Origin of the sequence: Kribbella voronezhensis (genome assembly GCF_004365175.1) — a bacterium.
Lineage (GTDB): Bacteria > Actinomycetota > Actinomycetes > Propionibacteriales > Kribbellaceae > Kribbella > Kribbella voronezhensis.
Genome location: NZ_SOCE01000001.1, coordinates 57672 through 111060 on the forward strand (window position 1 = coordinate 57672; position 53389 = coordinate 111060).

Genomic DNA, 53389 nt, shown 5'->3' on the forward strand with positions numbered 1-53389 from the left:
GTCACCTCCACGACGAGCCTGTCCTGTACGACGGCCTGCGCCACCGCGGCCGGCGTCGTCGACTTCGTCGGGTACGGCGGCGCGAACGACTCCGAGACGAGCCCTGCTCCGGGCACCTCGAACACCACCTCGGCGACCCGCAAGGACCCGACCAAGGACGCGGACAACAACGGCACCGAGTTCGCGGCGGTCAACCCGTCACCCAAAACGCTGACCTCGACCCCGCCGGACCCCGACCCGATCGACGCCAGGATCCACGACGTCCAGGGCGCCGCGCACCGGTCGCCGCTGACCGGCAAGCTCGTCGGCAACGTCACCGGCGTGGTCACCGCGAAGAGCGGCAACGGCTTCTGGTTCCAGGACCCGCAGCCCGACGACAACCCGGCCACCAGCGAAGGCGTATTCGTCTTCACCAGCTCGGCTCCGACCGTTGCTGTCGGCGACGCCGTGTCGGTCAAGGGCACGGTCGCCGAGTTTCGGCCCGGCGGCTCGGGCGGCACCACCAACCTGACCACGACCGAGATCACCAACCCGACCGTGACCGTCACCGGCACCGCGCCGGTTCCGGCGGCGACCATCGTCGGCCCGGGCGGCCGGGTTCCTCCGTCGACCGTGATCGACGACGACTCCACCGGCGACGTCGAGACCACCGGCACGTTCGAGCCGGCCACCGACGGCCTCGACTTCTGGGAGTCGCTCGAGGGCATGTGGCTGGGGATCAACTCCCCTGAGGTGACTGGCCCGACCAGCTCCTTCCGTGAGCTTTCCGTAGTACCGGCTGGTTCGAGTGTCCGGACCGTGCGCGGCGGCATCCTGCTGCAGAAGACCGACAGCAACCCCGAGCGGATCCTGCTCGACGACGTGCTGGCTCCCGTCCCGGACGCCAAGACCGGTGACAAGCTCGCGGCCGCCGACGGATCCCCGACGGTCACCGGCGTGCTGGACTACGGCTTCGGCAACTACAAGTTCCTCCTCACGCAGACTCCGACTGTCATCGACGGCGGCGTCCAGCGCGAGAAAACGACGGCCTCCTCTGCTCTGCAGGTCTCGGTGGCGACGTTCAACGTGGAGAACCTGGACCCGTCCGACGGCCCCGCCAAGTTCGACGGGCTGGCCCAGGCGGTGGTGAAGAACCTCGCCGCACCGGACATCCTCGGTCTGGAGGAGGTGCAGGACAATGACGGCGCTGTGAACTCGGGCAGCACTGCCGCTGACCTCACCCTGAGCACGCTGGCCACCGCGATCCAGAACGCGGGCGGCCCGAAGTACGCGTGGCGGCAGATCGACCCGGTGAACAACGCCGAGGGCGGCGAGCCGGGCGGCAACATCCGGGTCGCGTTCATGTACCGCACCGACCGGCCGGTGAAGTTCGTCGACCGGGCCGGCGGCGGTTCGACCACGGCCACCACGATCACCACCGACCGGTTCGGCCGGCCGCACCTGAGCTCGTCGCCGGGCCGCGTCGACCCGGCCAACCCGGCCTGGGCGGCCACCCGGGTCCCGCTGGCCGGCGAGTTCACCTGGCTCGGTCAGTCGCTGTTCGTGGTGGTCAACCACTTCAGCTCCAAGGGCGGCGACGACCCGCTCTGGGGCCGGTTCCAGCCGCCGGTCCAGTCCAGCGCCCCGAAGCGCCACCAGCAGGCGCAGGCCGTGCGTGGGTTCGTGGACCAGATCCTCGCCAAGGACACCGGCGCGAACGTGATCGTGCTCGGCGACCTGAACGACTTCGACTTCTCCGAGACCGCGGACATCCTGATCGGCTCGGGCAAGACGAGCCTGATCAGCCTGCCGAAGACACTGCCGTTGCCGCAGCGCTACAGCTACGTCTTCGAGGGGAACAGCCAGATCCTCGACCAGATCCTGATGTCGAAGAACCTGCAGCCGGCGTCGTCGTACGACATCGTGCACATGAACGCCGAGTTCCCCGACCAGATCAGCGACCACGACCCGCAGGTGGTCAAGGTCATCCCGCTGCCGTCCTGGTACCGGTGAGACGCCGCTCACAGTGCGATGACGGGAGGCTTACGGCGGTCGTCCTGACGGGGTTTCGTTTGTCGGGCCGCCGATAATGGAGAGGAGCCGGTAGACCTTGGGTCGCCGGCTCCTCGACTGAGGAGGACGCATGACAGAGGGCAACACCCGGCAGTACGCCGTACAGAAGACCGACGAGCAGTGGCGGGCCGAGTTGTCGCCGGCGGAGTTCCAGGTGCTGCGCAAGGCCGGCACCGAGCGGCCCTTCACCGGTGAGTACACCGACACCAAGACGGTCGGGGTCTACAAGTGCCGGGCGTGTGACGCGGAGTTGTTCCGCAGCGAGACCAAGTTCGACTCGCACTGCGGCTGGCCGTCGTTCTTCGCTCCACTGGCCGAGGACCGGGTCGAGTACATCGAGGACCACGACCTCGGCATGAAGCGCGTCGAGGTCCGCTGCGCCAACTGCGGCTCCCACCTCGGCCACGTCTTCGAGGGCGAGGGCTACGGCACGCCCACCGACCTGCGCTACTGCATCAACTCCGTCAGCCTCTCGCTGGCTCCCGCGGAGTAGTCACTCCCTCAGCGCGTCACTCCGTACTACGGGGTGGCGCGCTGACCTTTGCCCGCGGGGGGACGAGCTGTGTGCGGCGCGCGCTGTCAGATCGGGGTGGCGAGGGCTACCGGGTTGCCGTCGGGGTCGGCGATGTAGGCCTGGCGTTCGCCCCAGGGCATGGTGGCCGGGGGCTGGAGGACGGTGTAGCCGGCTGCGCGGAAGGTCTCCACGTCGGTGTCGACCTCGTCGACGTACACGAAGAGCTCGAAGCGCGGCGCGGTGCCGACGGTGATGCCGAGCTGGGCTTCGGGCCAACTGGAGTCGGCGATGCCCAGGGAGGACTCGCCGCGTTCCAGGCCGACGTAGTGCGGCTCACCTTCGAGCGGGAACTGGTAGCGCAACTCGTAGCCGAGCAGGACGTAGAACTCCACCGACCTGCGGACGCTACCGACGTACAGGACCGGGAAGGCCTTGCGCTGACTGGTCACGCGAGGTTCGCGACCAGCTCGCCGAGCTCGGTCCGTTTGCCGGTGTAGAAGGGGATCTCCTCGCGCACGTGCCGCCGTGCCGTCGAGGCACGCAGGTCGCGCATCAGGTCGACCATCCGGTGCAGCTCGTCGGCCTCGAAGGCCAGGATCCACTCGTAGTCGCCCAGCGCGAACGACGCCACCGTGTTGGCCCGTACGTCGGGGTAGGTGCGCGCCATCTTCCCGTGCTCGGCCAGCATGAACCGGCGCTCCTCGTCCGGCAGCAGGTACCACTCGTAGGACCGGACGAACGGGTACACGCAGATGTAGGCCCGCGGCTCCTCGTCGGCCAGGAACGCCGGGATGTGACTCTTGTTGAACTCGGCCGGCCGGTGCAGCGCGAACTGCGACCAGATCGGCGCCAGGTGCCGCCCGAGCCGCGAGCGGCGCAGCGCGTGGTACGCCTTCTGCAGGGCATCCGAGGTCGGCGCGTGCCACCAGATCATGAAGTCGGCGTCCGCGCGGAACCCTTCGACGTCGTAGAAGCCGCGGATCACCACGTCGTCGGCGGCCAGCTTGCCGACCAGCTCCGCCAGCTCGGCGGCCAGCTCGTCCCGGTCCACGTCACCCAGCGGCGTCTCCACCTTGAACACCGACCACAGGGTGTAGCGGATCACGTTGTTCAGTTCGCGCGCCTTCGGCTTCGTCTCGGTCACCTGGCCATTGTCCCTAACGCGTCCAGGTGAGCCTGCACCTGGGTTGCTGCTTTGGTGGCGGCGGCGACGCAGGCGGCGATGCCCACGCCTCTGTACGCCGCGCCGCACACCGCTAGCCCAGGATGCGCCGCCACAGCGGCTTCAACGCGGTCTACGCGGCCTAGATGACCTACGGCGTACTGCGGAAGCCCGCCGCCCCACCGTGTCACCAGAGACGCGACTACGGGCGTCTGCAGGCCGATCGCGGTACGCAGGTCGGCAGCGGCGAGTGCTGTGAGCTCTTCGTCGGAGCGCTGGAGCACGTACTCCTCACCGAGCCGCCCGACCGAGCACCGCAGTACTGCGAGGTCTCCCCCGGCCTCGGCGCTCCACTGCCACTTGGCGTGCGAGTAGGTCGACGCCTTGATCGTGTGGTCTTCCACTGTCGGTACGAGGAACCCCGAACCCGTTGCCCCGGCAGGCCAGTCCTCCTTGCGCACGGCCAGGGTCACGATTGCCATGCTCGCGTACTCGATCGCTGCCAGCTCCGTAGAGGCCTGTGGCGCCAGGTCGGTCAGCATGCGCCCGGCCGGGGTGGCTGGGACAGCGACGACCACGGCATCCGCCTGCAGGAGCCTGGGTGCAGGCACAGGTCCGGTCTCGAGCTCGTAGCCGCCGGACTGCTCTCGGCTGATCCGCCGTACGGTCGCGTTGCGCTGCAGTACGACTCCGCGCGCCGTCAGGTCCTTCTCCAGCGCCTCGATCAGCCGGTGGACGCCCCCGCGGATCCCAGCGAAGACGGGAGCGCCTTGGGCGGCCTTGCGTTGGCTCAGCTCGCGCAGCTCGGCGGTGGCCGCGAGCAGGCTCGGCGCAGTCCTCAGCTTGGCGAAGAGGTCGGGCACCGCGGCGGCGAGGGAGATCTCGTCGGCTCGGCCGGCGTACACGCCACCCAGCAGCGGGTCGACCAGCTTGTCGGTCACCGCGGACCCCATGCGTTCGGCGACGAAGCGGCCGATGGCGACGTCCTCGGTGAGCGCCGGCTCGGGCAGCGACGACTCGGCCGCCACCGTCGCGGCAGCCTCAGCACCCAATACGTCGACAGTCGCGTCGGCTGAGGTCGGCACGCCCATCACCGTCGGCGGGATGGCGCGGATCCGGTCGCCGATCCACAGGCCGGCCGAGGTCGTTGCCGGATGCACCAGGTCGTCGGCCAGTCCGACGGCCTCGATCAGGTCGACGGCCTCGGGACGGCGAGCCAGGACGGACTCGGCGCCCAGATCGACCGGCACGCCCTCCAGTTCGGCGCCCGCCAGCTTGCCGCCCAGCCGCGGAGACGACTCCAGCACGGTGATCCGGGGCGGATTCGGCCCCGTCGCCAGCGCGTACGCTGCCGCGAGCCCGCTGATCCCGCCACCGACAACGACTACCGATCCAGTCTCCACAGGCCCATCACATCAGACTGCTCAACCGTCCAGCCGACGGGTGTAGAAGACCTGGGGGCGGTCGCCCGTCGTGGGCTCGCCGACCTGCACGAAGCCGTTCCGCTCGAGCACAGCTCTCGAGGCTTTGTTGGCGGCGCTCGTGCCTGCTCGCAGGTCGGTCAAGCCGTAGTCTCGGGCCGCCAGGATGCACATCTCGCGCACGGCCGCGGTCGCGAGTCCACGACCGGTCGCACGATCCGCGATCCGGTAACCGAGCTCGGCTGACCCGTCGGCCACGTCGACCAGATTCACCCGGCCGATCACGCGGTCTTCGTCGTCCACCAAGACGTGGAAGTGGAGCTCGCCGGCCTCCTGGTCAGCCACCAGCGCAGCGTGCCGCTCGGTGAACTCGGCGAAGTAGGCGTCGCCACGGTCGGCGATCCGCGCCGCGAAGAACTCCCGATTCTCAACCTCGAAAGCAAGCACCGCCTCAGCATGGTCCCCCCGCAACCGCTCGAGGCGAACGCCAACCGGAAGCCCCCCACCCGAGGGTGCTGAGGTGGCAGCGGTGGCCGCCGAAGCGCCCGTGCCCGCCGGTGGCGTGCTCGGCACAGGCGGCTCCGGGGGCGCAGGATTCGACGCAGGCCGAGTGTCAGCCACGGGTGGACTTTGCCTGGACCGCCTTCACGATGCGGTGCAGGACGTCGGGGTCGGCGGTCGGCGGTACGCCGTGGCCGAGGTTGAAGATGTGGCCGGGGGCTGCCTTGCCCTCGGCAAGGATTCGGTCGATCTCGGGCTCGATGGATTCCCAGCCCGCGGAGAGCAGGGCGGGATCGAGGTTGCCCTGGACCGGCTTGGGCGATCCGCCGGCCGCGGTGATCCGGCGTACGGCCTCGTCGAGCGGGACCCGCCAGTCGACCCCGACCACGTCGGCGCCGGCCTCGCTCATCAGACCGAGCAGCTCACCGGTGTTCACCCCGAAATGCAGCTTCGGTACGCCGTACTGCTCGAGTGCCGCGAACACCTTCGCGGAGTGCGGCTGCACGAACTGGGCGTAGTCGCGCGCGGACAGCCCACCGGCCCAGGAGTCGAAGAGCTGGATCGCCGAGGCGCCGGCCTCGATCTGGATCGACAGATAGGCGATCGCCACGTCCGCGAGCCGGTCCGCCAGCGCGTGCCAGAGGTCCGGGTCGGAGTGCATCAGCGCCTTGGTCTTCGCGTGGTCCTTGCTCGGCCCGCCCTCGACCAGGTACGACGCGACCGTGAACGGCGCGCCCGCGAACCCGATCAGCGGCGTACCGCCGAGCTGGGACCTGAGCTGCTGCACCGACTCGGTGACGTACGAGACGTCCGCCGGCGTCACCGGGCGGACCGCGGCCAGGTCGGCGGCGGACCGGACCGGCGAGGCAACGACCGGGCCGACGCCCGGCTGGATCTCCAGGTCGACGCCGACCGCCTTGAGCGGCAGCACGATGTCGGAGTAGAAGATGGCCGCGTCGACGCCGTAACGGCGTACCGGCTGCAGCGTTATCTCCACGACGAGGTCGGGTCGCATGCAGGACTCGAGCATCGTGATGCCTTCGCGGATCGCCCGGTACTCCGGCAGCGAGCGGCCCGCCTGGCGCATGAACCAGACAGGTGTGTGCGGCACGGGTTCACCCCGGGCGGCCAGCAGGAAGGCGGACTCGGCAAGAGCCTCGGTAGCTACGGGTGATTGAGAAGGTTGCGTCACGGGCACGAGACCGATGATCCCATGCCCGGATGCCGTCACCGGCGCGTCGTCACCGGCGTCGGTGAGTAATCAGTCGTAGGCTGCGAAGCATGGGTGCCCGCAAGCAGGTCGACGCGCCACCCGCGGAGTTCGCCGAGGCCTTGACGCAACTGCGTGAAGCCCGGTTCCGGCCCGAGGTTTTCGTCGAGGAGATGCCCGCACCGCAGCGGATCGCACCGCACGCGGCCGCGGTCAGCGCCGACGTGACGGTCGACGGTGACGATGTCGCCACCGGCCGTCTGGTCGTCCTCTACGACCCGGCCGGGAACGACGCCTGGCAGTCGACCTTCCGCTGTGTCGCGTACGTGCGTGCTGCCGTCGAGCCGGAGATGGTGACCGACGCGCTGCTCGGTGGCGTGGGCTGGACCTGGCTGATCGAGGCTTTGACCGACCGGGGTGCCGACTTCCTGGCCCCGAGCGGTACCGTCACTCGGGTGGTATCGGAGAGTTTCGGCGGAATGGCCGACGACGACGCGACGGCGGAGATCGAGATCCGTGCGTCCTGGAGCCCTGTCCCGGGCGAGGACGGCGCGGTCGACGTGACCCAGCACGCCGAGGCGTGGGGAGAGGTGCTCTGCACCGCGGCGGGCCTGCCGCCGGTTCCGCCGGGCGTCGTGGCGATGCCGACCCGGCGCGGTCAGCGGGGCCGATGAGCCCGGCCGAGACCCAGCAGCAGCCGCCCGTCCCGGACGACCCGACCGAGAACCTGCCACTGCTCGAACTGCGCGACGGACTGTCCGAGGTGATCGAGACCGACGCCGCGCTGACCGAGGTCGTCGAGGCCTTCCGGGCCGGCACCGGTCCGGTCGCGGTCGACGCCGAGCGCGCCTCGGGCTATCGCTACTCCCACCGTGCCTACCTGGTGCAGTTGCGCCGGGAGGGTTCGGGTTCCGCGCTCGTCGACCCGATCCCGTTCGGGGACCTGTCCGCGCTCGGTGACGCGATCCTCGACGCGGAATGGATCATCCACGCCGCCAACCAGGACCTGGCCTGCCTGGCCGAGGTCGGGATGGTGCCGCGCAAGGTCTTCGACACCGAGCTGGCCGGCCGCCTGCTCGGGTACCCGAAGGTCGGGCTGGCCTCGCTGGTCAGCGAAGTCCTCGGCTACAAGATGCGCAAGGAACACTCGGCCGCCGACTGGTCGACCCGGCCGCTGCCCGGCCCCTGGCTGGTCTACGCGGCCCTCGACGTCGAGATGCTGATCGAGCTGCGCAACGAGATCGAGGCCGAGCTCCGCCGCGAAGGCAAGTGGGAGTGGGCCGAGCAGGAGTTCGCGGCGATCCTGGCCGCACCGCCCCGCGAGCCCAAGCCGGACCCGTGGCGTCGTACGTCGGGTATGCACCGGGTTCGCAACCGGCGCAGTCTGGCCGTCGTGCGGGCGTTGTGGGAGGCCCGCGACCAGATCGCCGAGGCCGCCGACATCTCCCCCGGCCGGATCCTGCCGGACGCCGCGATCGTCGAGGCCGCCGCCGCGATGCCGGTCGACCGGGAGACGTTGCAGCGACTGACCGCATTCAAGGGACGCGGTGCGCACCGGCACATGCGGACCTGGTGGGAGGCGATCGACCACGCCCGCCGGCTGCCCGAATCGGAGCTCCCCAAGCAAGGCCCCCGGTACGACGGTCCGCCGCCGGCGCGGGCCTGGGCCGACCGCGACCCCGACGCCGCCGCCCGGTTGTCGGCGGCCAGGTCGGCCGTGAGCGAGATCGCCGAGGCACACCGGCTGCCGACGGAGAACCTGCTGTCACCGGACACGATCCGGCGACTGGCCTGGACTCCCCCGGCCGACGCCGACCTGGCGGCCGTCACGACCTTCCTCCGCGAGCACAATGCCCGGGAGTGGCAGATCGCCCTGACCGCCGAGGTGCTCACCGAGGCGCTTGCCACCGAGGCACCCACTCCGCCTGAGTCGCTCGACTGACTTCTCAGCTGCTCATCGCGCCGTGCCGACGCGAGGGTGCTGGACCGTTTCGCCGGAGCTGACCGGTGAGCGACGGGCTTCACGGAGTACGCGGATCATGATGTCCGGGCGTAGCAGCACCGTGGGCGGGACGGCCAGCTGCAGCACTCCGTTGAAGGCGCGCGCCACGGGGACGGACACGTGGGCGGCGCGGATGACCATCCCGAGATAGCCGTTCAGCTGGGCGGTACCTCGTGGCCTCGCCCCTGCCGTCGCAGGGTGTCCGAAGTCTCCGCCGACGGCGATACGCCACGGTCCGTCAATGACGCGAGCGGCCTTGCGGTGGAACCTGCGGGGCAGCTCCGGCGAAGACAAGCCGACAGCCTGGACCACGTTCTTCAGCGCGTCGGCCTGCAGAGCCGCCGACGACATGCCCTGGCCGTAGATCGGGTCGAAGCTGCTCGAGGCATCGCCGAGCGTGACGAGTCCTGGCAGCAGTGGTGTCTTCTCGTAGTGGCGTCGTTGGCTCGACGGGAAGCGGTACGTCGCGATCTCGGAGACGCGTTCGCAACGGTTCACCAGCTGCCCGACGACGGGACTCGGCAACGAGTCGGCGAAGGTTCGCATGCCCTCCTCGTCGGCGGGCGGGACATCGCCGTGCACCCCGGCCAGCGTCACCAGCCAGCGATCGTTCTCCACCGGCAGCACCGATCCGGCCCGGAACGTGCCCGGATTGTCGACGCAGGCAACGAAACCGCCGTCGAGATCACTCGGCGAGCGGCGCATCAGGAACGACGCGTAGCCGATGTCGATGCCGATCCGGGTCACCGGCGGCTCGAGCAGGCCGGAAGTCGCCAGGTCGTGCGCGATCCGCGAGTTGCGTCCCGAGCAGTCGACGACCAGGTCGGCCGGCCGCTCGATGCCGTCGGCCACAACCCCTGTCACGCGCCGCCCTCCGGCGGTGTCCGATCCCTCGACGACGACTCGCTCCACCAGAACGCCGTCCTCGATCCGTACGTCGGGAAGTGCCGCGACTCGCGCACGAATCACGTGCTCGAGGAGCGGGCGCGTCAGGCACAGCACCGGCGGACCCCAGTCGCCCCGGGCCCGGTAGGCGCCGCCCTGGTAGACCCATGCCCCGTGTCCGTCGACGGGGACCGCTCCCAGCAACTCGAGTTCCTCCCCGATACCGGGAAACCACTCCCGAAGCAGAGCCAGGCCCGCTGCCAGCAGGAGATGCTGATGGCGCCCCTGCGGCACATGCCCCCGCGGTACGACGGCATCCGTCAGCCGCTCTCGCTCCAGGACTACGACCGACGCAGCGTGGTGCGCCACGGCCCGCGCGGCGAGCAGGCCCGCCACACTGCCGCCGGCAACGATCACCTTCCCCTGTGCTGCCACCGCACCTCCAGCTCGTCTCCAGGCTAAGCGCTCCGTAATCGTGCGGGGCTTGACCACGCGAGGGCTTGGGTCGATCTTCGAAGAAGGGGATTCCGATGAACGCTTCTGACGACCGGGTGCTGCGATACACGCGCGTACTGTCGCTGTGCATCGTGCCGTTCCTGCTGGCCGGCTTCGTGATTCTGTACCTGTTCCCACAGCACACCGCGCGGCTGTGGGCCTGGCCGCTGCGCCCGACGATGACCGCGATGGTGCTCGCCTCCGCGTACCTGGGTGGCGCGTACTTCTTCGTCCGCGCGGCGTTGGAGCGGCGGTGGCACGTCCTCGCGCCCGGGATGTTGGCGGTCACGCTGTTCGCGTCGCTGCTGGGTGTCGCGACGGTGCTGCACTGGGACAAGTTCAGCCACTCGAATCCGGCCTTCTGGATCTGGTCGGCTCTGTACTTCGCCGCGCCGCTTCTCGTCCTGGGCGGCTGGCTGGCGAACCGTCGCTACGCCGACAACACGAGCAGCGCGGAGGACCTGCTCCCTCGGTTCATGCGGGCCGGCATCGCGGCGGTCGGCGTACTGGCTCTCGTCCAGGGAGCGGCCATGTTCCTTTCGCCGTCGACGTTCTCGGATTGGTGGCCGTGGGCAATCACTCCGCTGTCGTGCCGGACCCTGGCCGCCGTGTGGTGCCTGGGCGCCGCGAGCATCGGGATCGGGCGCTGGTCGACGCTGCGGCGGATGCTCGAGGTCGAGTTGGTGATGGTCGGCTTGATCCTGCTCGCGGCGGTGCGGGCTCACGACCAACTCGACTCCTCCAAGCCGTTCGCCTGGCCGATGCTGATCGGCTTCTCGGCGCTGTTCTTCGCCTCGATCGTGCTGCTGTCCCGGCACGTCCGGCTGCACACCACGGTCAAGCGCCCAACCCCGATCAACTGACGCCCACCTCGCGTACGTAGTACGGGAGTTCAGGCCGGCGGTGGGAGGACCACGCCGAAGCCGGCGACGGCCAGGCGCAACAGGACCTGGCCCGGGGCGAGCAGGTCGGCGATCTTGGCGGCACTCAGCAGTTCGAGTTCCGCGAGCCGGACCGCGTACGCCTCGGGCGAGATCAGCCGCGCGTGGTGGAGTTCGACCGTGTTGTGCCAGACCTTCCGCCGCGACTCCTGCAGAAACCGCCTGGACGCCCGTTGATTGAGCGGCCTGAGGGCACGGTCCAGCAGGGTCCGCGCCGACTTGGTCGCCAGTTCGGCGTCCTCGGCCGCTACCCGATCAGCGAGTACGCCGTCGATCCGCTCGTGGTCACGACGCCGGCTCTCCAGCAGCGCCGGGTCGTCGAACTGCTCGACCGGGATCACTGCCAGCAACGCCTGCGGCAGGTCGTAGTTGACGTGCGCGTTGATGCCGAGCAACACCTGGCGCAACGGCGGGAGGTCGGCTGGAGCATCGAATGCCAGCCGCCAAGGTCGCGACACGCCCTCACCACCGGCCCGCTCGGCGTCGAACGCCTTCAGATACAGGTCGGCGAAGACGACGTCCCAGGCCTCGACCCAGTCCGGATCCTCGAACGCTCCCCGCTCCACGGCCCGCGCCACCGCGGTCGTCGTCCGCTGATAGGTCGCGAGGAACTCCCGCCGCGTCTCCTCGGCCGGCGTCAACGTGTCGAGCCGCTCCTGCAGCGCGGCGACCACCGCCTCGATGCCGCCGTGTCCCATGACTGACAGTATCGGCGCGTTTTGCTGTTTCCGGCTCATTTTCCAGAAACAGCAACAAAAGTTGCCGGACGTCGGGGTCCGGGCGCAGGCTCGTCCGCATGAGTACAGACACCACCTCCGGTCATGGACACGGGCATGGTCATGGGCATGGGCACGACACCGAGCTGGACTGGGAGGCGATGGCCGACAACCTGGAGACCAACGGCGAACTGCATCTCCCGGCGCTTCGCAGTACGGCGTCGCGGCTGGCGGAACTGCTGACGGATCCCACCCGCATCTTCGACATCGGCAGCGGACCGGGCGTGATGACGTGCGTGTTCGCCGAGATCTTCCCGACCGCCGAAGTGGTCGCCGTCGACCCGACGCCCGGCCTCCTCGACCGCGTCGTCGCCCGCGCCGACCGCCTCGGCGTCGGCAAGCGAGTGACCACCGTCCAGGCCGAACTGCCGGGTCTGCCCGGAAGCCTCGGGACGGCCGACCTGGTGTGGAGCAGCCGAGCCGTGCACCATCTCGGCGATCAGCAGGCCGCGCTGCATGAACTGGCCGGCGTACTACGTCCCTCCGGCGTCCTCGCTGTCTCCGAGGCGGGCTTGCCGATGCGCTATCTCCCGCGCGACATCGGCATCGGCCGTCCGGGCCTGCAGGCGCGGCTCGACGCTGTCCAGGAGTCCTGGTTCGAGGCGATGCGGGCCGAACTTCCCGGCGCGACGTCGGTGATCGAGGACTGGCCCGCGATGCTCACCCGTGCGGGGCTGACCGACGTACGAAGCTTCGCCACGCTTCTCGATCTGCCGGCACCGCTCACCGAGACGGCCCGCGGTTACCTCCGCGAGCACTTGACGCGCCTCCGCGACACGATGACGGAAGCTCTGGACGAGGACGACCACCAGACACTCGGCGTACTGGTCGATCCGGACGCCGCGGAAGGCATCCTGCGCCGGCCTGACGCCTTCCTGCTCAGCGCCGACTCGATCTTCACCGGGCGAGCTGCTGGTTGAGGTCGCGGAGTGCGTTGCTGATGACCTCGGTGAGGGCGGGGTGGATCCAGTACGGACGTTCGGCCAGCGTCCGGGCGTCGAGGTCCAGCGTCATGGCCACGACCAACGGTTGAATCAGGGTCGCGGCCTGCGCACCCATGATGTGCGCACCCAGCAGCCGCCCGGTACTACGATCGGCGAGCACCTTGCAGAAGCCGTTGGTGTCCTCCATCGCCCAGCCGTAAGCGACATCGGCGTACTGGTGGCTGGCGGCAACATAATCGCGCCCCGCGTCCCGGCAGTCCTGCTCGGTCGCCCCCACGGACGCGATCTGCGGACTGGTGAAAACAGCAGCCGGTACGACGTCGTGGTCGGTGGCTCGGAGGTCGCCGGGGTGCAGCAGGTTGTGCGCGACCACCTCGGCCTCCCGATTCGCGACATGCTTCAACGGGTACGGCGAACAGATGTCGCCGAGCGCATAGATGCCGTCGGCATCGGTTCGCTGGTACTCGTCGACCACGACCCGGCCGTCGTCGTACGTCTTGATCCCTGCCTTGCCGAGATCGAGACGGTCGCTGTTCGGCGTCCGGCCGGCCACGACGAGCAGGCTGTCGGCCTCGACGACCGCCCCGTCGTCGAGAACCAGCCGGAGCGCACCCGGTTCGCCTTCGAGCTTCTTCAACTCGCGTCCGAGCCGAAGCTCGAACCGCTCCCCCGCCAACTCCGTGAAGGCCGCGGCGACGGCTTCGTCCTGCGGCCCGAGAAGACGCCCGGCCTGCTCGACGATGACGATCTCACTACCGGCCGCCGCGAAGACCTCTGCCAACTCGGCGGCGATGTAACCACCGCCGAGAATCGCGAGCCGGCGTGGTGGGGTGTCGATCCGCATGATGGTGTCGGAGGTTTCGTAGGGCAGCTTCGACTCGCTCACCGGCGGTGGAACCGTCGGCCGTCCCCCGGCGGCGATCACGATCTGGTCGGCCTCGACTGTGACCGCCCCGATCTGCAAGGTTTTGGGACCGAGGAAGCGCGCGTGATCGCGGTACACCGTGACGAAGTCGCTCTTCTCGCGGCCTGCTCGCCCGTCGGCCTCCTCGGCGTCGAGACGGTTGAACACGCGATCTCGGAGCTCGGTCCATCGGAGGCGGAGGAAGTCGGCATCGACGTTGTAGCGCCCGGCGTCCCGGACCGTCCGGGCGATGTCAGCGGCGTAGACGAGCATCTTGGAGGGGATGCAGCCGTAGTTCAGACAGGTCCCACCGAACCGCCGCTCCTCCACGATCGCGACGTCGAGGTCAGAGAACGCGTCGTCGATGACGAGATTGCCCGAGCCCGCGCCGATAACGATCACATCGTGATGCCGCATACCTGTGCCGGTACCCAAATGGGAGCGGCGATGACATGGGGATGTTCGGGGCGGGGGGTTCGGGGCGGGCGAGGGCGGGTTGTGGTTGGGCGCAGTACGTCGAGCGTGGGTGATCAGCGGGCAGCGCCCCGGGCTCTGACGAAGCGCCCCGACGCCTTTCGCCTTTACCGCACCCGCTTGCCTCCGACCCGGGCCCGCACCGCAGGCAACAACGCGATTCGCCTCGGCGCACCAACTCGCCTTCAACCGAGCTGCGACGCAGGAGCAGCGAACCCCCGGCGCAGGTGAGTAGGCCCACCGACGAATGCGGGTCAACAAGGGCTCGGACATCCGAGACGCCATCTACCTCGCGCCAACGGTGCACCTACGACTGAGCTGCGACGCAGGAGCAGCAAGCTCGGGGCGGGTGGGCAAGAGCGCCGACGCAGGAGGCAGCGACCCGGGCTCTCACCACAGCACTCCCGACAGCACCCACCTCGGCGCACCAGCTCGCCTTTAACCAAGCTGCGACGTAGGAGCAGCAAACACCGGGGCGGGTGGGCAGGAGCGGCCGACGCAGGAGGCGGCGACCGGGGGAAACATACGAGCGCCGGCGAACTGGGTTCGCCGGCGCTCGTAGTACGGGAACTCAGGCAGACAGTTGCGTCTCGATGGCGTTGACGATCTCGTCCGACTCGGGCTGGGTCTGCGGGCGGAAGCGGGCGGCGACCGTTCCTTCCGGGCTGACGAGGAACTTCTCGAAGTTCCACTGGATGTCGCCGGCCTCACCGGCTGCGTCCGGCGTCGTGGTGAGTTCGGCGTACAGCGGGTGGCGGTTCTCGCCGTTGACCTCGAGCTTGGCGAGCATCGGGAACGTCACGCCGTACGTCGTGGAGCAGAACGTCTCGATCTCTTCGGCGGTCCCGGGCTCCTGGCCGCCGAACTGGTTGCAAGGAACGCCGAGCACGGTGAAGCCTCGCGACGCGTAGCGCTTCTGCAGGTTCTCCAGGCCTTCGTACTGCGGTGTGAGGCCGCACTTGGACGCGACGTTCACGACCAGCACCGCCTTGCCCTTGTAGTCGGCGAGGGTGGTGTCCGCACCGGACAGGGTTTGCAACGGGATGTCGTACAGGCTCATCGAGGTCCTCGATCGGTTGGGAGGTGGCGGGACAGGAATTCGGTGGTGCGCTGCCACGCCAGGGCCGAGGCGTCGGCGTGGTGGAAGGCCGGGAGGGGGTTGTCGAACGCGTGGTCGGCACCCGGGTACCGGTAGATCTCGTTGTCGGGGGTGTCGATCGCCTTGATGATCCGCTCGAGGTCGTCGCCCAGGTAGACGTCCGCGTCGCCGAAGTGGTGCAGGCTCGGTGCGTCCACCTGGAGGTCGAGCAGCCGGGGCAGGGCGGAGCCGTAGTAGCTGACGAGGACGTCGGGTTGCGACACCGCGGCGACGTTGTACCCGAGCCCGCCACCGAAGCAGAAGCCGACGATGCCGACGCCCTCGTCGCGGCCGCGCAGGTATTCGAGGGCGGCGACAGAGTCGGACACGGCGAGGTCCCAGTCGACGCGGCTCACCACCGCGACCGCACGCTCGAGCAGGTCGGGCGCGGACTCGTCCAGCTCGGTGTCGTCGAGTCGCCAGTAGATCTCGGGCGCCAGTACGTAGTACCCGAGCGCGGCCAGGTCGAACGCGCGCTGCTGGATGTAGTCCGAGACGCCGAAGATCTCCTGCAGGAGCAAGATGCCCGGTCCGGTACCGCTAGTAGGTTCCCAGATGTGCACCGGCATCAGCCCGGTGCCGGTGTCGATCTCCAAGGTCACACAGTGAGCCTACGTCGGTGCGCACGTCACCGCCGTGAGAACCTCGCCACAACTGCCCTAATGAGTGCGCGTCGACTCGCGTTCGACCTCCACGACAGCAGGCTCCACGACCACTGGAAACGGCATCCAGCTCTGCGCCTCCGCGATCGCCGCGCTCAGCAGGTCGAACAACCGGTCGTCGGCGTTCGACACGCAGGCCTGAGAGATGCCCTCGACAGCGCACGACACCGCCCTGGGCGCCGTACGACGGCCGTAGTCGGCGCGACCGCGATGCCCCTTCGCTGTGAAGGTCCTCGCCCACTTGGCAGCCGCGGGGACTGCCTCCAGCGCTGCCTGCGACTCCGGCTCCATGCTGTCGAGCGGTCGCCCGTCCAGCTCGGCCAGGTGCCGCTCCCCCACCAGCAAAGCCACAGCGAGCACGTACTGCCGCTCCTGCGACACCACGGGCAGCGCGTGCTGGATACACCGGGCAGTGATCCGCGGTACGGCGCGTGGGTCGTCCGGGGTCAGCCCGATGACCGACGGGATCAGCGGAGCGAGTCGGCCGCGCCCGGCGTCCGTCGTACAGTCGTTGACGTCGCGGGCGACTCCGGCGAGCAGTGGGTGCGTGCAGGCCGGGTGGTCCGACCAGGGTTCGCCTGCGAGGTACGAGGCGAACTCCATGAAGCAGGCGCCCTTGCGGGGGTTGCGGTGCTTGCCCCGGGACAGGACCGGGACAGTCAGTTCGTGTTTGTCCATTACTTGCTCCAGCGAAGCCCGTGAGTCCGGACGGTTCCAGGACGTACCTGGCTTCCAGCATGCGCCTGTTCCCCGCCTGATGCCACGCCTTGGCGAGACCGGCTCGCGGCCCTTTCGCGGAGCGCTTGTGAGCAGCGGCACAGCGTGGCTGCTGGGCGGGTTGTGTTACCGACGGGTAGCATCGGTCCTGCTCCACATCCCTGAACCACAGAGGAGGGCCTCGTGCCCCGTGAGATCCGCGATGTCGTGTTCGTCGACGGCGTCCGCACCCCGTTCGGCAAGGCCAAGGGCCAGTACGCCGAGACGCGCGCCGACGACCTCGTGATCAAGTGCATCCGGGAACTGCTCCGGCGGAACCCGTCACTGCCGCCGGAGAAGGTGGACGAGGTCGCGATCGCGGCCACCACTCAGATCGGCGACCAGGGCCTGACCATCGGCCGGACCGCCGCCCTGCTGGCCGGCCTGCCGAACACCACCCCCGGCTACGCCATCGACCGGATGTGCGCGGGCGCGATGACCGCTGTCACCACCACCGCCGCTGGGATCGCCTTCGGCGCGTACGACGTGGTCGTGGCCGGCGGCGTCGAGCACATGGGCCGGCACCCGATGGGCGAGGGCGTCGACCCGAACCCGCGGATCATCTCCGAGAAGCTCGTCGACACCTCCGCGCTCGTGATGGGCTCGACCGCCGAGAACCTGCACGACCGGTACCCGACCATCACCAAGCAGCGGGTGGACGCCTTCGCCGTCGCCTCGCAGGAGCGCGCCGCCAAGGCGTACGCGAACGACCTGATCCAGCCGGACCTGGTCCCGATCGCGACCCGCTCGGCCGAGCACGGCTGGGGCTACGCGACCACCGACGAGCCGATGCGCCCGGGCACCACGATGGAAGACCTGGCCAAGCTGAAGACCCCGTTCCGGCCACACGGACGGGTCACCGCGGGAAACTCCGCCGGTATCAACGACGGCGCCACCGCGTGCCTGCTGACCTCCGCGGAGACAGCCGCCGAACTCGGCCTGGCGCCGAAGATGAAGCTGGTCTCGTACGGCTTCGTCGGCGTCGAGCCCGAGGTGATGGGCATCGGTCCGGTCCCGGCGACCGAGAAGGCGCTGAAGCTGGCCGGCCTGACCATCGACGACATCCAGGCGTTCGAGGTGAACGAGGCGTTCGCCGTACAGGTGCTGGCCTTCCTCGAGCACTACGGCATCGCCGACGACGACCCGCGGGTGAACCCGTACGGCGGCGCGATCGCGTACGGGCACCCGCTGGCCTCGTCCGGCATCCGGCTGATGAACCAGCTGGCCAAGCAGTTCGAGCTCCGGCCCGAGGTGCGGTACGGCCTGACCACCATGTGCGTCGGCCTCGGCATGGGCGGCACTGTCATCTGGGAGAACCCGCACTTCGAAGGGGCAGCCGCATGAGTCTGCAGGAACTGATCGACGAAGCGGTCGCGATCGACAACGACGAGCTCGTCACGCTCGCACCCTCGCGCGACGTGGTGCTGCCGAACAAGGCCGGTACGATGGCGCTCATCACGCTCGACAACGGCCAGGACCACACCAAGCCGAACACCTTCGGCCCGCGTGGTCTGGCCGAGCTCGACAAGGCGATCGAGGCGGCGCTGGCCCGCGACGAGATCGTTGCCATCGGCATCACCGGCAAGCCGTTCATCCTGGCGGCCGGCGCCGACCTGACCGGCGTACCGAAGCTGACCGATCGCGAGCAGGCGCTCAACCTGGGCCGGATCGGTCACGGCGTGATGCGGAAGCTGCAGGACGGCGGGAAGCCTTCGTTCGCGTTCGTCAACGGCGTCGCGCTCGGCGGCGGACTCGAGGTCGCGCTGCACGCGTCGTACCGGACCATCTCGGTCGCGGCCGGGATGATCTCCACGCCCGAGGTCTTCCTCGGGCTGCTGCCGGGCTGGGGTGGCGCCTTCCTGCTGCCGAACCTGATCGGCGCCGACAAGGCCGTCAAGGTCGTGGTCGAGAACGCGCTGAACCAGAACAAGATGCTCAGCGGGCCCGAGGCGGTGAAGCTCGGCATCGGCGACGTGCTGCTGGACTCGGCCGACTTCCTCGAGCAGTCGTTGCTGTGGGCAAGCAAGGTGCTGACCGGAGCGATTGCTGTCGAGCGCCCGGAGATCGACCGGGGCGACGCCTGGGATGCGGCCGTTGCGCGGGGCAAGGCGTTCGCGGATCTGAAGGTCAGCGGTGCCGCGCCCGCGCCGTACCGGGCTCTGGACCTGATCACAGCGGCTCGCGACAACGATCGTGACCGTGGCTTCGCCGCCGAGGACGAGGCGCTCGCCGACCTGATCATGAGCGAGGAGCTCCGCAGCGGGCTCTACGCCTTCGACCTGGTGAACAAGCGGGCCAAGCGTCCCGCCGGCGCGCCGGACAAGTCGCTCGCGCGGCCGGTGACGAAGGTCGGTGTCGTCGGCGCCGGTCTGATGGCAGGTCAGCTCGCGCTGCTGTTCGTACGCCGGCTGGAGGTGCCCGTCGTACTCACGGACCTCGACCAGGAACGGGTGGACCGCGGCGTCGGCTACGTGCACGGCGAGATCGACAAGCTGCTCGGCAAGGGCCGGATCCGACCGGACAAGGCGTCGCAGCTCAAGGCGCTCGTCACCGGATCCGTGGACCGCGGTGTCTTCGCGGACGCCGACTTCGTGATCGAGGCCGTCTTCGAAGAACTCGAACTGAAGAAGAAGATCTTCGCCGACCTGGAGAAGACCGTCCGGCCGGACGCGATCCTGGCGACCAACACCAGCTCACTGTCCATCACCTCGATGGCAGCCGAGCTGCAGCACCCGGAGCGCGTTGTCGGGTTCCACTTCTTCAACCCGGTCGCGGTGCTGCCGCTGCTGGAGATCATCCGCGCCGAGCAGACCGACGACGCGTCGCTGGCTACGGCCTTTGCTGTCGGCAAGACGCTGAAGAAGTCGTGCGTGCTGGTCAAGGACGCACCGGCGTTCGTGGTGAACCGGTTGCTGACGCGCTTCCTCGGTGAGGTCAGCGCGGCAGTGGACGAAGGTACGCCGATTCCGCTTGCTGACAAGGCTTTGTCGGCTCTCGGTCTGCCGATGCCGCCGTTCGTGTTGCTGCAGCTCGTCGGTCTTCCGGTTGCGCTGCATGTCGCCGAGACGATGAACCGGTCGTACCCGGATCGCTTCGCCGTCTCGGAGAACCTCGCCAAGGTCGTTGCCGCTGGCAAGAGTTCCTTCTACGTCTGGAGCGCCGAGGGCAAGCCGTCGGTCGACCCGGAGGTCGAGGCGCTCGTCACCGTCGGCGACAAGCCGTCGACACCTGAGGAACTCCGCAGCCGCGTGCTCACCGCCCTGGCCGAAGAGATCCGCATCATGCTCGACGAAGGCGTCGTCGCCGAACCCCAGGACATCGACCTCTGCCTCCTCCTCGGAGCCGGCTGGCCGTTCCACCTCGGCGGCATCACCCCGTACCTCGACCGCTCGGGCATCTCCGAAAAGGTCAACGGCCGGCGTTTCCTCCCCAAGGGCGTCGCCAGCCTCACCTGAGAACCGCTGGGGGCCGGTGCGGAGCCGGAAGCCCGCACCGACCCCCAGCACTCAGTACTGCGAACGCCCAGGCCCCGTCGAGGGCTCCTGCGTCGCCCCCTCCCCCGGTGCTCCCACCCACCTCTCCCGCCCGGCTCCTGCGTCGCCGTGCTCAGGTCGGTTGCGGGGCGAGGACGGGTCGGCTCAGCCCCGGTGCCCGTGGAGGCGCGAATGCGCCCGAACAGTTGCCGTCTGAGACAACCCAGCGGTGGAGCATGAGCCCCCTGTCGCCGAGGGTCGCCCGGCTGCTGCGTCGCCGTGCTCAGCTATGTGGTGACCGGCGTCGATCGGCTCACCGCTTGTGACGGTGAAGGCGAAGGCGGTCGGACAGCTCGTTGGACGCCGCCCAGCGGCGAGGCAAAGCCACTCGGCTTGGCCGAACACCCGCTCCGTTCCACCTCGCTCGTGCTCAGATGTGAGCGAGCTGGAGTCCATCGCTACCCGGTGACGCCGGGGGTTGTCAGCCTCGCCAACTCTTGACGGCTGCAGCCAGTGCGGCTGGGGATTTGCCGGTGTGGTGCTTGATGATGGCGGTGTAGGCGACCGGGGTCGTGTTGTGGACGGACAGGTCCGCGTAGAGGGCGGCCAGCTTCTTGGTGCCGAGCTTTGCGGCCAAGTACTCCGTGGCCCACCAGGAGACGCCGTACGAGCGGTTGCTGTTGGCGTCGAAGTCGGCCGATGAAGGCAGGGCCTTGAGGGAAGGCAAATACTTCGCCCGCACCTCCTTGCGGTACGGGTCGACCGTCCAGTGCGGGTCGTCCTCGATCGCACGGCACCGCACGTACTCCGCGACGCCTTCGACCAGCCACTCGGGCGTCCGCCAGTTCATCGAGTCGGTGGCGACGTGCGTCATCTCGTGCACCAGCAGGTCCTCGTCGGTGCTTTGCCGGAAGGCGGGGTTGACCACGATCCGGCTGCCGATCGGCGCGCCGGTCTTCACGCGAAACGGCTCCCCGTCGTACAGGCCGACGGCCTTCGCCGCGATGGTCCAGCCGGCGCCGGTGCCGGTGGTCCACAGCATGCTCATCACCCGCGGCTCGTGCATCGCGACCACCATCACGGACCCGTCCCACGGCCGCGGCCAATGCCGGCGGACCGCCTCGACCGCTCCTTCCGAGTTCTTGGCGATCTTCGCGCCGAGCGCCGCCTCTGCCTTGTCGACGACCACGACCACCTTCTCGCGGTGGGTCACCGCGATCTCGCCGAAGTCCCACGGCTGCTGATGACCGTCACCACTCAGCTCCGAGTCCAGCGCGTTGTCGGACACGAGCACCCAGTGATCGCCGCGCCGAGTGAACGTGTAGCCGAGGTCCGTCTGGACAGGAGCACTGTCGAGGGCGGCCAGCTGGTACCGCATCATCAACCGGACGGAAACGGTCGAGGGCCCGTACTTCGTCACCAAGGCGGGTGTCCCCCGCTCGGACTCGACGAAATAGGTCAGCTTGGTGAACGCGAACTTCCGCAGATTCGTGAACAGCGTCCGCTGCGACCGCACCAGGGCCGGCTGCGCCGGATCGACCGCCGCCAGGAACGCCTTCTGGTCACCCTTCTGTACCGCGGTCGCCCGCAGCGCCAGCAGCACATTGAGCTGACCCTTCCGGGCCGCCTTCTCCGCCTCGGAAGATGCACCAGGCGTTGCCTCGACCGCAACCGCAGTGCTCCCACTGGGCGGCGCGCCGTGACCTCCCCGAGTCGCCACGACGACGCCACCGGCACTGGCGACTGCCAACGCGGCAACTCCCGCGACGATCCGCCCCCGCTTGGTCATCAGTTCTCCTCGGCCCCCGTCGTCCAGCGAAGGGATACTACTCCCGATTCGAGTCGCCGCCGGCCGCAGTACAGCGCAGAAAGGGCCGTGCCCTCGGGTTCGATCCCGAGGGCACGGCTGAGCTGATGCGTACTGCTGCTAGGCGCGGGTGCTCTCGCCGGTGCGCTCGGTCTCGCCGACGCGGCTCTTGCGGTACCCGTACAGACCGTAGAAGACGAAGCCGAGCACCATCCAGATCGCGAACCGCAGCCAGGTCTCCAGCGACAGGTTCAGCATCAGGTAGATGCAGATCACCGCGGCGAGGATCGGCACCACCGGGTTGCCCGGGACCTTGAACGCGCGCTCGATGTCGGGACGGCTCCGGCGCAGCAGCGGTACGGCGATCGACACCAGGGTGAACGCGGCCAGCGTGCCGATGTTCACCATCTCTTCCAGTTTGCCGATCGGCGTCACGCCGGCCACGATCGCGACGACGATGCCGATCCCGATCGTCAACCGGTACGGCGTACCGAACTTCGGATGGGTCTTGCCCAGCTTGGCCGGCACCAGGTGATCCCGGCTCATCGCGAACACGACCCGGGCGGCGCCGATCATCAGCGTCAGCACGACCGTGGTCAGACCGGCCACCGCACCGGCCGAGATCAGGGTCGCGAAGCCGGGCCTGCCGACCGACTTGAAGGCCTCCGCGAGCGCCGCCTCGCCACTGATGTCGGAGTACTTGACCATGCCGGTGATCACGATGCAGACCGCCACGTACAGCACGGTGCAGATCGCCAGCGAACCGATGATGCCGCGCGGGAGGTCGCGCTGCGGGTTCTTCGCCTCCTCGGCGGTGGTCGCGACCACGTCGAACCCGATGAACGCGAAGAACACCAGCGACGCGCCGGACACCAGCCCCATCACCCCGAACGTCGACGGCGTGAACCCGAACAATGCCTGGAACAACGGGGTGGTGATGGTGACGTCGCCGCTCTTGGCCGGAACGCTCGGCGGGATGAAGGGGGTCAGGTTCGAGGCCTTGATGTAGAACAGCCCGGCGATGATCACGAACAGCACCACGAACAGCTTCACCGCGACCAGCGCCAGGTTGACCCGCAGCGACTCCTTGATGCCGATCGTCGCCAGTGTGGCCAGGACCAGGATCAGCAGCATCGCCAGCACGTTCACGTTGCTGTCCGGCCCGATCGAGTCCGGCCAGCCGAGTCCGATCTCCTCGAGGAACAACTTCGCGTACGTCGACCAGCCCTGCGCGACCACACTTGCCCCGAGCATCAACTCCAGCAACAGGTCCCAGCCGATGATCCAGGCGAAGATCTCACCGAGCGAGAAGTAGGAGAACGTGTACGCCGACCCGGAAACCGGGACGGTGGAGGAGAACTCGGCATAACACAAGGCGGCCAGCGCACAGCACACCGCGGCAAGCACGAAGGACAACGCGATACTGGGCCCCGCATAGGCCTTCGCGGCGCGCCCGGTCAGCGTGAAGATACCGGCACCGATGATGACGCCGATCCCGAAGACGGTCAGGTCCAGGGCATTGAGGCGCTTCTTGAGCTGGTACTCCGGCTCGTCGGTGTCCGCGATCGACTGCTCGATCGTCTTCGTTCGCAACAGACTCATCTGTACGCCTCCTCAGCTCGGACGGAACCCCTCCGAGCCTGCCCGTCTGACTTCCCGAGGTCAATCCGCCACTCAGCGTGGCGGGCGATAGTCCTTGAGTGCCAGCCACAACGAGGCTTCCGTGTACCCACTCCTGGTCAGCAGGATGCGGTCCCGGGCCGACTGATCGGTGCCGTTGCGGGCCAGGTCTTCGTACAGGTCCTCGACCGGCTGCAGCCCGATCCGGGAGACCAGGAAACGGACGGCCAGCCAGCTCACGCCGTACACGTCGGTGTTGGTCTGGTAGAAGCCGGCGTCCGTCGGCAGCGCGCTCAGCGTGGGCATCGCGTCGTCGATGACCTCCTGCTCCCACTTGCCGACCTCGCCGGGTCCGCTGATCGCCTCGATCCCCCGCCAGGAGACGTACTCCGCGGCGCCCTCGGCCAGCCACAGCGGCTCGTACCCGCCGAGGTCCGCGGTCGCCACGTGGGTGATCTCGTGCGACAGCAGGATCTCGTCGATCCGGTCGCGCTCCTTCGGGTTCACCACGATGTAGGCGCCGGCCACGATCCCGTCGGCGGTGTCCTCACCGGGCAGCGACGAGAACGTCGATCCCGCGCTCGCGGCCGACTCGATGTCCTCGTCGGCGAACCGGGCATCCCGTACGTCGGTGTCGTCGAGTGCTGCGATCAGCACCGACCCGCTCCACTTGCGCGGCCAGTACGCCGCGACCTCGGTCAGCGCCTCGGTCGCCTCGGTGACGATCGACCGGCCGCGCTTCGTGTCGCCCTTGTCGACCAGCACGAGCACCCGCGGCCCGCGGTGCACCTCGATCCGGCCGAGGTCCCACGGCTCCTGGTGCGCGCCCGGACCGAGGTCCTTGTCGAGATCGTTGTCGTCGGCCAGGATCCAGCGGCCGGCCCGGCTGACGAAGGTGTAGCCGAGCTCGGTGGACACCGGAGTCATGTCGACGTTCGGGATCTGGTAGCGCATCAGCACCCGGACCAGGTACGTCGTCGAGCCGTGCGCGCGCATCGCGTCCGCGTCGAAGCGCTCCTCGGCCTGGCTGTAGCCGATCTCGCCGAACCCGATGTCGACCAGGTTCGCGAACAGCACCTTCTGCTGCCGGCGCAACTTCGCGTTCGCCGGATCGACGTCCTGCAGGAAGAGGCTCTCGTTGCCGATCCGGACCGCGCGCGCTCGCCGGAGCAGAATCGTGTCGACCGCGAGCCGGCGGGCAGCGATCGCGGCACTGGTCTTCGACGGCGGCGTGTTGCCCTGGTTCGGATGTTTCGGCGGGGTGGCCGTAGCGGTGACGGGAGGCCTGGCCCGGGCATCCCGTTCCCGGTCGTGGACGGCGTACCCGACACCACCGGAGACAAGGGCGACCACGACAAGAAGGCCCAGCCAGCGGCGGGGCCCGTGGGGCGGAACCTGAGCGCCTGGCGGTGCGGCACTAGGTGGTGTCAAGCTCACGTCGGGTCGATTCCTCCGGTCCGCCCGTCTGCTACAGCCCGGCTACCCTACTCGCTCCGGCCGTCTCCACCACAAACTCGCCGAGGCATCACAGTCCCGCCGCTGCCCGCAGGGCCTGGAAGAGGCCGGCCTCGGTGATCCCGAGGTGCTCTTGCATGATGCGGTTGCGTTCCGCCTGGGTACTGCCGAGCGCGGCCATCTCCTGGTACAACGTGGCGACCTCCGTTCCGCCGTACTTGTGGAACAGGTAGTTCATCGCCAGCCAGGACAGCGGGTACGAACTCGACGCGTTGTTGAAGAACGTTGCGTCCGTCGGCAGGCCGTTGGCTTTCGCGAGGTACTTCGTCCGCACTTTTGCCTCGTACTTGTCCAGCGCCAGGTCCTCCGCGCCGTCCATCGGCAGGAACTCGACGTACGTCGCGGCCCCCTCGACCATCCACCGCGGCGCATAGGCCCCGTACGGCGCGGTCGCGACGTGGGTGAACTCGTGCGCGAGCGTCCGGGCGTCCACCCTGGCCCGGTTGCGTGGGTTGATCACGACGTAGGAGTCGGCCCGCTCCCCCATCCCGCTCACCTCGCCAGGCAGCGTGCGGTAGACCCAGGTTGCCATCGCCAGCGCGTCCTCGGCGTTCTTCGGCAGCGAGTAGTCGGCGCCGCGAACCACCTTGTCGTCGAGGGCGATGACGAACCCGGAGCCGGTCCAGCCACCCGGCCAGCTCGCGCCGACAGCCTTCACCGCACTGACGGCCTTGGCAACCAGACTGGTCGCGAGCTCGGTCTGGTCCTGCTCGACCACGACCAGCACCCGTGGTCCGCGCTTGACCAGGACCCGCCCGATGTCCCAGGCCTCTTGGTGCGAACCCCGCGGTAGTTGGCGGTCAAGGTCCGTGTCGGAGACCAGCATCCAGCGGCCGTCGGGACGCTTGGTGAAGGTGTAGCCGAGCATCGTCCGCACGGGGACCGGGTCGATGCCCTGGATCTGGTACGCCATCGCGACGCCCACGGCGTACGTCGACGGGCCGTACTTGTCCACCAGCCGCTGATCGAACTGCTCGTGGAGTCGCTCGTAGCCGAGCTTGGCGAACCCGAACTGGCGAAGGTTGCCGAACAGCATCCGCTGCCTGGCCAGCAACGTCTTGTTGCCGGGATCCACGTCCGCCAGGAACTCCGCTTCGTTGTCCTGCTGTACCGCGTGGGCCCGGGCGGCGAGGATCTTGTCCACTCCAGCAGCTCGCGCTGCCTCGTCCGACGCTCCGGGTCCACCGGAGGACGCGGCCTGGGACTCCTCTGGACCTTTCGACCGGGACTGGTGCAGGGCCAGGCCGCCGGCGACTGCGGTGGCGACGAGAACCAGCGAGAGGAACAGCGGCCAGGCCCGCTGTTGCCGGGAAGCCGCCGAATGACGGCCCCTCGCCGGCCCTCCGTCAGGCCCCGTTGGGCCTGCCGCTCGCGGTGTCTGGCTCACTGGCGATCGCGTCCCCTTGGTGCTTGGCGATCATCTCGATCACGTCCCGGGCCAGCCCCTGGCCGGTCAGCCCGATCTCGGTCAGCACCGCGGCCCGCTTGGCGTGGTCGAGGAACTGCTGCGGGATACCGAAGTCGCGCACCGGTGTGGTGACGCCCGCGTCGCGCAGCGCCTGGGTGATCGCCGATCCACAACCGCCGGCCCGGCCGTTGTCCTCGATCGTGACGACGAACTTGTACTTTCCTGCCAGCTCGACCAGCTTCGGGTCGACCGGCTTCACCCAGCGCGGGTCCACGACGGTGACTCCGAAGCCCTGGTCCTGCAGCCTGGTGGCCACGTCGACCGCGGTCGCTGCCATCGAGCCGATCCCGATGATCAGCACGTCCGTGCCGGTGCGGACCAGGATGTCGGTGCCGCCGACCTTGTCGACGGCCTCGATGTCGTCGAAGACCTCGCCCTTGGCGAACCGCAGTACGGTCGGGGCGTCGTCGACGTCGACGGCCTCGTTCAGGAGTTCCTGGAGTCGTTTGCCGTCGCGCGGCGCGGCCAGCCGGAGGCCTGGAACGACCTGCAGGATCGACATGTCCCACATGCCGTTGTGGCTGGCGCCGTCGTCACCGGTCACCCCGGCCCGGTCCAGCACGAACGTGACGCCGCACTTGTGCAGCGCGACATCCATCAGCAGTTGGTCGAAGGCCCTGTTGAGGAAGGTCGCATAGAGGCCGACGACCGGGTGCATGCCGCCCATCGCGAGCCCGGCCGCGCTCGTCACCGCGTGCTGCTCGGCGATGCCGACATCGAAGATCCGGTCCGGGAACTCCTGCGCGAACGCGGCCAGTCCGGTCGGGTGCAGCATCGCCGCGGTGATCGCGACCACGTCCGGCCGGCGATGCCCGATCTCGACGAGTTCCTCGGCGAACACGTCGGTCCACCCGCGCGGCTTGTTCTTCGGCCGCACCTGGTGGAAGTTGTCCTCTTCGTCCTGCACGGCAGCGGCGTACCCGAAGCCCTTCTGGGTCACCGCGTGCACGATCACCGGCCCGCCGAACTGCTTGGCCTTGGTGAGCGCGTCCTCCATCGCCTGGCGGTCATGGCCGTCCACCGGGCCGACGTACTTGAGACCGAGATCCTCGAACATCCCCTGCGGGGCGAGCATGTCCTTGAGACCCTTCTTCACCCCGTGCAGCACTTCGTACATCGGGGGGCCGACGTACGGCGTACGGCCGAGGTTCTTCTTCACCAGGTCGAGGATCTTCTCGTACCGCGGGTTGGTGCGCAGGCTGGTCAGGTGCGTCGCCAGGCCGCCGACCGTGGGGCTGTAGGAGCGGCCGTTGTCGTTGACGATGATGACGAGCTTGAGGTCCTTCGCCGCCGCGATGTTGTTGAGGGCTTCCCAGGCCATGCCGCCGGTGAGACCGCCGTCACCGATCAGGGCTACGACGTGGCGGTCTTCTTTTCGCAGTCGGTAAGCCTTTGCCAGGCCGTCGGCGTACGAAAGCGAGGTCGAGGCGTGGCTGTTCTCGACGATGTCGTGCTCGGACTCTTTCTGGCTCGGGTAGCCGGACAGGCCGCCCTGCTGACGGAGCGTGTCGAACTTGGGCGCTCTCCCGGTCAGCAGCTTGTGCACGTAGGTCTGATGACCGGTGTCGTAGATCAGCCGGTCCTTGGGCGAGTCGAACACCCGGTGCATCGCCAGGGTGATCTCCACCATGCCCAGATTCGGCCCGAGGTGACCGCCGGTCCGCGACACCGTCTCGACCAGGACGTCGCGGATCTCCGCGGCGAGCTCCGTCAGCTGATGGTCGGTCAGACCCTTCAGGTCCTCCGGTCCTCCGACCGTCTCCAGCACGCGCATCGAGCTCCTCCGCAGGTTGTCCTCGAATGCTTGAGTCTATGCACGGCGGAGCCGGATTCCGAACGCGGAGCGGGTGACCGTGCGTTTCTCACACTCCGAGATGAGGGTGACCTTGCCTGGCCCGGCGCGCTTACCGGCGTACGGCGAGGAGGCGCGCCTGCCGGCGTACGGGGTGAGCGTGGCGCTCACCCGGCTAGGGCGAGGAGACGCGCCTGCCGGGTACCGGGGCGACGTGGCGCTCACCGGCGCACGGGGTGAGCGTGGCGCTCCGCACCGGCGTACTGCAAGGAGTTGGCCGGCCGCTCCGCCGCCGTACCGGGGTGCTTGCTCGCTTGTGATGCGCACCCTCACCTACAGTGATCGGCATGGAGCTGGTGAGGACACTCTTCTGCAAGTACGACGGCAGCCCCCACCGCCTCCTCGACGCCATCAACCTCGGCGAGGACGAACACGGCCTCTGGACCGGCTCCCTCCCTGGCACCCGAGCCCAACGAGCCGACGGCACCTGGGTCACCATCGACCACCACCGAGTCCGCCTCTTCCCCCGCGGCCAATGGTGGAGCGCCCTCTTCAACGACGCCCCTCACGCGACCTTGGTGTACTGCGACATCACCATGCCCGCGGAATTCGGCGTCAACTCAGTCACCGCCATCGACCTGGACCTAGACGTCCGCCTCCTCCGAGACGGCACCATCCGAGTAATGGACGAAGACGAATTCGAGTCCCACCAAGTCGCCTACTCGTACCCCGCCCAGGTAATCGCCACAGCCCAAGCCACCTGCACCTGGATAACCACCAACATCGCCACGGCAGAGCCTTTCACCACCACCTACAAAACCTACTTAGACACCCTAAAATCCCTCGCCTAACCCACCCCCGCTTCGCCCCGCCCGCCCCAGAACGCCGCTCCTCCGTCGCGACTGAGCCGTCGCCACGCGGCACCTCGCCTTTCCGAGAAACGGTCCCACCTCCGATGCCCGGGACTCGGTAGGAGGCGAGCCATCGAAGAAGCGCGCGACGTAGCCGTCGATGGCCACGCGACGGCCGACAAACCGTCCAGCCTACTCGGCCTGCCGGACCCACCGCCGCAACGTCTACGCCGTCACCCCCAACCGGCCCGACACCGCCACAATCACAGCCCACTCAGACCCATCATCCTCAACACGCTCCGTGACCCGCCGGACCGGGTTAGCCCAGGTCTGCTCGTCGTACTTGCTCGGCATAGATGCCCCCTTCCCAACAAAGGAGGTGCGCATCAAACCTGCGGTGATTCCCTGAACTGTCGGCTTGCCACCTGCTCCCAACGCCCGAGAATTCGTCCGCCCACCCCCCGACGGCCGGCGTCCTCCATTGGAGAGGCCACGCGGCATCGCGCCAATCAACTTTCGAATCCTTGGTTTCGAAAGTCCCCGAGAAAGCAAAGGAACAAGTATGAACCCCGCCGACCGACAGGCTCACACCTCCGTATCTCTGGAACTAGCTCACTCAGGTCTATTACTGCCAGTCGTCTTGAATTACAACCAATTTTCGAGATGATATCCGACCGAACAATTCAGCTGGACTCTCTCCTGCATACGCAAGGTAGGCATCGTACCCGCCATAGAATCGACCGTCCCGCGCCATCATTAGGACTAAATGTCCACTCGAAGCGGCGCCAATCGGTACCAGCGATGTGCCAAGAACCTTCTCGTATTCCTCAACGGTGTCCTTATATGTCGTCTCTATCGCAGTGACGGGATCGATAGCGATAACCTCCGCGAAACCACTCGCCGGGGGACCGACAGCCAAACCGCCGCACTCCTGTAGAAATTCTTCGACCAGGTCAGTGCACTCATAGCCCTCACTCGCGATCGCCTCTAAGTAGCGTTCGATAGGGACGCGCCGTCCGGCGAACCAGCCAGCTTGAGCCAGGACCGACAATCCCAAGTCAACCTCAGACATCTATCTGCTCCCCATAGGTACCCAAGCTAGACAGTTGCGGCAGAAATCAACCGGCTTGCCTGTCTTCGTGTACACAGTGTAGATGTCCAGATTTCTCAGCTTCGCGCCATCACTCAGCGCTGTGTCGCAGATCGCAACCTCCGCACAGTTGTAGGACGACCAACTCTGCTCCAACGACTCTTTCGGAAGAAGTGAGCGCAGGGCTGGTGGCGGCGCCTTCAATTCCCCACTGAATCCCGTATAAATCCTGCCGGTCGTCCGATCGACTCCGACTCCTGACACACGTGGAATACTTCTCTTACTAGATGCGTTCTGTCGCACAAGTCTGGAAACCCGGCGAACTCATACCCCTGATGCATCTGGAAAACGAGACTGTTCACCCCGAGGGACGCTTTTGATTTGTTTTCCTTGAGAAGCTCTATGGTAGCCTCCTTCAAATCCAAGACGTCAGGATAGTAAGCATCGGTACCGATTTGGAATCGTCCCGCACTCCGGCCGATCCGCCTCAGGTAGCAGATGTAATCGTAGGGAAAAGACGGAACCCCCTGCCGCAACCGGATCTCGTCGATTTCCTCGTCTGTGCAACCATGGAATTCCGACTCTCGCACACCGTTTCTGACTACACTAGTAAATAGTTTATCCATCGTCAGATCGTCCACAAGTCCCGACTCTTCAAAGTCATCGACCGATGGGCCATTCTATTCATCATCTATTGGAATCTGTTCGAGCCGTTCAGACGAGATGCGGCCGACCATCTGGGCAGGCGTATCGCCGGCGAAGGCGAAGAACATGTCGTACCCACCATAGAAGCGACCACTCCCTGTCATCATCAGCAGAGCAGATCAGGGTCGACGTCGTGGCCGCGATGTAAATGCCCACTATATGCGGCGCCAATCGGGACCAACGCGCTACCGACGGCATCCTCATACATCTGCGCTGTGCTCTTGGTTGTTGAGGAAATCGCCATGACTGGATCAATCGCCAAAACCTCGGCGAAACCGCCCGACGCAGGACCAATACTTAATCCCGCATATTCCGCGAGAAAGCCCTCGACTAAGTCTGACCGCTCATAGCCATTCTTGGCCATGGCATCCAGGTAGCTGTCAATGGCTGCGCGCTGCCGACAAACCAGCCAGCGTCTCGCAACAGCGATAGTCCGAGTTCTGCGTCATTCGACATCCATCTGCTCCCGAGGGGTATCCACGTATCACCCAGTCCTACGACCTCGGGGTACGGCGGCTGGTCGAGGCAGTTGCCGAGGTCAGCGCCGCTGTAAGTCGGGAGATCGCAGGCGGAGACGATGGAATCGGCGGTTCCTCGGCCTCGGCTGTCGAAACATTCAGCGCGCACAACGCCAGTACGAACCCATCCGCCCAACAGCCGGTCGCCAACTCAGCAGCTCCCGACGCGTGCCCCCATCCAGCCATGCCGCCCCCTTGGAAGCCGTGGCGGTGGACGACGGTCGGGTAATCATTCAGGAGCGGGCGGTAGGGGGTCCAGTGGGTTGCAGGTAGTTGCGGTTAGCGGCCGAGGAGTTTGTATTTGGCTTCGGCGGCTGACTTCTGGGGTTCCCACCAAGCGGTGTTGGATTTGTACCAGTCGATCGTGGCGGCGAGGCCGGCGTCGAAGTCGGCGTAGTGGGGGGTCCAGCCGAGTTCGGTGCGGATCTTGGTGGAGTTGTTGGAGTAGCGCAGGTCGTGGCCGGGGCGGTCGTTGACGTGGACGTAGGCGTCGGACGGTTCGCCCATCAGGGTGAGGATCTTCTCGATGATCTGCTTGTTGCTGCGCTCGTCGCCGGAGCCGATCAGGTAGGTCTCGCCGAGGCGGCCGTCGGCGATGATGCGGTGGACGGCGTCGTTGTGGTCGTCGACGTGGGTCCATTCGCGGACGTTCTCGCCGGCGCCGTAGAGCTTGGGCTTGTCGCCGATCAGGACGTTGGTGATCTGCCGCGGGATCAGCTTCTCGACGTGCTGGTACGGGCCGTAGTTGTTCGCGCAGTTCGAGAGCGTCGCGGCCACGCCGTACGAGCGGGCCCAGGCGCGGACCAGCATGTCGGAGCTCGCCTTGCTGGCGGAGTACGGGCTGGAGGGGTCGTACGCCGTTTCCTCGGTGAACTGGTCGACCGAGTCCAGCGGGAGGTCGCCGAACACCTCGTCGGTGGAGATGTGGTGCATCCGCTTGTCGTGCTTGCGGACCGCCTCGAGCAGGGTGAAGGTGCCGATGATGTTGCTCTTGATGAACGGCGACGGGTCGTTCAGCGAGTTGTCGACGTGCGACTCGGCCGCGAAGTGCACCAGGACGTCGGTCTCGGCGACAAGCTTGTCGACCAGCGCCGCGTCACAGATGTCGCCGTGGACGAAGGTGACCTGCTCGGCCACCGGCGCAAGGTTGCCCTCGCTGCCGGCGTACGTGAGGGCGTCCAGCACCGTGATCTCGGTGTCGGGGTCACGGCGCACCGTGTCGTGCACGAAGTTCGAGCCGATGAACCCGGCGCCGCCGGTGATGAGCATCCGTCGCATCGGCACAGGATAGCGAGCCTTCCAGTGACCGATCACGCCGGTACGGTGACGCCATGCACAACGTCCGTGTGGTCTACCGCAAATATGACCAGAGGCTGCACTGGCATCAAGTGATGCGGTATCTGGGTGAGGATTCGTACGGCGTATGGCTCGGCGCGCCGCCCAATTCCGTGTCGCAGCGCGGCGAGGAGCCCGAGGTGCTCCACTCGCAGGCGCACGTGCAGCTGTTCCCGCGCGACCGCTGGTACACCGCGATCTTCAACGACGAGCCCCGGTCGACCGAGATCTACTGCGACATCACCACGCCGGTGACGTTCGGCGAGACCGAGTTCACCATGATCGATCTCGATCTCGACGTGGTGAAGAAGCGGGACGGGACGGTGTACGTCGACGACGAGGACGAGTTTTCCGAGCACCAACTGCAGTTCGGCTACCCGCAGGAGGTCATCGAGGCGGCCCGCAAAGAGTGCGACTGGCTGATCCGAGCGGTCACGACGGAGGAGCTCTTCCTCACGACGTACAAGACGTATCTCGACAAGGTCCGCTGACGACGCGACGAGGTTCGCTGAAGACCAGGAGATGCGCCGGGTTGGGCCCGGCTGGAGCCGCCCCGCCCCAGCCGGACGGTCTCAACCCAACCCGGCGGCCAAACAAGCTTCGTGGAGCCGGTGGGTCGCCGGCAATCTCTTGCACGTTGTTCGAAGTGTTGTCACGGCTCGTGCCGGCGCCGTCACGGAACCCGGTGCAGGCTGAGCTTCAGGTCGTCCAGCTTCAACAAGTTGGGCACGCGGCCGTTCTGACCGGCGAACATGTCGGCGACCGGGGAAACCGTGAGGAACAAGGACTTGCCGGCCGGTACGTCGACGGCGATCCCGGGCAGGTCGATCGAGCGACGCGCGCCGTGGACGACCCGCTGCTCGCGGAGCGGCATCGTGTTGTTCTGGACGATCTTTGCGTCCAGGACGGAGCTGCCGACGCTGAGGGCGAAGAAGGCGCCGGCGTCCGGCAGCAGGCTGCTGACCTTGGCCTGGAGGCGCGGTACGCCGGCCACGGTGATCGGACCCTTGGCCAGCTCCACCTGGATCGGCAGGCCGAGGTTGGCCGAGGTGATCACCTTGCCGAGGCGGTACTGCTTGTTCGGCCTGAGGTTTCGTTGTTCGAGGCAACGACCGTCGGCGGTCGCGAGGTGGTAGCTGCCGAAGCCGGTCAGCCCGGTCTGCTGCTTCAACAGGTTGAGCGCCATGAAGCGTTGCTCCAGCGCGCCGAACGAAGGGCTCCCGAGCGCGACGGAACACGGATCGCCAGGAGTAGCGAACCCCGGCGGCAGCACGCTGGGCAAGGTGTGGCCGCCGTTGTAGCCGACGAAGATCGAGCGCTGCTGGGCGCGCGGTGTGAGTGCGTGCTGGAAGTTCTGCAGGCCCTGATTGAGGTTGAAGAGGTTGTCCGACAGGCCCTGGCCGAACAGCACCGGGATGTTCAGCTTGCGGCCGTGGGCAACGTGCCATGCGGGACCGTTCTTGGCGAAGAAGGCATCAAGGTCCCGGCCGGCTTGGCCTGTTGGCCAGGTCCCGGTCGTGACGAGCGAGACGAAGGCCGCCCCGACCGCTGGCGGGAGATGAGTGCCACCACCCGCGTAGAGGATCGCGAGCCAGAGCGTCCGGGCCGCTTCGTCCGGCGCCAGGCTCTGCTTGAGATCCCACCAGGTGATCTCCGGCGCCAGCGCGTCGAACCGCGTCCGGCCGCGATCGCGGAGCTCGGTGAAAGCACCGGCGAACTGGTAGCCACCGCCGTACGAGCCGCCGATCGCGCCGATCAGCGGGTCGCCCGGCCGTTGTTTGGTCACCCAGTCCAGGGAGGCGACGAAGTCGACCAGCTTGATCACGTCCCGGCCTTCGAAGTCCGGGTTCATCACGTGGGCGACGCCGGTACTCTCACCGAAGCTGCGCTGGTCGAAGCTCAGTACGCCGTACCCGGCATCGAGCCAGGACTTGAAGGCAGCCGGGTCCTTCGTCCGGCTTCCACCCCAGCCGTGACTGTGGAAGATCAGCGGAACGGTGTGACCGGCCGAGGCGCCGTCGGGCCTGAACAGCGAGTAGCAGATCCGCACCGGCGTGGTGCTGCCCGGCTCTGGGACGCTGGCGATACAGCCGTTCGTCGTACTGGTGTCAGCGGCCGTAGCGGGTGCCACGGGCAGGACAGCTGTGGCCAGCAAGGCGACAGCGACTGAGATTCGCAAAGCAGGGCGGCGGCGGCTCATGGTGACCCCTAGTTATCGGCATCTCCCGGTGCGCACACGCTAGACCAGGCCACCGACGAGAACCAGACCGTGAGGCCCCTAAGTTACGCGCGAGTCACCTGCTCCGCTGTGGGCGAACCGGCGGGCTCCACCGGCCCCGAACTGCGAGACTGTGGCCGTGCATATCGCGATCCTCGTTGTCGCTCTGGTCGCCGTGGTGGCGGCCGGGGCAGCGCTCGCCCGGCGAATCGGGGTGTCGGCTCCCCTGCTGCTCGTCGTCGTCGGCGTCGCAGCGTCGTACCTGCCGTTCGTTCCGCAGATCGAGCTGTCCCACGAGGTCGTCCTGGTCGGTTTCCTGCCGCCGCTGCTCTACTCGGCGGCGATCAAGACGAGCCTGGTCGACTTCTCCAAGCACCGCCGCTCGATCGGGTTGCTGTCCGTCGGCCTGGTCGCGTTCACCACGATCGGCGTCGGCCTGGTGGCGTACTGGTTGCTCGGGAGCGCGGCGAAGTCGCAGGGTCTCGAACCACTCCCCTTGTGGGCCGCCTTCGCCCTCGGCGCGGTCGTCGCCCCACCCGACGCGGTGGCGGCGACGGCGATCGCGAAGCGGGTCGGGCTGCCCCGCCGGGTCGTCACGATCCTCGAAGGCGAGAGCCTCCTCAATGACGCCACAGCTCTGGTCGGACTGCGTACGGCGATCGCGGCCGGCGCGGCGAGTATCGCGCTGATCCGCGGCGACGACCCCAGCGACGTCCACTCGCCGACCCCGCTGAGCGTCGGTCTGGACTTCCTGCTGGCGGCCGGTGGAGGGGTGGCGATCGGCCTGGTGTGCGCGATCGTGCTGGCCAAGATCCGTAAGCGGTTCACCGATCCCGTGCTCGACACGACGCTCAGCCTGACCGCGCCTTTCATCGCCTACATCGCCGCCGAGGAGATCCACGCCTCGGGCGTGCTGTCCGTCGTCGTGACCGGGTTGCTGCTCGGTCACAAGGCGCCGATCATCCAGTCCGCCGCCTCCCGGATGTCCGAGCGGACCAACTGGCGGACGTTCCAGTTCCTGCTGGAGAACACGGTCTTCCTGCTGATCGGCCTGCAGACGCGATGGATCCTCGACGACGTCTCGCACAGCCCGTTGTCGACCAGCACCATTACGATCGCCACTGTCGGCGTCTTCGCGGCGGTCGTCCTGCTGCGTCCGATCTGGCTCTTCCCGGTCACTTTGCTGTCCCGGCGAATCCTCGGCCGCTCCCGGCCGGGACCGGTCAGCTGGCAGAGCCTGGTCGTCGTCTCCTGGGCAGGGATGCGCGGTGTGGTCACTCTCGCTGCGGTTTTCGTACTGCCCGAGGAGACGCCGCATCGCGAGGTGCTGGTGTTCATCGCCCTGACGGTGACCGCCGGAACCCTGCTGTTGCAGGGCTCCACCCTGCCTTGGCTCGTACGGCGTTTGCGCCTGCCCGGCCCGGATCCCGCGGAAGACGCGCTGCAGGAGGCCGCCGTACTGCAAGGGGCGCACCGGGCTGGTGAGGCCGAGCTCGATCGTCTGATCACGCCGGATGATCCGGAAGAAGTCATCGCACTGCTTCGCCAGCGAGGCGAATCCCGCGCACAGGCTGCCTGGGAGCGGCTCGGCCGGCCTGAGTCGGAGTACGAGACTCCCAGCGAGGCCTACCGGCGACTGCGGATGGCGATGCTGGAGGCCGAGCGCGGACACATTCTGAAGGTGCGCGACGACGGTCTGGTCGCCGACGAGGTGCTGCAGCGGGCTCAGATCCAGCTTGACATCGAGGAGTCCATCCTCGACCGGGCCGAGGCCGACGACGTCGGCGGGCAGTCCGACTCGCTGCGGATCCAGCCGGCGCCCGGCGCCGAATGCGAGCACCTCGAGCAGGCGCCGTGCGTCCTGACGCCGAACACGCCCGAGGGCTGCGAGGAGTGCCTCGCCGACGGCGGCTCGTGGGTGCACCTGCGGCTGTGCCTGCAGTGCGGCCATGTCGGGTGCTGCGACTCCTCCCCCGAACGCCATGCCAGCAAGCATTTCGAGACGACGCAGCACCCGGTGATGCGGAGCTTCGAGCCGGGCGAGGATTGGCGCTGGTGCTTCATCGACGAGAAACTGGGCTGATGGCTGACTGTCTCTTCTGCTCGATCATCGCGGGATCGACGCCGGCGCACCTCGTCTACGAGTCGCCGGAGGTGCTCGGATTCCTGGACATCCGGCCGGTGTTCAAAGGGCACACGCTGCTGGTGCCGCGCGAGCACATCGCGACGATGGTCGAGTTGCCCGACGAGTTGACGGTCCCGCTGTTCGGGGCGGCCCGAGCGGTGGCAGCGGCCGTGCGTACGGCGTACGGGGCGCAGGGGTCGTTCGTTGCGGTCAACAACGTTGTGTCGCAGTCCGTGCCGCACCTGCACGTCCACGTCGTACCGCGGACGAAGGGCGACGGGCTGCGCGGGTTCTTCTGGCCGCGCACCAAATATGCGGACGACGACGAAGCCGCGTCGTACGCCGAGAAGCTGCGCACAACGCTGGCCGGCTAGCCCGTACGGCGTTTCGCGGGCCGGCCTGATCGACGCGTGCCGGCCGGCCTGATCAACGTGTCCTGGTCGACGCGTGCCCGTCGGCCTGGTCGACATGTGCCGGGCCGGCGGGCTTTAAGGGTTTCTGAAGACCTGTCCTGAGGATGGGGTGCACGCGATCCACGGGGGGTCGCGCTGGGGCATCGGGGGAAGCCTTGCGCTCGATTCGGCTGGTGGTCGCGGTGGTGGCGGTTGTCGTAGCCGCCGCCTGCGGGGGTGGTGGCGTCGGCGGGGAATCCTCGCCGACGCCGGACGCGGAGAGCACTCTGCTCGCCCGGGTGCCGCCCGGCGGCTCGTTGCCGGTGATCGTCCTGCTCGCGGGGCAGTACACCGCGGAGGGCGAACTGCCGGACGAGCAGGCGCGGCAGGTGCAGCGGAAGAAGATCAGCGCCGCGCAAACCGCGGTACTGGATGAGCTTGCCGGATCTCAGGTGCGGAACGTTCATCGCTTCACGTACACACCGCAACTGTCGCTCACCGTCGACGCCGATGCCCTTCGGCAGTTGCTGCGCTCGTCCCGAGTCGCAGCCGTCCACGAAGACACCGCCAGGTCTCAGAACGGCTGAGCCGGTCACATCCCAGGGGGATCCACCATGAAAGTCCGAAGACTGTTCGCTGCCGGCGTGCTGGCCTTGGTCACCTTGGCCGCCGCGACGATACAACTACCCGCCGCCGCCCAAGTCGCAGTACAGGTTTCGCCCGGTCCTGATGCGCAGGAACGCCAGTTGATGGCGACCGCCGAGCAGGCAGGATCGGTCCGGGTCATCGTCCGGGTCGACCAGCTCAGCGACAAGCAGGAGGTCCTCGACAACGTCGATCAGGGCACGGTCGAGCAGAACCAGACCTACAGCTCGTTCCCGCTGCTCGCGCTCGACGCGGACGAGCAGGCGATTCAGGAACTGGCCGCCGATCCGAACGTGGTCTCGATCCAGGAGGACAAGGTCGGCTCACCGACGCTGGCCTCCAGCATCCCCTTCATCAACGCCGACAAGGTCCAGCAACTCGGCTTCACCGGCAGCGGCCAGACGGTCGCGATCCTGGACACCGGCATCGACCGGGACCACCCGTTCTTCGCCGGCCGCATCGTGTCCGAGGCCTGCTACTCCAGCGTGAGCGACGCCAAGACCCAGGCCTCGCTCTGCCCGAACGGCACCGACACCCAGACCGGCGCGGGAGCAGCCGATGCCGAGACCGCGCAGTGCCTGAACGGAACCACCAACATCTGCCGGCACGGCAGCCACGTCGCCGGGATCGCGGCCGGCAACGGCGCCGGCGTGACCGGTGCCCCAGGCAACGGAGTGGCGCCGGGCGCGAACATCATCGCGATCCAGATCTACCACCGGGTGAACAGCGGCTGCACCGGCGGCTCACCGTGCGTGCAGTTCTTCGACTCCGACTTCATCAAGGGCATGCAGCGGATCTACGACCTGCGCAACAGCTTCACCATCGCCTCGGCGAACCTGAGCGGCGGTGACACCAGCAACAACACCACCAACTGTGACACCAGCATGGACAAGGCGCCGATCGACCTGCTGCTCTCGGTGGGCATCACGACGACGATCTCGGCCGGCAACGAGTCGCATCCGGCCGGCGTCGGCTCACCGGGCTGCATCTCCACCGCCGTCACCGTCGGCGCGATCAGTGCCGATGCCTCCGGCAACGATGTCGACTCGCCCGCGAACTACTCCAACCGCGGACCGCTGCTCGACCTGTTCGCCCCCGGTACCTCGATCCGGTCGTCGGTCCCGGACGACGCCTGGGCCTCCCTCGACGGTACGTCGATGGCCGCGCCCCACGTCGCTGGTGCCATCGCGGCACTCCGGAGCGCCTACCCGACAGCCACCGCGGCCACGCTGCTCAGCTATCTGCGCGACACCGGTGTGGACATCACCTACCCGACCAGCGGTACGACGAATGCCACCACTCCACGTATCGACCTGCTGGCCGCTTTGCAGCAGGGCAACAACCCGCCAACCGTCACAGCGGATCAGAGCACGGTCAACGTCAACGAAGGAACGACTGCGACCAACAGCGGCGGCTTCGGCGACCCTGAGGGTCGGGCCGTCACTCTGACCGCCTCCAGTGGTGTGGTCACGAACGCCGGCGGCGGCCGGTGGACCTGGAGCCTCGCTACCAACGACGGACCCGGGCAGAGCGGCGACGTGACGGTAACCGCGACCGACGACAAGGGCGAAACCGCGACCACGACCTTCCACGTCACCGTGGCGAACGTGGCTCCGGCCGTCACCATCGACACTGGGCAGCCGACTACGGCCTCCGAAGGCAGCACCTTCAGTGTCAAAGCGGCCTTCTCGGATCCAGGCTGGGCGGACACCTACTCGGCAACGATCGACTGGGGCGACGGCAGCACGAGTTCCCCCAGTCCGACTGTGACTGTCCAGGGACCACCGGTGGATCGCGGCGAGGTCACCGGCAGCCACGAGTACGCCGACAACGGCAGCTACACCGTCAAGGTGACCGTTACGGACGACGACGGTGGATCCAGCTCGGCCTCGTTCGCAGTACAGGTCAGTGACGTCGCGCCGGTGGTGACCATCGATCCGGCCCAGGTGAAGACCATCACCGAGGGATCGGTGCTCGCGACCAAGGCATCGTTCAGCGATCCGGGCTGGGGTGACACGTACACGTCATCGCTCGACTGGGGCTTCGGGGCGCCGTCCACAGGCTCGCTGCTGCTCACGAATGACGGGCCGCCAGCGGATCGCGGGGACGTCACCGGCAACCAGGCGTACGGCGACAACGGGTCCTTCACCGTCGGGGTCAAGGTGACCGACGACGACGGCGGCACCGGTACGGCGTCCTTCCCGCTCCAGGTCACCAATGTCGCACCGACGGCCACGATCGACGAGGCGGGCGCGCAGGTGGTGAACGGCGTACCGACCTTCATCGCGCACAGCGGGCAGCCGGTCAACTTCGCCGGCCGGTCGACCGACCCGGGCAGCGACGATCTCGCGCTCAGCTGGAACTGGGGCGACGGAGCCCCGGCGCCGGACGTGACGACGAACTATCTGGTCAACCCGCCGGAAACCGACCCGGCGACCAGCCCGAGCCTGCAACCGCGGGACGTGACGGACACCAAGGCCCACACCTTCGGGTCGGCGTGCAGCTACGACGTCGGGTTCGGCGCGCGGGATGACGACGGTGGGTCGGGGGCGGATGCCGCGAAGGTGATCGTCACCGGCAACGCCCATCTGACCAAGATCGCGCCGCTGTGGTTCCTGCAGACCCGTCCCGGGCTGCGGATCCCGCCGGTCGACCTGCCGGTGAGCACGATCAACTGCTACCTGCAGGTGGTCCAGCACATGAGCCCGGTCTTCTCCGAGGTCAGGGACGTCTCGACGATGGCCAAGGCGAACGCCGTACTCAACATCCAACTGCTGAACCCGAAGGCCGAGTTCGACCGGCAGGCACTGACAGCCTGGCTGAACTTCGCCGACGGCTCGTTCGACCTGGGCACCCGGGTCGACACCAACCTGGACCTCAGACCCGACAGCACCTTCGGCCAGGTGATGACGAAGGCCGAGTCGATCCGCCTCAACCCGGCCTCCACAAATGCCCAACTGGCCCAGCAAACCCTGCTCCTGGAGAAGCTCAACACCCTCGGCTCCTGAGCCGACAACTCCCGAGCCGCCTCGGGTGCTTCGCCTCCGGGCGGAGTGCCCGAGGCATGTTGTGATCAGTCGGGTGGGCTCCGATCGGTTGGCCGGGGTCCACCTGCCCTCAGCGCACGTCCCTGTCCAGTCGGTCCTCCAATCGCTGCAGGGCGCGCTCGACGGCGGCTCGCACACTTGGGTCAGGGTCGTCCTGCAACTCCTCCAGCGCCGCGGCATGCTCGTACTCCCCCGCGGCGCCGACAGCCCGTACTGCGCTTGCCCGGACTCGTGGCAGCTCGTGGGTGAGGATCGGCAGCAGTGAGTCCACCAGCTGGCCGAGCTCGCGTTGAGCGGTGATGCGCGCGACGTGCTCACGCACCCGCCAGGCGGGATCGTCTGCCGCGACCAGCAGCGCCTCCACCACGTCGTCACGCCAGATGTAGAGGAACGCCCGGGCCGCCCACACCCGAACCCAGTAGTAGTTGACCGGATCGACCGGATGCGCCCACCCGCCCGGATTCTCGCTCCCGGTGATCGCGACCAGCTTCGGCAACTCGCGACCGAACGCGTCCTCGCCCGAGATCTCACCGGTGAGGAACGCGACACACCAGTCGATCACCGTGTCCTCACCGTGCTCGGCGCAGGCCGCGAGGATCACCTCGCGCGGATGCTCCCGGTCCTTGTCAGCCATGGCCCCAGTAAAACCCGACCCACGGACACTTTCCGCGAACTGACCTGAGACGCCCCGCATACTCCCGGACATGGACGGGATATGACCAGTACGCCGAGTCGGCAGCGCCCCGCTGCGCTCCAGGCCGTCCCGGCGCCACCCCGTGCCGTCCCGGAGGATCGTGTGCCGCTTCGTCTCGTCCCCGCCGACGAAGCCAGGTTCCGCGAACTCTTCGAGAGCCACTTCCGCGAACTCCTCGGTTACGCCTTGCGCCGGTCGGGCTCCCCGGACGACGCCGCGGACGTCGTGGCCGAAACCATGCTCGTCGCCTGGCGACGCTTCGACGACGTACCGCAGGACGGCACCGCCCGGCTCTGGCTGTACGGCGTCGCGCGGCGGGTGCTCGCCAACTCCCGGCGCGGCGAGCTCCGCCGTCATCGCCTCGGCGAGCGGCTCCGGCTGCGCCTGCAGGAAGCCACGCCGGACCTAACCGACCTGGTCGACTCGCGAACGGCCGTCCGGCAGGCGATGGAGCAACTGAGCCCGACCGATCGCGAGCTGATCATGCTCACCACGTGGGAGGACCTCGACCCGAAGGAGGCGGCCGTCGTGCTCGGCGTACCGGCGCGGGTGGTGCGAGCCAGGTTGCACCGGGCCCGGTCGCGGTTGAAGAAGTTGCTGGGAGACGCCTTCGAGGATCGCGGACATGTACGGGATGACCAGCTAGCCCGACCAGCTCAGGAGGAGCGATGAACGATCGTGAGTTCGACCAGCTGATCGCGCGGGCCAACCCGATCGGCGACGAGGCGGTCCGGCACCTGCCGACCGCCGACGCCGAGTCCGAGCTGTTGGAGGACATCTTGACCACCACCGCACTCGCTCCGGCACTGAGACCGAACCGCCGACGCGTCCCGCTGATCGCGGCGGCAGCGGCCGCCGTCGCGATAGCCGTCGCCGTCACCGGAGCGCTCTTCCCGCACGGCAACCCCGCGGCTCCCTCCTCGGCCTTCGCCGCCGAGGCGATAGCCGTTGCCGAGGCCAACCAACGCTTGCTGATCGACGACCCGAACTGGAAGATCACCACGGTCGACGACTTCAGCCCGGAGTCCGGTATGACGAGGTTCACCAACGGCAAACTGGAAGTCGAGATCGACTGGCGGCCTGCCGCGGAGTACCAGGGCTACTACCAGGATCGAGCCGTCGTCCCGCACCAGCCGATCACGGTGCTGGGCCGGCAAGGCACGCTGTTCACCGACGGTAAGACCGACTTCGACACCATGCTGCCGGTGAAGGGATCGAACTTCGTCGAGATCCGGGCCGATCTGGGCTCCGATCGCGCCTACCGGGAGGTCCTCGCCAAACTGCACCAGGTCGACGTGAACACTTGGCTGAGCGCCCTGCCCGCGTCGGTGGTCCAACCCGCGCAGACTCGGGCTGCCGTTGACGAGATGCTCAGCGACATGGCGTTGCCTGCCGGGTTCGACAAGGCGCCGCTGTACAAGAACAACGCCATGGACCGGTACCTTCTCGGCGCACGCGTGAGCAGTGCGGTGGGCTGCGCGTGGGTCCATCAGTGGATCGACGCCCACAAGACCGGCGATCAGGCCCGGATGAAGGAGGCCGTCGTCGCCATGCAGGGCAGCCGCTCCTGGAAGGTGTTCCAGGAGATGTCCGCCCAGGGCGCCTTCCCCGAGGTCTTCCAGCAACTCGGGGACATGATCGCCAGGAACCAGGATCCGACCAAGGACATGCAAGGCCTCGGCTGCTGAGCAAGCAAAAGGCCGGCCCAGGATCCCTGGGCCGGCCTTTCACGCTGTGACTAGCTGGCGATGAGCGAGCGCAGTACGTACTGCAGGATGCCGCCGTTGCGGTAGTAGTCCGCCTCGCCGGGAGTGTCGATCCGTACGACGGCGTCGAACTCCTTCGTCGAACCGTCCGTGCCGGTGACCTTCACCTTCACCGTGCGCGGGATGGTGCCGTCGTTCAGGGCGGTGACACCGCTGATGTCGAAGGTCTCCTCGCCGGTCAGGCCGAGCGACTCCGCGTTCTCGCCCTCGGGGAACTGCAGCGGCAGGACGCCCATACCGATCAGGTTCGACCGGTGGATCCGCTCGAACGACTCGGTGATGACCGCCTTCGCGCCGAGCAGCGCGGTGCCCTTCGCGGCCCAGTCGCGCGACGAACCGGAGCCGTACTCCTTGCCGGCCAGGATCACCAGCGGCGTACCGGCTTCGGCGTACGACTGAGCAGCGTCGTAGATCGAGGTGACCGGCGCGTCGTCCTTGGTGAAGTCGCGGGTGAAACCGCCCTCGGTGCCGGGGGCGATCTGGTTGCGCAGCCGGATGTTGGCGAACGTGCCGCGGATCATCACCTCGTGGTTGCCGCGGCGCGAGCCGTAGGAGTTGAAGTCCTTGCGGTCCACACCGTGCTCGGCCAGGTACTTGCCGGCCGGGCTGTCGGCCTTGATCGATCCGGCCGGCGAGATGTGGTCGGTGGTGACCGAGTCGCCCAGCTTCGCCAGCACCCGCGCACCGGCGATGTCGGTCACCGGCGACGGCTCCTTGGCCATCCCGTCGAAGTACGGAGGCTTGCGCACGTACGTCGAGTCGGCATCCCAGTCGAACGTCTTGCCCTCCGGCGTCGGCAGCGACTTCCAGCGCTCGTCACCGGCGAACACGTCCGCGTAGTCCTTGGCGAACATCTCCTTGTTGATCGAGGTCGCGATGGTCGACTCGACCTCCTCGGCCGTCGGCCAGATGTCGCGCAGGAACACGTCGTTGCCGTCGGTGTCCATGCCCAGGACATCGGTCTCGAAGTCGAAGTCCATCGTCCCGGCCAGCGCGTAGGCGATCACCAGCGGCGGGCTCGCCAGGTAGTTCATCTTGACGTCCGGGTTGATCCGGCCCTCGAAGTTCCGGTTGCCGGACAGCACCGAGACGACGGCCAGATCGGCCTCCTGGACACCGGCCGAGACCGGCTCGGGCAGCGGGCCCGAGTTGCCGATGCAGGTGGTGCAGCCGTACCCGACCAGGTGGAAGCCGAGCTTCTCGAGGTACGGCGTGACGCCGGCCTTCTCGTAGTAGTCGGTGACGACCTTCGAGCCCGGTGCCAGCGAGGTCTTGACCCACGGCTTGCTGGTCAGGCCCTTGTCGACCGCCTTCTTCGCCAGCAGCGCTGCGGCGAGCATGACGGACGGGTTCGAGGTGTTGGTGCAGGAGGTGATGCTGGCGATCACGACATGGCCGTGGTCGAGTTCGACCTCTTGGCCGTCGAGGCTGATCTTGGTCTTCTTCGACGGACGGCCCGCGTCGCCAGGGCCGTGCGGGACGTGCGGCTCGTCGTTGGTGTCGCCATGCCCGTTCGGTGCGTCGCTGGCCGGGAAGCTGCCGAGCTCCGACGGGTCCACGTCGGCGTGGTCGTCGTTCGTCGCGTAATCGGCGAGTGCGCCGCGGAAGCCTTCCTTGGCCTCGCTCAGCGCGACCCGGTCCTGCGGCCGCTTCGGGCCCGCGATCGACGGAACGACCGTCGACAGGTCAAGCTCCAGGTACTCCGAGAAGCGCGGCTCGACGTCGGCGTTGTGCCACAGGCCCTGCTCCTTGGCGTAGGCCTCGACCAGCGCGACCTCGTCGTCGCCGCGGCCGGTGAGGCGCAGGTACTCCAGGGTGACGTCGTCGATCGGGAAGATCGCGCAGGTGGAGCCGAACTCGGGGCTCATGTTGCCGATCGTCGCCCGGTTGGCCAGCGGAACGGCCGCGACACCGTCACCGTAGAACTCGACGAACTTGCCGACCACCCCGTGCTTGCGCAGCATCTGGGTGATGGTCAGTACGACGTCGGTCGCAGTGGCGCCGGCCGGGACCGAACCGGTCAGCTTGAAGCCGACGACCTTCGGGATCAGCATGCTCACCGGCTGGCCGAGCATCGCGGCCTCGGCCTCGATACCGCCCACACCCCACCCGAGCACGCCCAGGCCGTTGACCATCGTGGTGTGGGAGTCGGTGCCGACGCAGGTGTCGGGGTACGCCTGGCCGCCCCGGACCATCACGGTCCGGGCCAGGTGCTCGATGTTCACCTGGTGCACGATGCCGGTGCCCGGCGGGACGACCTTGAACTCGTCGAAGGCCGTCTGGCCCCAGCGCAGGAACTGGTACCGCTCGCGGTTGCGCTCGTACTCCAGCTCGACGTTGCGCTCGAACGCGTCCTGGCGGCCGAAGACGTCGATGATGACCGAGTGGTCGATGACCAGCTCGGCCGGCGCCAGCGGGTTGATCTTGGTCGGGTCGCCGCCGAGCTCGGCCACCGCCTCGCGCATGGTGGCCAGGTCGACGACACACGGCACACCGGTGAAGTCCTGCATGATCACCCGGGCCGGGGTGAACTGGATCTCGGTGTCCGGCGCCGCGTTCGCATCCCAGTTGCCGAGCTTGGTGATGTGCTCGGCGGTGATGTTCGCGCCGTCCTCGGTGCGCAGCAGGTTCTCGAGCAGCACCTTGAGCGAGTAGGGCAGCGTCTCCGCGCCCTCGATCCCCGCCAACCTGAAGATCTCGTACGACTTACCGTTGACTTCGAGTGCACCCTTGGCACCGAAGCTGTCGACGCTGGCCATCAACCTGCTCCTCTATCCGGTCCGTGTCCGCTGAGCCCATCCTGCCGAGCCCTCGGCCCGGCCGAAAGATCAGGTAGCCCTAACCTCTCCCACAAACTCTCTCGACATCAAGATACACGACATCGAGCCACCTCCGGGAATCCCGCGCACCGCGCCGGTCTCGCGCCGACAGGAGGGCGACGAGGAGTCGCTCAGCCACCCGGGCTCCCGTACTACCGTCGTTCGCTCACGCGTCTTCGAGCAAGATTCCCGCCAGCGCCTCCGGCGCGGTGACCATGGCGTCATGGCCGACGTCCAGCTCGGTGGTGTCCCAGCCGAACTCCTTGGCGAACCGCGGGAACGGCATGGGGCCGCCAGGCGTGCACAGGACCGCTCGGCACGGGATCGCGTCGACGGCTCCGGACAGCCTGGTGGGATCGGAGAAGGTCCGGTGCGGGTGGGGCGTCAGCGACGACTCGAGCCAGGCCACCTGGTCCGGCTCCACCACGCCGACCGTGGCGGGCGGCGCGACCGGGATCACCCCTTCCTTGGTCACCGAGTCGATCCAGTTCAGGAAGAACTCCGGAGCCCGGTCTCGCAGCGACTCACCGTCGCGACCCACCCAGGCGTCGACGAGGACGAGACGGGCGATGCGCTCGGGCATCCGGTCGGCCACCTCGCGGACGACGAAGCCGGCGTAGCTGTGCCCGACAAGCACGACGTCTCGGAGGTCTTCGGAGCGCAGTACGCCCATGACGTCAGCGACGTGGGTTTGCAGCCCGGTGTCAGCGGTGAGGAGATGCGCTCGCTCGCCCAGCCCGGTAAGCGTTGGGGTGAAGACCTGATGGCCGGCCCGCCGAAGCCGGTCCGCCACCAGCCGCCAGCACCAGCCCCCGTGCCACGCCCCGTGGACCAAAACGTACGTCGCCATTACACAACTCCCTCTTCCGAAACATTGAGCACGACCTTGCCTGCGGTGCGGCCCTGGGCCACCAGGTGATGGGCCTCCGCCAGCGGGAATTCCTTGCTTACGTGCACGATCAGCTGTCCCCTGCGGACGAGATCGGTGAGGCCGGCGTCGTCGGGGTCCACGAGATGTCCCAGAGCGCGCTGGTGGGCCCTTCTCAAGGACCTGCCTGACGCAGGATCCTGCGGAGCTGCCGGGCAGGCCAGGACCTCGACGACGGGTTCGATCGTCGAGGGCGAGGCCCACCCGGTGCGCGGCAGAGTCAGCCGATCCCGGTGCGGAAGCCCTCGCGCCAGCTGGGGTACCGCGGCGTCCAACCCAGCTCACGCTTGGCCTTGGCGTTCGACGACCCCCGCACCTCGGTCATCATCAAGACACCGAACTCGCCGATCAGCGGCTTGGCCGTCCAGGCGGGCAGCCGCATCGGCTTCTTGCCGCCGAGCTGCTCGGCCAGGTAGGGCAGCCACTGGGCGACGGGAGCAGGGTCGTCGTCGACGACGTTGTAGATGCCGGGTGCGCCCCGCTCGATCGCGGCAACGGTGGCGGCAACGGCATCGTCGATGTGGATCCACGACCACACCCCGCCTCCGCCGCCGACGACCGGGATCTTCCTGCGGCGAATCAACTCGCCCATTTCTCCGCGACGCGACAGCGCGTTGCCGGGCCCGTAGAAGTTGCCGTAGCGCAACACCACACCCTCGATGCCGGCCGCCGTGGTGACAGCGTCTTCGAGGTGCTTCAAGGCGCGCCACGACTGCTTCGCCTCCTTGCCGGGCTCCTCGACGAACGGGTCGTTCTCGGTCTTGACCGGTCCGCCGGTGCGCTGGTTGGTCCAGTGTCCGCCGTAGCTCTGCGCGACGAAGCGACGGACGCCGGACGCCTGTGCTGCTGCGAGCAGGTGGTCGATGGCCTCGGTCCGCAACCGGTTGGTCATTGCGAACTCCTGGTCCCACTTCTTCATGTTTCCCGACATCCCGCTCAGCGCGGTGAGCTGGTGGACGACGACGTCCGGCTTGGCCTGGGCGACGGCGGCTCGAACGCTGGTAGCGTCGAGCGGGTCCATCACGATGCCGGTGACGCCCATCGCGTCGACGGCGGCGCGGCCGCGCTCGTTGCGGCTCGTTCCGAACACGTCGTGGCCGCTTCCGGTCAGCAGGGGCACGAGACGGCTGCCCACCGCTCCGGTCGCGCCGGCAATGAAGATTCGCATGATCCTTTTCCCTTCGGTTCGGGTTTGGCCCCTTCGACGGGAATGACCGGCTCCCTGTGACAGCTGCCGGGAAAAAGTTGCGCCGCGGTGGTGCGCCCTGTTCGGTGCCCACGCCGCGCAGTGGTCTAATCTGAGCGAGAAGATGACTGATCTCGCCCAGGCACACGACGAGCTGCGGCCGCTGATGTTCTCGATCGCGTACCGCATGCTCGGCAGCGTGGTGGAGGCGGAAGACGTCGTGCAGGAGGCATTCCTCCGCCTGCACCGCAGCTCGCAGGACGGCGTCGACAACCTCGAGGCGTACGCCACCACGGTCACCACCCGGCTCGCCATCGACACGTTGCGTTCCGCTCGCGTCCGCCGGGAGCGGTACGTCGGCCCGTGGCTACCGGAGCCGATCCTCGACTCCCCGGACGTGGACCCCGCGTACCGGATCGAGCTCGACGACACGGTGTCGATGGCGTTCCTCGTGCTGCTCGAGGCGCTCTCGCCGGTGGAACGGGCGGTGTTCGTGCTGCGCGAGGTGATCGGCTACGAGTACGCCGAGATCGCGGCGGTCGTCGACAAGAGCGAGGCGAACTGCCGGCAGATCTTCGCCCGGGCGAAGACGCGGATCAAGGACGGACAGCCGCGGTTCGCGGCGTCCCGCGAGGACCGCGACCGGTTGGCGACCGAGTTCCTCGGGGCGATCAGAAACGGCGACCTGGCCGGCCTGGAACGGCTGCTCGCCGAGAATGTGGTGTTCGTCGGCGACGGTGGCGGCCGGACGCCGGCGGTCCAGCAGCCGATCATCGGTGTGGTGGCCGTGGCCCGGTTCCTGCTCGGCCTGATGCGCCAGGGCGACCGGCTCGGCGTACTCCTCGACCTGGTGCAGGCCAACGGGCAGCCGGCGCTGCGGATCCGGGCTGCCGACGGCGCGATGCTCGGCGTGTTGACGATCGACGTCGACACCGACCGGATCGTCGGACTCAACAACATCCTCAACCCCGACAAACTCGGCCACCTCGGCCCGGTGGGTGACCTGAACACCCTGCTCGGCCACCGCGCCTGACCGAGCGGCGACTCAGAAGCCGCGGCTTGGGGGGAGCGCCGACGGTGGAGGTGTGTGGGCGCTCCCGGGGTGTGGTGGTGCTCCAACCAGCGCGGACTGTTCATTCGTTCCTCGCCCAGGCTGAGTACCTGGGCGAGGTGACCTGCGGTCTGGGCATCGCTCTCACGGCGACTCTCGTCACTCTGCCCGTGGCGCTGGGTGTGTGCGCCGGCCTCTTCGCGGTTACCGCAGCCGTGATGCGGCGCGCCCCGGTGTCAGCTGACCTGGGGTAGGACTTCCGCGGCGATGAGGTCGAGGTGGTCCAGGTCGGCGAGGTCGAGGATCTGGACGTACTGGCGGGACGAGCCGGCTGCCGCCAACCGGCCCAGGTGGTCGACGACCTCGGCCGGCGTACCGATGATCGAGCCGTCGCCCGGGTTCTGCGGGTCGCGGCCGATGACGGCGGCGCGGCGCTTCACCTCGGCGTCGTCCTTGCCGACGACAACTGTGTGCGCGGTCGACAGGACCAGCGTCTCCGGATCGCGCCCGATCGCCTCGCAGGCTTCGCGGACGCGGGTGAAGCGCGTCGCGGTCTCCTCGACCGACGCGAAGCCGGCGTTGAACTCCGCCGCGTACTTCGCCGAGAGCGCCGGCGTCCGCTTCTTGCCCGCGCCACCGACGATGATCGGCGGGTGCGGCTGCTGGACCGGCTTCGGCAAGGCCGGCGAATCCTTCAGCTGGTAGTGCTCACCGTCGAACGCGTACTTCTCCCCCACCGGCGTCGTCCACAGCCCGGTGATCAGCTCGAGCTGTTCGCTCAGCAGGTCGAACCGGCCGGGCGTGTCGGGGAAGTCCAGCCCGTACGCCGCGTGCTCCGCCTCGAACCATCCCGCGCCGAGCCCGAGCTCCGCACGGCCACCACTCATCTGGTCGACCTGGGCCACCGTGATCGCGAGCACGCCGGGGTTGCGGAAGGTCGCGGAGCTGACCAGGGTGCCGAGCTTGATCCGCTGAGTCTCGCGGGCGAGTCCGGCGAGCGTGATCCAGGCGTCGGTCGGGCCGGGCAGGCCGTCCCCCTCGCCCATCGCCAGGTAGTGGTCGGACCGGAAGAACGCGTCGAATCCGCACTCCTCCGTCTTCCGCGCTACCGCGAGCAGATCGTCGTACGAGGCGCCTTGCTGGGGTTCGGTGAAGATCCTGAGCAACATGCGGACAACGCTATCTCGCCGTCGTGTACAGCTTCTCCAGGTACGACGGTTGCCAGTCCGGCCCGCGTCCGTTCAGCCGCCGGACCAGGCCGTCGACGTCGAGCCGCTGCTCGATCGGGTGGTCCCACCATTCCGGCACCTGGTCGTACCAGCGGTCGATCCGCAGCGTCCGGCCGGCGGCGTCCAGGCGCGCGAACAGCCAACCGCCCTGCTCGCTCTGCGACTCCGCGACCCAGAGGTCACCGAGCAGCTCGGCGAGCCGGTCGGCGCCGTACTCCGGGTCGTCGACCTCGGGTGGTTCGAGATCGAACCGGTACGACGGACGGGCGGGATCCAGCACCTGCACCTGGATCGTGAACCCGGACGGCACGATCTTCGTCCGCGCCCGGCACCACTCGCGCAACGCCACCAGCGCCGCGGACTCCTTCGGCCGAGGACGAGGACGCTCGTACTCCGACCGCATCGCCTCCTCGATCGACCCCGGCCGCGGCTCCACCTTCGGCGCATCCGCCCCGACGAGCCCGAGCCCAGCAATCGCCATCCCGCCCGAACTCGCCGCCGGCGCCACCAACCGCTCCGGCACCTCAACCGGCACGCTCTCAGCTGTGTCAGCTTCAGGTGCCTCCAGTGCAGTCGTCGCAGCTTCAGGCGACCTTGCCTCGAGCGCGGCGGCAGCTACCGCCGAAGCGAGCCGAGATGGCGATCCGACAGGCTCATCCTCAACTAGAGGTTCAGCCTGCTGGTCCGACTCGGACTGCTCGAACTCGAAGTCCTGCTCAGCCTCCAGCCGCTCGTCCTGCGCCCGCCCGCCGTCGGCCGACCCATACAGCTGCTCCGCCTCGAACGACTCCTGAGAATCCTCGGACAACCCGTCCGGTTCGTCCTCCCGATCCGCCTCGAACAGCCCCTCCGGCTCGCTCCGCAACCCATCGAGACCGTCGCCTCGACCCGGCTCGGAGTGCTCCGACGGCTCGTTCCGCAACGCGTCGGGATCGTCGTCGCCGACTGCCTCGATCTGCGCGGTCACCTCACCGTCGGAAACCTCAGCCGCCTCCGGCCAGGCGGTCTCCAGCCGGCCGGTCTCCAGCCCGCCGGTCTCCGGCGAGGCGGTCTCCAGCCCAGCGGCGTCGAGGCCGGCGGTGTTCAGGCCGGCGGCTCCTAGCCCGGCGGTCTCCAGCGCGGTGGTTTCTGGCGCGGTGGTTTCTGGCGCGGTGGTTTCTGGCGCGGTGGTCTGTGGCGCGTCAGCTTCGGGGGGCGAGGGTGGGGGGAGGTCGCCGAGTTGGTCGGCGGTCCAGTCGCCGTCGCCGATGAGTTCGTCGTGGAAGACCTCGCCGCCGAGCTCGTACCCGTGCTCCCCCGGCTGCAGATCCGCCGGATCGATCGGCCGGAACCCGTTGGTCAGCAGCGGCAACCCACGCCCGTACCCGTCGTCCTCCGCCGCCCCACCACCAGCCGCGAACGGTGAGACATCCGTCGGGTAGTACTCCTCCTCGACGTCATCCCCACCCACAGCCTGCAACGCTGCCGTGTCGTCCTCGTCCCCCACAACCACTGCATCGGCGCTCGCGCCCACTTCCCGCACGGCTGACGCATCTCCGCCGGCACTCGCCGCCTGCACGCCTCGCGCATCTCCACCGTCCGCCGCCGCTGGCTGCACGCCTCGCGCAACTCCACCGTCGGCCGCCGCAGCCTGCACGCCTCGCGCAACTCCGCCGTCGGCCGCCGCTTCATGCACGCCTCGCGGAACTCCGCCGTCGGCCGCCGCTTCCTGCACGCCTCGCGCATCTCCGCTGGCACTCGCTGCCTGCACGCCTCGCGTGTCTCCGCCGTCGGCTGCTTCCTGCTCGACCGGTGCAACTCCGCCGGCGGCTGCGTCCTGCTCGAATGGTGCATCGCCGCCGTTGGCGGAGAGCTGTGGCTCAGCCGCGTTGTCGTCCAAGGGGCTCTCGGCGGCCGCCTCGACGTCGTCAGCCGAATCCGCCTCCGCGATCCGCGCTTCTCCGTCAACCCCGTGCACATCCAGGTCGTCGCCGACCGAAGCGCCAACCAGCCCGTCCGCCTCAGCTTCCAGGTCGAGCCGCTCCGATTCGACGCTCTCGACGCTGTCATCGACCGGTGCCTCGATGTCATCGACGACCGCCGCGATCTCGGCCGTGGGCGCCTCGTCATCCGCGGCCTCGCCAGCAGTTCCACCGGGCATCTCTTCCGGACCGGCGACCGAGGCGTCCGTTCCGTCGACGGGTGACAGAACCTCGGATTCGTCGACGGGTGACAGGGCGCTGGTGTCGTCGACAGGCGACAGGACCCCGGATTCATCGGCAGGCGACAGGGCGCCGGT

44 protein-coding genes (1 of these 44 running past the window's edge) are annotated in these 53389 nt (G+C 68.0%); 17 read left to right on the plus strand and 27 right to left on the minus strand.

Going from position 1 to position 53389, the window contains the following annotated elements:
- Together EV138_RS00255 and msrB are read left to right on the plus strand one after the other, a co-directional pair.
- Nucleotides 1-1992: the 3' portion of a DUF8508 domain-containing protein gene (locus tag EV138_RS00255; RefSeq protein ID WP_133976478.1), read on the plus strand. 414 nt of this gene lie to the left of the window's left edge; 1992 of the gene's 2406 nt are visible here — the last part of the coding sequence; its start codon lies beyond the left edge, outside the window; its stop codon occupies nucleotides 1990-1992.
- A 130-nt stretch (nucleotides 1993-2122) separates the two neighbouring features.
- Nucleotides 2123-2545: a peptide-methionine (R)-S-oxide reductase MsrB gene (gene msrB / locus EV138_RS00260; protein ID WP_133976479.1), complete on the plus strand. Its 423-nt coding sequence runs from the start codon at nucleotides 2123-2125 to the stop codon at nucleotides 2543-2545.
- A gap of 86 nt (nucleotides 2546-2631) precedes the next feature.
- Here the strand turns inward: msrB and EV138_RS00265 are convergent, their stop codons facing one another.
- From EV138_RS00265 to hemE, 5 genes are all read right to left on the minus strand, one after another.
- On the minus strand, nucleotides 2632-3015 hold the full coding sequence (locus EV138_RS00265) for a VOC family protein (RefSeq protein ID WP_133976480.1): 384 nt from the start codon (nucleotides 3013-3015) through the stop codon (nucleotides 2632-2634).
- Nucleotides 3012-3710: a hydrogen peroxide-dependent heme synthase gene (gene hemQ, locus EV138_RS00270; protein ID WP_112236645.1), complete on the minus strand. Its 699-nt coding sequence runs from the start codon at nucleotides 3708-3710 to the stop codon at nucleotides 3012-3014. The genes EV138_RS00265 and hemQ overlap by 4 nt, the downstream gene beginning before the upstream one ends.
- A complete protein-coding gene (gene hemG / locus EV138_RS00275) occupies nucleotides 3707-5131 on the minus strand; it encodes a protoporphyrinogen oxidase (RefSeq protein WP_133976481.1) in 1425 nt (474 codons plus the stop codon). Before hemG ends, hemQ begins: the two co-directional genes overlap by 4 nt.
- Nucleotides 5132-5152: 21 nt before the next feature.
- Nucleotides 5153-5620 (minus strand): GNAT family N-acetyltransferase, encoded by a 468-nt coding sequence (locus EV138_RS00280; RefSeq protein ID WP_133976482.1) that lies wholly within the window; start codon nucleotides 5618-5620, stop codon nucleotides 5153-5155.
- A gap of 142 nt (nucleotides 5621-5762) precedes the next feature.
- Nucleotides 5763-6848 carry a uroporphyrinogen decarboxylase gene (gene hemE, locus EV138_RS00285; RefSeq protein WP_439648951.1) on the minus strand — a complete coding sequence of 362 codons (1086 nt, stop codon included), beginning with the start codon at nucleotides 6846-6848 and terminating at the stop codon, nucleotides 5763-5765.
- A gap of 83 nt (nucleotides 6849-6931) precedes the next feature.
- Here hemE and EV138_RS00290 point away from each other — a divergent pair, with 83 nt between their 5' ends.
- Both EV138_RS00290 and EV138_RS00295 read left to right on the plus strand, forming a co-directional pair.
- Nucleotides 6932-7534: a DUF3000 domain-containing protein gene (locus EV138_RS00290; protein WP_133976483.1), complete on the plus strand. Its 603-nt coding sequence runs from the start codon at nucleotides 6932-6934 to the stop codon at nucleotides 7532-7534.
- Nucleotides 7531-8802, plus strand: a complete 1272-nt coding sequence (locus EV138_RS00295) for an HRDC domain-containing protein (protein WP_133976484.1) — start codon at nucleotides 7531-7533, stop codon at nucleotides 8800-8802. The genes EV138_RS00290 and EV138_RS00295 overlap by 4 nt, the downstream gene beginning before the upstream one ends.
- Nucleotides 8803-8814: 12 nt before the next feature.
- On the opposite strand, the gene EV138_RS00300 is transcribed toward EV138_RS00295, so the two are convergent.
- Nucleotides 8815-10182, minus strand: coding sequence for an FAD-dependent oxidoreductase (locus EV138_RS00300; protein ID WP_133976485.1), 1368 nt, complete (start codon nucleotides 10180-10182; stop codon nucleotides 8815-8817).
- Nucleotides 10183-10277: 95 nt separating this feature from the next.
- On the opposite strand from EV138_RS00300, the gene EV138_RS00305 reads away from it, so the two are divergent.
- Nucleotides 10278-11105 carry a hypothetical protein gene (locus EV138_RS00305; protein WP_133976486.1) on the plus strand — a complete coding sequence of 276 codons (828 nt, stop codon included), beginning with the start codon at nucleotides 10278-10280 and terminating at the stop codon, nucleotides 11103-11105.
- A 29-nt stretch (nucleotides 11106-11134) separates the two neighbouring features.
- On the opposite strand, the gene EV138_RS00310 is transcribed toward EV138_RS00305, so the two are convergent.
- Nucleotides 11135-11881, minus strand: coding sequence for a DUF5995 family protein (locus tag EV138_RS00310; protein ID WP_133976487.1), 747 nt, complete (start codon nucleotides 11879-11881; stop codon nucleotides 11135-11137).
- Nucleotides 11882-11979: 98 nt separating this feature from the next.
- Here EV138_RS00310 and EV138_RS00315 point away from each other — a divergent pair, with 98 nt between their 5' ends.
- Nucleotides 11980-12879: a class I SAM-dependent methyltransferase gene (locus tag EV138_RS00315; protein WP_133976488.1), complete on the plus strand. Its 900-nt coding sequence runs from the start codon at nucleotides 11980-11982 to the stop codon at nucleotides 12877-12879.
- Here EV138_RS00315 and EV138_RS00320 read toward each other — a convergent pair.
- The 4 genes from EV138_RS00320 to EV138_RS00335 all read right to left on the minus strand — a co-directional run bounded on the left by EV138_RS00320 (nucleotide 12857) and on the right by EV138_RS00335 (nucleotide 16759).
- Nucleotides 12857-14224 (minus strand): mycothione reductase, encoded by a 1368-nt coding sequence (locus EV138_RS00320; protein WP_133976489.1) that lies wholly within the window; start codon nucleotides 14222-14224, stop codon nucleotides 12857-12859. The genes EV138_RS00315 and EV138_RS00320 overlap by 23 nt on opposite strands.
- Before the next feature lie 628 nt (nucleotides 14225-14852).
- Nucleotides 14853-15341 carry a glutathione peroxidase gene (locus EV138_RS00325; protein WP_133976490.1) on the minus strand — a complete coding sequence of 163 codons (489 nt, stop codon included), beginning with the start codon at nucleotides 15339-15341 and terminating at the stop codon, nucleotides 14853-14855.
- A complete protein-coding gene (locus EV138_RS00330) occupies nucleotides 15338-16021 on the minus strand; it encodes a dienelactone hydrolase family protein (protein ID WP_133976491.1) in 684 nt (227 codons plus the stop codon). Before EV138_RS00330 ends, EV138_RS00325 begins: the two co-directional genes overlap by 4 nt.
- Before the next feature lie 57 nt (nucleotides 16022-16078).
- On the minus strand, nucleotides 16079-16759 hold the full coding sequence (locus tag EV138_RS00335; protein WP_133976492.1) for a hypothetical protein: 681 nt from the start codon (nucleotides 16757-16759) through the stop codon (nucleotides 16079-16081).
- Nucleotides 16760-16981: 222 nt separating this feature from the next.
- Here EV138_RS00335 and EV138_RS00340 point away from each other — a divergent pair, with 222 nt between their 5' ends.
- Together EV138_RS00340 and EV138_RS00345 are read left to right on the plus strand one after the other, a co-directional pair.
- Nucleotides 16982-18181, plus strand: coding sequence for a thiolase family protein (locus tag EV138_RS00340; RefSeq protein WP_133976493.1), 1200 nt, complete (start codon nucleotides 16982-16984; stop codon nucleotides 18179-18181).
- Nucleotides 18178-20292 (plus strand): 3-hydroxyacyl-CoA dehydrogenase NAD-binding domain-containing protein, encoded by a 2115-nt coding sequence (locus EV138_RS00345; protein ID WP_133976494.1) that lies wholly within the window; start codon nucleotides 18178-18180, stop codon nucleotides 20290-20292. Before EV138_RS00340 ends, EV138_RS00345 begins: the two co-directional genes overlap by 4 nt.
- A gap of 499 nt (nucleotides 20293-20791) precedes the next feature.
- On the opposite strand, the gene EV138_RS00350 is transcribed toward EV138_RS00345, so the two are convergent.
- The 5 genes from EV138_RS00350 to dxs all read right to left on the minus strand — a co-directional run bounded on the left by EV138_RS00350 (nucleotide 20792) and on the right by dxs (nucleotide 28494).
- A complete protein-coding gene (locus tag EV138_RS00350; RefSeq protein WP_133976495.1) occupies nucleotides 20792-22099 on the minus strand; it encodes a basic secretory protein-like protein in 1308 nt (435 codons plus the stop codon).
- Between the two features lie 138 nt (nucleotides 22100-22237).
- Nucleotides 22238-23719: an amino acid permease gene (locus tag EV138_RS00355; protein ID WP_133976496.1), complete on the minus strand. Its 1482-nt coding sequence runs from the start codon at nucleotides 23717-23719 to the stop codon at nucleotides 22238-22240.
- Nucleotides 23720-23791: 72 nt separating this feature from the next.
- Complete coding sequence (locus tag EV138_RS00360) at nucleotides 23792-25090, minus strand: hypothetical protein (protein ID WP_238157864.1); 1299 nt, start codon at nucleotides 25088-25090, stop codon at nucleotides 23792-23794.
- Between the two features lie 172 nt (nucleotides 25091-25262).
- On the minus strand, nucleotides 25263-26396 hold the full coding sequence (locus EV138_RS00365) for a hypothetical protein (RefSeq protein ID WP_238157865.1): 1134 nt from the start codon (nucleotides 26394-26396) through the stop codon (nucleotides 25263-25265).
- 202 nt (nucleotides 26397-26598) lie between these two features.
- Complete coding sequence (gene dxs / locus EV138_RS00370) at nucleotides 26599-28494, minus strand: 1-deoxy-D-xylulose-5-phosphate synthase (RefSeq protein ID WP_133976499.1); 1896 nt, start codon at nucleotides 28492-28494, stop codon at nucleotides 26599-26601.
- Between the two features lie 365 nt (nucleotides 28495-28859).
- Here dxs and EV138_RS00375 point away from each other — a divergent pair, with 365 nt between their 5' ends.
- The gene (locus EV138_RS00375) at nucleotides 28860-29363 is read left to right on the plus strand and encodes a ribonuclease FAU-1 family protein (protein WP_133976500.1); all 504 of its coding nucleotides are present in this window, start codon (nucleotides 28860-28862) and stop codon (nucleotides 29361-29363) included.
- A 625-nt stretch (nucleotides 29364-29988) separates the two neighbouring features.
- On the opposite strand, the gene EV138_RS00380 is transcribed toward EV138_RS00375, so the two are convergent.
- The 3 genes from EV138_RS00380 to rfbB form a co-directional block, all read right to left on the minus strand.
- On the minus strand, nucleotides 29989-30435 hold the full coding sequence (locus tag EV138_RS00380) for an SUKH-3 domain-containing protein (protein ID WP_133976501.1): 447 nt from the start codon (nucleotides 30433-30435) through the stop codon (nucleotides 29989-29991).
- A gap of 829 nt (nucleotides 30436-31264) precedes the next feature.
- Nucleotides 31265-31588, minus strand: a complete 324-nt coding sequence (locus EV138_RS00385) for an SUKH-3 domain-containing protein (RefSeq protein WP_369410821.1) — start codon at nucleotides 31586-31588, stop codon at nucleotides 31265-31267.
- Between the two features lie 367 nt (nucleotides 31589-31955).
- Nucleotides 31956-32954: a dTDP-glucose 4,6-dehydratase gene (gene rfbB, locus EV138_RS00390; protein ID WP_202866582.1), complete on the minus strand. Its 999-nt coding sequence runs from the start codon at nucleotides 32952-32954 to the stop codon at nucleotides 31956-31958.
- A 53-nt stretch (nucleotides 32955-33007) separates the two neighbouring features.
- Between rfbB and EV138_RS00395 the strand changes: the two genes are divergently transcribed.
- Nucleotides 33008-33502 carry a ribonuclease FAU-1 family protein gene (locus EV138_RS00395; protein WP_133976503.1) on the plus strand — a complete coding sequence of 165 codons (495 nt, stop codon included), beginning with the start codon at nucleotides 33008-33010 and terminating at the stop codon, nucleotides 33500-33502.
- 182 nt (nucleotides 33503-33684) lie between these two features.
- Here the strand turns inward: EV138_RS00395 and EV138_RS00400 are convergent, their stop codons facing one another.
- Nucleotides 33685-35211 carry a CocE/NonD family hydrolase gene (locus EV138_RS00400; RefSeq protein ID WP_133976504.1) on the minus strand — a complete coding sequence of 509 codons (1527 nt, stop codon included), beginning with the start codon at nucleotides 35209-35211 and terminating at the stop codon, nucleotides 33685-33687.
- A gap of 157 nt (nucleotides 35212-35368) precedes the next feature.
- Between EV138_RS00400 and EV138_RS00405 the strand changes: the two genes are divergently transcribed.
- From EV138_RS00405 to EV138_RS00420, 4 genes are all read left to right on the plus strand, one after another.
- Nucleotides 35369-37312: a Na+/H+ antiporter gene (locus EV138_RS00405; RefSeq protein WP_133976505.1), complete on the plus strand. Its 1944-nt coding sequence runs from the start codon at nucleotides 35369-35371 to the stop codon at nucleotides 37310-37312.
- The gene (locus EV138_RS00410; protein ID WP_133976506.1) at nucleotides 37312-37728 is read left to right on the plus strand and encodes an HIT family protein; all 417 of its coding nucleotides are present in this window, start codon (nucleotides 37312-37314) and stop codon (nucleotides 37726-37728) included. Before EV138_RS00405 ends, EV138_RS00410 begins: the two co-directional genes overlap by 1 nt.
- Before the next feature lie 224 nt (nucleotides 37729-37952).
- On the plus strand, nucleotides 37953-38333 hold the full coding sequence (locus EV138_RS00415) for a hypothetical protein (RefSeq protein WP_133976507.1): 381 nt from the start codon (nucleotides 37953-37955) through the stop codon (nucleotides 38331-38333).
- A 27-nt stretch (nucleotides 38334-38360) separates the two neighbouring features.
- Nucleotides 38361-41399 (plus strand): S8 family serine peptidase, encoded by a 3039-nt coding sequence (locus tag EV138_RS00420; protein WP_133976508.1) that lies wholly within the window; start codon nucleotides 38361-38363, stop codon nucleotides 41397-41399.
- 109 nt (nucleotides 41400-41508) lie between these two features.
- Here EV138_RS00420 and EV138_RS00425 read toward each other — a convergent pair whose 3' ends face one another.
- Complete coding sequence (locus EV138_RS00425; RefSeq protein ID WP_133976509.1) at nucleotides 41509-42072, minus strand: HEAT repeat domain-containing protein; 564 nt, start codon at nucleotides 42070-42072, stop codon at nucleotides 41509-41511.
- A gap of 162 nt (nucleotides 42073-42234) precedes the next feature.
- Here EV138_RS00425 and EV138_RS00430 point away from each other — a divergent pair, with 162 nt between their 5' ends.
- Complete coding sequence (locus EV138_RS00430) at nucleotides 42235-42804, plus strand: RNA polymerase sigma factor (RefSeq protein WP_238157866.1); 570 nt, start codon at nucleotides 42235-42237, stop codon at nucleotides 42802-42804.
- Nucleotides 42801-43820: a hypothetical protein gene (locus EV138_RS00435; RefSeq protein WP_133976511.1), complete on the plus strand. Its 1020-nt coding sequence runs from the start codon at nucleotides 42801-42803 to the stop codon at nucleotides 43818-43820. Before EV138_RS00430 ends, EV138_RS00435 begins: the two co-directional genes overlap by 4 nt.
- A 50-nt stretch (nucleotides 43821-43870) precedes the next feature.
- Here EV138_RS00435 and acnA read toward each other — a convergent pair whose 3' ends face one another.
- From acnA to EV138_RS00455, 4 genes are all read right to left on the minus strand, one after another.
- Complete coding sequence (gene acnA, locus EV138_RS00440) at nucleotides 43871-46657, minus strand: aconitate hydratase AcnA (RefSeq protein WP_133976512.1); 2787 nt, start codon at nucleotides 46655-46657, stop codon at nucleotides 43871-43873.
- A 226-nt stretch (nucleotides 46658-46883) separates the two neighbouring features.
- A complete protein-coding gene (locus tag EV138_RS00445) occupies nucleotides 46884-47567 on the minus strand; it encodes an alpha/beta fold hydrolase (protein ID WP_133976513.1) in 684 nt (227 codons plus the stop codon).
- Nucleotides 47567-47728: a zinc-binding dehydrogenase gene (locus EV138_RS37540; RefSeq protein ID WP_202866583.1), complete on the minus strand. Its 162-nt coding sequence runs from the start codon at nucleotides 47726-47728 to the stop codon at nucleotides 47567-47569. The genes EV138_RS00445 and EV138_RS37540 overlap by 1 nt, the downstream gene beginning before the upstream one ends.
- A gap of 137 nt (nucleotides 47729-47865) precedes the next feature.
- Complete coding sequence (locus tag EV138_RS00455; RefSeq protein WP_133976515.1) at nucleotides 47866-48813, minus strand: NAD-dependent epimerase/dehydratase family protein; 948 nt, start codon at nucleotides 48811-48813, stop codon at nucleotides 47866-47868.
- A 142-nt stretch (nucleotides 48814-48955) separates the two neighbouring features.
- Here EV138_RS00455 and EV138_RS00460 point away from each other — a divergent pair, with 142 nt between their 5' ends.
- Nucleotides 48956-49864, plus strand: a complete 909-nt coding sequence (locus EV138_RS00460; RefSeq protein WP_133976516.1) for an RNA polymerase sigma-70 factor — start codon at nucleotides 48956-48958, stop codon at nucleotides 49862-49864.
- 254 nt (nucleotides 49865-50118) lie between these two features.
- On the opposite strand, the gene EV138_RS00470 is transcribed toward EV138_RS00460, so the two are convergent.
- Nucleotides 50119-51051, minus strand: coding sequence for an LLM class F420-dependent oxidoreductase (locus tag EV138_RS00470; protein WP_133976518.1), 933 nt, complete (start codon nucleotides 51049-51051; stop codon nucleotides 50119-50121).
- Between the two features lie 10 nt (nucleotides 51052-51061).
- Nucleotides 51062-53389: putative sodium/potassium/calcium exchanger (locus tag EV138_RS00475; protein WP_166678457.1), on the minus strand; the 2328-nt coding region annotated here is incomplete at its 5' end.

What these genes read in the sequence shown, in the direction of transcription:
- msrB (WP_133976479.1), top strand. Translation starts at nt 2,123, where the DNA reads ATGACAGAGGGCAACACCCGGCAGTACGCCGTACAGAAGACCGACGAG.
- EV138_RS00290 (WP_133976483.1), top strand. Translation starts at nt 6,932, where the DNA reads ATGGGTGCCCGCAAGCAGGTCGACGCGCCACCCGCGGAGTTCGCCGAG.
- EV138_RS00295 (WP_133976484.1), top strand. Translation starts at nt 7,531, where the DNA reads ATGAGCCCGGCCGAGACCCAGCAGCAGCCGCCCGTCCCGGACGACCCG.
- EV138_RS00305 (WP_133976486.1), top strand. Translation starts at nt 10,278, where the DNA reads ATGAACGCTTCTGACGACCGGGTGCTGCGATACACGCGCGTACTGTCG.
- EV138_RS00310 (WP_133976487.1), bottom strand. Translation starts at nt 11,881, where the DNA reads ATGGGACACGGCGGCATCGAGGCGGTGGTCGCCGCGCTGCAGGAGCGG.
- EV138_RS00315 (WP_133976488.1), top strand. Translation starts at nt 11,980, where the DNA reads ATGAGTACAGACACCACCTCCGGTCATGGACACGGGCATGGTCATGGG.
- EV138_RS00320 (WP_133976489.1), bottom strand. Translation starts at nt 14,224, where the DNA reads ATGCGGCATCACGATGTGATCGTTATCGGCGCGGGCTCGGGCAATCTC.
- EV138_RS00325 (WP_133976490.1), bottom strand. Translation starts at nt 15,341, where the DNA reads ATGAGCCTGTACGACATCCCGTTGCAAACCCTGTCCGGTGCGGACACC.
- EV138_RS00335 (WP_133976492.1), bottom strand. Translation starts at nt 16,759, where the DNA reads ATGGACAAACACGAACTGACTGTCCCGGTCCTGTCCCGGGGCAAGCAC.
- EV138_RS00345 (WP_133976494.1), top strand. Translation starts at nt 18,178, where the DNA reads ATGAGTCTGCAGGAACTGATCGACGAAGCGGTCGCGATCGACAACGAC.
- EV138_RS00350 (WP_133976495.1), bottom strand. Translation starts at nt 22,099, where the DNA reads ATGACCAAGCGGGGGCGGATCGTCGCGGGAGTTGCCGCGTTGGCAGTC.
- EV138_RS00355 (WP_133976496.1), bottom strand. Translation starts at nt 23,719, where the DNA reads ATGAGTCTGTTGCGAACGAAGACGATCGAGCAGTCGATCGCGGACACC.
- dxs (WP_133976499.1), bottom strand. Translation starts at nt 28,494, where the DNA reads ATGCGCGTGCTGGAGACGGTCGGAGGACCGGAGGACCTGAAGGGTCTG.
- EV138_RS00375 (WP_133976500.1), top strand. Translation starts at nt 28,860, where the DNA reads ATGGAGCTGGTGAGGACACTCTTCTGCAAGTACGACGGCAGCCCCCAC.
- EV138_RS00380 (WP_133976501.1), bottom strand. Translation starts at nt 30,435, where the DNA reads ATGTCTGAGGTTGACTTGGGATTGTCGGTCCTGGCTCAAGCTGGCTGG.
- rfbB (WP_202866582.1), bottom strand. Translation starts at nt 32,954, where the DNA reads ATGCGACGGATGCTCATCACCGGCGGCGCCGGGTTCATCGGCTCGAAC.
- EV138_RS00395 (WP_133976503.1), top strand. Translation starts at nt 33,008, where the DNA reads ATGCACAACGTCCGTGTGGTCTACCGCAAATATGACCAGAGGCTGCAC.
- EV138_RS00400 (WP_133976504.1), bottom strand. Translation starts at nt 35,211, where the DNA reads ATGAGCCGCCGCCGCCCTGCTTTGCGAATCTCAGTCGCTGTCGCCTTG.
- EV138_RS00410 (WP_133976506.1), top strand. Translation starts at nt 37,312, where the DNA reads ATGGCTGACTGTCTCTTCTGCTCGATCATCGCGGGATCGACGCCGGCG.
- EV138_RS00420 (WP_133976508.1), top strand. Translation starts at nt 38,361, where the DNA reads ATGAAAGTCCGAAGACTGTTCGCTGCCGGCGTGCTGGCCTTGGTCACC.
- EV138_RS00425 (WP_133976509.1), bottom strand. Translation starts at nt 42,072, where the DNA reads ATGGCTGACAAGGACCGGGAGCATCCGCGCGAGGTGATCCTCGCGGCC.
- EV138_RS00435 (WP_133976511.1), top strand. Translation starts at nt 42,801, where the DNA reads ATGAACGATCGTGAGTTCGACCAGCTGATCGCGCGGGCCAACCCGATC.
- acnA (WP_133976512.1), bottom strand. Translation starts at nt 46,657, where the DNA reads ATGGCCAGCGTCGACAGCTTCGGTGCCAAGGGTGCACTCGAAGTCAAC.
- EV138_RS00445 (WP_133976513.1), bottom strand. Translation starts at nt 47,567, where the DNA reads ATGGCGACGTACGTTTTGGTCCACGGGGCGTGGCACGGGGGCTGGTGC.
- EV138_RS00455 (WP_133976515.1), bottom strand. Translation starts at nt 48,813, where the DNA reads ATGCGAATCTTCATTGCCGGCGCGACCGGAGCGGTGGGCAGCCGTCTC.
- EV138_RS00460 (WP_133976516.1), top strand. Translation starts at nt 48,956, where the DNA reads ATGACTGATCTCGCCCAGGCACACGACGAGCTGCGGCCGCTGATGTTC.
- EV138_RS00470 (WP_133976518.1), bottom strand. Translation starts at nt 51,051, where the DNA reads ATGTTGCTCAGGATCTTCACCGAACCCCAGCAAGGCGCCTCGTACGAC.